Here is a 53006-nt window from a genome sequence, read left to right as displayed (position 1 = left end):
CGCCCGGCACGGTCTGCGCCCGCACCGGGCGGTCGCGCAGGCTCTCGCGGTAATCGGCGCCCCACTCCGCCGCCTTGACCGACCACTGTCGGAACGATTCGCCGTCCATGAAGTCACTCTCCTGCGCCACCGGGCCCGATACCTACGACGCAGCAGACGCGGCTGTCACCCGAAAGTGCGCGCTGGGCCATTTCCCATGCGCCGACCGATCGTCTATGCCTGCGGGAGACGGCGCGCCGCATGGTCCGGGGCGGCATGAGAGGGAGCACGAAGCGACGGATGACACCCTCCCGGTCCACCTGCCCGGATGACCTCCTGATGCCGCGCGACACCAACCGCTCGCTGCCGATCGCGCTGCTGCGCGCGCGCGAGGCGGTGATGTCGCATTTCAGGCCGCTGCTTGCCGCGCACGACATCACCGAGCAGCAGTGGCGCGTCGTGCGAACGCTCGGCGAGTCCGGTGCACTCGACGCCACGGAACTCGCGGCCAGGGCCTGCCTGCTTGCGCCGAGCCTGACACGCATCGTGCGGACGCTGGAGGACCGCGGCTTCGTGACGCGCGGGCGGGACGAGGCGGATGCGCGGCGCGCCGTGATCCGGATCACGCCGAGGGGACTGGAGTTCATCCGTGATGTCACGCCAGCCAGCCGGGCCATCTATGCCGAGATGGAGGCCAAACTCGGCCGCGAGCGGATCGAGGCGCTGCTCGACATGCTGCAGGATCTCAACGCGCTGAGCGCGGGCGAAGGCTCATGACAGAGAGAAATCGGGCAGGCTGCCGAAGGCCGTCCTGAGCGCGTCCGACCAGCCGTCCGAGATCGTCCGGAAATAGGGATCGTCCTTGGTGATCCGCTTCTGGAAACCGATCTCGAAGCTGTCGCTCTCGTAGAAGAGCATATCGAGCGGCATGCCGACCGACAGGTTCGACTTGAGCGTCGAGTCGAACGACACCATCAGCAGCTTGGCCGCCGCCTCGAAGCTCATCGCCCGGTCGTAGGCGCGGATCAGGATCGGCTTGCCGTACTTGGCTTCGCCGATCTGGAAGAAGGGCGTGTCGGAGCCCGCCTCGATGAAATTCCCCTCCGGGTAGATCATGAAGAGCCGGGGCTCCGAGCCCTTGATCTGCCCGCCGAGGATGAAGGAGGCGCTGAACGCATCCTGGCTCTGGCCGGCCGGTGCGGAGCTGGCGATCACCTCCTTGACCAGATTGCCCACCACACGGGCCGTCTGGAACATGGACGGAGTCTCGAGCAGCGACGGCGTGCGCTCCGACGGCGCCTTGGAGCGTTCGTCGAGCAGGCTGACGACGGCCTGCGTGGTCGCCAGATTGCCTGCGGCCAGGAGAACGATGACGCGCTCGCCGGGCTTCGACCAGGTGAACATCTTGCGGAAGGTCGAAATGCTGTCGATCCCCGCGTTCGTCCGGGTATCGGACATGAACGCAAGCCCCCGATCGAACTTGATGCCAACGCAATAGGTCATGACAGCGATTCGGCCCGATTTCCCCGGCCGACACTACTGCTCGACGGTCACGGAGACCGCAAGCCGTTCCTCGCCGCTGCCATGACGGATTCCCGACACTGGCATGGCGTCGCGGTAGTCGCGCCCGGTTGCCAGCCGGACGTAGCGGTCGTCGGGGCACATGTCGTTGGACGCGTCGAAACCGACCCAGCCGAGGTGCGACACATGGGCCTCAGCCCAGGCATGGCTCGCGGCCTGCTCGGGCGCATCGCCCGAATAGAGATAGCCGCTGACGTAGCGCGCCGGGAAGCCGAGCGCGCGGGCTGCCGAAACGAAGACGTGGGCATGGTCCTGGCAGACGCCCGATTTCCGCTGCAGCACCTCCTCCGCACCGGTGGCGGGATCGGTGGTGCCCTTGACGTAGGCGACCTGCGCGGCGACCGCCGTCATCAGGGCATGGAGGCGCTCGAGTTCGCTGTCGCCGCCGATCGAGGCCGTGAGCGCGGCGATCCCCTCGCCGGGGGCGGTCAGCGCCGTTGGTGCCGTGAAGAGCCAGAGGGGTGCGAAGCCGCGGTGAAGCCCGGTCACGCCCGTCGTGTCGACGACGTCGACCTCGCCGCGGACCTCGACCACGATGGCGTGCGGACCGCCTTCGGCGCTGATGAGGATGGTCTCGTTGCCGAACTGGTCGACGAAGCGCACTTCCTCGCGCGCGCCCTCGATGGCCAGCGACCAGGAGCGCACGGTCTGCGCGCCGCCGCTGTAGGGCGTCAGCCGCAGCCGCTGCAGCGCATAGCCGAGCGGGGCCTCGTAGCGGTACTCGGTGCGGTGGGTAATCTTGAGCCGCATGGATCCTTCCGGCCTCAGTAGAAGCGGTAGTTCTGGGCGATCTCGTTGCCCAGGCGGTTGTTGTCGCCGATGAAGTCGGTGAGGAACTCGTGCAGCCCCTGGTCGAAGATCTCCCGCACCGAACTGACCTTCAGCCGGCCGAGGATTGCCTCGGCGGTGTCGTGGCAGGGATGGCGCACGCCGTATTCGCTCGCCAAGAATCCGAGGCTTTCGGCGATGTTGCGGTAGCAGAAGGCAAGCGAGCGCGGCATGCGGCCGTTGAGGATCAGATAGTCCGCGATCAGCGTCGGCTTGTATTCGGCGTCGTAGATCCAGCGGTAGGAGCGGTGCGCCGACACCGAGCGCAGGATCGATTCCCACTGATAGTTGTCGAGCGTGGAGCCGACCCAGGAGACCGACGGCAGGAGCACGTAGTATTTGACGTCGAGGATGCGGGCGGTGTTGTCGGCCCGCTCGACGAAGGCACCGATCTGCGAGAAGTCGAAGATCTCGTTGCGCAGCATGGTGCCGTGGAACGCGCCGCGGATCAGCGCGGTCTCGCGCTTGATGGCGTCGAGAACCTTGGGCAGGTCGCGGCCGTCGATCGGCTGCGCCAGCATCCGCTTCATCGACATCCAGGCCTCGTTGAGGCTCTCCCAGGTCTCGCGGGTGAGCGCCGTGCGCACCATGCGGCCGTTGTTGCGCGCCGTCTCCATCACCGACATGACGCTGCCCGGATTGGACGTGTCGCGGAGCAGGAAGTCCGAGACGTTCTCCGCCGTGAACTCGGCGTGGCGCTCCCTGAACGCGATCGACGCGCCGGCGCTCGCCACGATCGAGGCCCATTCCTCGCTCGGATCGGCGCTGCGCGTCAGCGCCAGCCGCAGCCCCGCATCCACCAGCCGCGCCGTGTTCTCGGCGCGCTCGATGTAGCGGTTCATCCAGTAGAGGCCGTTGGCGGTGCGTCCGAGGAGCATGTCAGGCGGCCTTTGTCGGGCAGTCGGCAGTCGGCAGTCGGCAGTCGGTCTTTCGACGGGCCCGCGAACTCGTCATGCTGCTTTCTCCAGGCTGCGTATCAACGCGCGTAGCATCTTCCCCACATTCTCCGTCGTCACGAGGAGCTTTTCCTCAGTCGCCTGGTCAAGCATGCCAAGCCTTCCGGACACGATCAGGTGGGTCTCGAGCTCCTTGAGCGAGCCCTGGGCAATCCTCAGAAATTGGAGGTATGAGCCCTTGTTCTCTCGCCCGTACCCCTCGGAGATATTCGCAGCGATCGAGGTGGCCGATCGTCTGATCTGGGAGGTGAGACCGTAGAGTTCCATCGCCGGATAGGCTTTGGTCACCTCATAACATTCGACGATGAGCTCTATCGACAGTTTCCAGACCCGCAGATCCCGGTAGGAACGAACAAGTGAACTCCGATCGGCATCCCCCGACTGCCGACTGCCGACTGCCGACTGCCCTTCTCCGCTAGTCATCCAGCACCCACGTATCCTTCGTCCCGCCGCCCTGCGAGGAGTTGACCACGAGGGAGCCTTCCTTGAGCGCCACGCGGGTGAGGCCGCCGGGGACGATCTGGATCTTGTCGGAGACCAGGACGAAAGGACGCAGGTCGACGTGGCGGGGGGAGAGGCCGGCTTCGGTGAGGATCGGGCAGGTGGAGAGCGAGAGCGTCGGCTGGGCGATGTAGTTCTTGGGCCTCGCCTTCAGCTTGGCGGCGAAGGCCTCGCGTTCCTTCTTCGACGCCGCCGGACCGACCAGCATGCCGTAGCCGCCCGAGCCGTGGACCTCCTTCACGACCAGTTCCCCGAGGTGCTCCAGCACGTATTTCAGGCTGTCCTCCTCCGAGCAGCGCCAGGTCGGCACGTTGCCGAGCAGCGCCTTGCGGCCAGTGTAGAACTCGACGATCTCGGGCATGTAGGAATAGATCGCCTTGTCGTCGGAGATGCCGGTGCCGGGCGCATTGGCGATGGTGATGTTGCCGGCACGGTAGACGTCCATGATGCCGGCGATGCCGAGCGCCGAATCCGGGCGGAAGGTCAGCGGATCGAGGAAATCGTCGTCGACGCGGCGGTAGAGCACGTCGATCTCCTTGTATCCCTCGGTGGTGCGCATCGCCACGCGGCCGTCGACCACGCGCAGGTCGGACCCCTCGACCAGTTCGACGCCCATCTGGTCGGCGAGGAAGGCGTGCTCGAAATAGGCGGAGTTGTAGATGCCGGGCGTCAGCACCGCCACGCGCGGCACCTCCTTGCGGCAGCCGTTCGGCCGCACCCGCGACAGCGACTGGCGCAGCAGCTGCGGATAGTTCTCGACCGGCCGCACCTTCACCTGCTGGAACAGCTCCGGGAAGAGCTGCATCATCGTCTCGCGGTTCTCCAGCATGTAGGAGACCCCCGACGGCGTGCGGGCATTGTCCTCCAGCACGTAGAACTCGTCCTCGCCGGTGCGCACGATGTCGACGCCGATGATGTGGGTGTAGACGCCGCCGGGCGGCTTGACGCCGATCATCTCGGGCAGGAAGGCCTCGTTGCCGGCGATCAGCTCCCGGGGGATGCGCCCGGCGCGCAGGATCTCCTGGCGGTGGTAGATGTCGTCCAGGAAGGCGTTCAGCGCGATCACGCGCTGCTCGATGCCCTGCGTCAGCCGGCGCCACTCGCGACCCGAGATGATGCGGGGCACGATGTCGAACGGGATCAGACGCTCCGCCGCCTCGCTCTCGCCATAGACGTTGAAGGTGATGCCGGTCTTGCGGAAGACGCGCTCGGCATCCCCGGTCTTCTCGGTCAGCCGCGCCTTGTCCTGCGACTGCAGCCAACCGTCATATCCTCGGTACGGATCTCGCACGGTCGAACCGTCCGGCCGCATCTCGTCGAACGCTGTCACTGAGATACTCCCCTGTGACGGCCATTTCAGAGTGTTCGCCTGCGGAAATCAAGCGCAATCGCCCGCAAGCGCCTGTGAAAGAGACGAATTCCGGCGTTTGCCGAACAAAGCGGCAGTCTGCCTCGCCGCATGCATCCGCGGTGCGCAGCGTTGCCCGGAGCGTCGCTGCGGATGAAACCGGAATCGCTGTGGCATCGTATCTGTCGAGGTCCGCAGTCGGCGGACTGCCGTGGCCAAAGGAGGTTGCCGCCATGCCGAGACCGATCGCAATCGCCGCCCTCGCCTTCCTGCTCGCTTCGCCTCCGGCTCTGGCCGGCGAGGCGGAGATCAGGGCGGCGCAGACCGTCATTCAGAACCAGATCGAGGCCTTCCTTGCCGACGATGCGGCGCGCGCCTATTCCTTCGCAGCGCCGAACATCAAGCGCTACTTCCCGACCCAGCAGTCCTTCATGGCGATGGTGGAGAACGGCTACATGCCGGTGCGGCGCCCGCAGAGCCATGCCTTCGGCAAGTCCGAAGAGATGAGCCCGACGCGGATCGTCCAGCAGGTCCTGCTGGTCGGACCCGACGGCAAGACCTACGAGGCGGTCTATACGCTGGAGATGCAGGGGGACGGGAACTGGCTGATCACCGGCGTCAGCATGCGCGCCTCCAATGCGCTCAGCACCTGAGCGACGAGGCGCTCAGGACCTGAGGCAGCGCCTCATCCGCCCGAGGGCTGCGACAGGAGCCCGAACGACTTCATCGCGAAGAGCGTGCCGGCCGCCACCGTGCCGCTCAGCACCGTGCCCCAGATGACGTCGACGATCGCCACGACCGGGTCGTAGCCCTTGAGCACGGCGAGGTTGGTCGCGTCGTAAGTGAGATAGCAGAAGAAGCCGAACAGGGCGCCGTTCAAGGCTGCCGCGAGCACGCTGTCCTGCGCCATGCCGACGCTGATGGCGAAATAGACCAGCCCGGCGACGTAGACGAGGTAGAACACGGCCGCCACGCCCCAGCGCGGGTGGTCGAGCATGAGGTCGCCCATGCGCGAGGCGTAGAAACCGCGGGCCACGATGCCGAGCCAGATCGCGTCGATGATGAGGAAGATGACGACCGCGATGCCGTAGGCGGTGACGTATTTCATGGCGGGCTTCCTCCTGGCGGCGGCCGCGACGCATGCGCGGTTCGAAAGCTGTTACGCAGTCAGAGCGCCGGAAGATCACCCTTCGCCCAAAGCTCCGCCGTCTCGGCCGCGAATTCACCCATCCGCCCCGCCGAGATGGCCTCGCGGATGCCCTGCATCAGGCTCTGGTAGTAGGCAAGGTTGTTCCAGGTGAGCAGCATGCCGGCCAGCGCCTCCTGCGACCGCACGAGGTGGTGCAGGTAGGCGCGCGAATAGTCGCGCGCGGCCGGGCAGTCGCTTTCCTCGTCGAGCGGGCGGTGGTCCTCGGCGTGTCGTGCGTTGCGCAGGTTGATCTTGCCGCGCCGGGTGTAGGCGAGCCCGTGCCGGCCTGCCCGCGTCGGCATCACGCAGTCGAACATGTCGATGCCGCGCATGACCGATTTCAGGATGTCGTCGGGGGTGCCGACACCCATCAGATAGCGCGGCTTCTCGGCCGGCAGCACGGGACAGGTCGCGTCGAGCATGTCGAGCATCACCGCCTGCGGCTCGCCCACGGCGAGACCGCCGACGGCGTAGCCCTTGAGGTCCATCGCCTTCAGCGCCAAGGCCGAACGCTCGCGCAGCGCCGCGATGTCGCCGCCCTGGACGATGCCGAACATCGCCTTGCCCGGCTGCTCGCCGAAGGCTGCCTTGCAGCGCTCGGCCCAGCGCAGCGACAGTTCCATCGCGCGCTCGATCTCGGCGGCCTCGGCCGGCAGCGCCACGCATTCGTCGAGCTGCATCTGGATGTCGGAGTCCAGCAGCCCCTGGATCTCGATCGAGCGCTCGGGCGTCATCTCGTAGGCGGCACCGTCGACATGCGACTTGAAGGTGACGCCCTTCTCGGTCAGCTTCCTCAGCTGCGCCAGCGACATGACCTGGAAACCGCCGGAATCGGTGAGGATCGGCCAGGGCCAGCGGGCGAATTCGTGCAGGCCGCCCAGCCGCGCCATGCGCTCCGCACCCGGCCGCAGCATCAGGTGGTAGGTGTTGCCGAGGATGATGTCGGAGCCGAGGTCGCGCACCTGGTCGAGATACATCGCCTTGACCGTGCCCGCCGTGCCGACCGGCATGAAGGCCGGCGTGCGCACGGTGCCGCGCGGCATCGAAATCTCGCCACGACGCGCCTTGCCGTCGGTCGCGAGCACGCGGAAGGTGAAGGTCTCGGTCATGGCGTGCCGGCTCCGGTGGGGTCCGATCTGGCGGTCATCCGGCGTCCCTGAACAGAAGGCTCGCATCGCCATAGGAGTAGAAGCGGTAGCCGCTCGCGATCGCATTCGCATAGGCGTCTCGCATGGTCTCCAGCCCGCTGAAGGCCGAGACCAGCATGAACAGCGTCGATCGCGGCAGGTGGAAATTCGTCAGCAGCACGTCCACTGCGCGGAAACGGTAGCCGGGCGTGATGAAGATCGAGGTGGCGTCCGACCAGGCGGCGAGGCGTCCGTCCGGAGCCGCCGCGCTCTCGAGCAGCCGCAGCGACGTCGTGCCGACCGCGACCACGCGCCCGCCGCGCGCCCGCACCGCGTTCAGCGCATCGGCCGTCGGCTGGGCGACATGGCCGATCTCGGCATGCATGCGGTGGTCGTTCGTATCGTCGACCTTCACCGGCAGGAAGGTCCCTGCCCCCACGTGCAGCGTCACGAAATGCCGCTCGACGCCGATCGCGTCCAGCCGCGCGAAGAGGTCCGGCGTGAAATGGAGCCCGGCCGTCGGCGCCGCGACGGCGCCCTCCTCGCGGGCATAGATGGTCTGGTAGTCGACCAGGTCGCGCGCGTCCTGCGCCCGCTTCGAGGCGATGTAGGGCGGCAGCGGCATGTGGCCGACCGCGTGCAGCGCTTCGTCGAGCAGCGGACCGGCGAGATCGAAGACGAGCAGCGCCTCGCCGGCCTCGCCCTTTTCGGCCACCGTCGCCTCCAGCGCGCCGAGCATGCAGGCATTGCCGCCGTGGCCGAAGACGATGCGGTCACCCGCCGCCACCCGCTTGGCCGGCCGCAGGAAGGCCCTCCAGCGATCCGCGCCCGTGCGCATGTGCAGCGTCGCATCGACATGCGCCATCGCCGCGCCGCGCCGCGCCGCCGCGTGCCCGACAGCTGCGCGGGGATCACCCGCGTGTCGTTGAAGACGAGCGCGTCTCCGGGCCGCAGGAAGGACGGAAGGTCGCGGACCACCGCGTTCTCCACCCTCTCGCCCGGCCGCACGACCAGCATCCGCGCCGCGTCGCGCGGCTCCGCGGGCCTCAGCGCGATGCTGGTTTCGGGGAGTTCGAAATCGAAGAGGTCGACCTTCATAGCCGCCTGCCTCAGAACCGCCTGATCATCAGGGCGCCGGTGACGAGCAGCACGGCGCCGGCGATGCGGCCGAGCGACAGCTCGCGGACGGCGACACCGAGCAGGCCGACGCGGTCGATCAGGAGGCCGGCGAGCAGTTGCCCGGCGACGACGAAAGCGATCAGCGTGGCGGCGCCGAGCTTGGGCACCAGCACCACGACGCAGGTGACGTAGAAGCCGCCGAGACAGCCGCCGACGACGAAGAGCCAGAGTGCAGGCGCGCGGAAGTCGATCGCCGTGCCCTGCATCTTTGCCCAGAGGGCCGAGACGAGGCCGAGCACGATCGCACCCGACAGGAAGGAAAAGGCGGCGGCCGCGACCGGCTGGCCGAGGCCGCGCGCCAGTGCGGAATTGACGGGCGCCTGCAGGGCGAGCGCCGCCCCGGCGATCATGCCCACGAGAGGCCAGAGCACGCCCGTCATGGAGCGCATCACGCGTCGGCCGCGACCTTCATCGACACGATCTTGTCGGGATCCTGCACCGGCTCGCCGCGCTTGATCTTGTCGACGTTCTCCATGCCCTCGATGACCTGGCCCCAGACCGTGTACTGGCGGTTCAGGAAGCCGGCATCGGCGAAGCAGATGAAGAACTGCGAGTTGGCCGAGTTCGGGTTCTGGGCGCGCGCCATCGAGCAGGTGCCGCGGGCGTGGTTCATGTTGGAGAACTCGGCCTTCAGGTCGGGCTTGTCGGAGCCGCCCATGCCGGCGCGCGCCGGGTTGAACGAGGCGCCGCCCGACTTGCCGAACTTAACGTCGCCGGTCTGGGCCATGAAGCCTTCGATGACGCGGTGGAAGACGACGCCGTCATAGGCGCCTTCGCGGGCGAGTTCCTTGATGCGGCCGACATGGCCGGGCGCCAGGTCGGGGAAGAGTTCGATCACGACCCTGCCCTTGGTCGTTTCCATGAGCAGGGTGTTTTCCGGATCCTTGATTTCGGCCATCTGTCGGGCTCCCTTCGTATCGGATGTTGTCGGCGCTCGGCCGGTTTCAGGGTATCGGTCTACTGCGGGTCCGACGCGATGCGCGCGTCGATGATCCGGTCGGGGTCCTGGACGACGCCGTTGGCGGCGCGTTCGCCGCGTTTGATCGCGTCCACCGCCTCCATGCCGCTCTCCACCTCGCCGACCACGGTGTAGCCACCGTCGAGGTTCGGCGCGGGTGCGAACATGATGAAGAACTGCGAATTGGCCGAGTTCGGGTCCTGGGCGCGGGCCATGCCGACGACGCCGCGCAGGAACGGCGTGCGCGAGAACTCTGCCGGAAGGTCCGGAAGCGACGAGCCGCCGGTGCCGGCGCGGCGGGCATTGAAGCCGTCCTCCATGTCACCGAATTCCACGTCGCCGGTCTGCGCCATGAAGCCGTCGATGACCCGGTGGAAGGCGACGTTGTCGTAGGCCCCTTCGCGCACGAGCGTCTTGATCCGCTCGACGTGCTTGGGCGCCAGATCGGGCCGCAGCGCGATCGTCACGTCGCCGTCCTTCAGCGTCAGGATCAGCGTGTTCTCCGGCTCGGCCGCCGCGGCACCGAAGACGAGGCTCGCCGAAATGAGGCAGGCCGAGGCCAGCTGTTTGAGCAGCATTGCGTATTCTCCCTGGAAACTGTCAGGCCTTGAACTTGGCGGCCAGCGCCAATGCGACGGCGGCCGGGACGAAGGGGCGGATTTCGCCGCCCATCGCCGCGATCTGCCTGACGAGTGTGGCGGTAATGGTTCTGACCGACGGGCTGGCCGGAATGAACACCGTCTGCAGTTCCGGCGCCATGGTCTCGTTCATGCCGGCCATCTGCATCTCGTAGTCGAGATCGGTGCCGTCGCGCAGCCCGCGGATCATGATCGTGGCGCCGTTGGCGCGGGCGGCGTCGATCAGCAGGCCGGAAAAGGAGATGATGCGCACCCGCCCTTTCAGCGCGTGCAGTTCGGACGCCGCGACCTCCTCGATGAGCGCCACGCGCTGCTCGAAGGTGAAGACGGGCGTCTTGCCGTGCTGGATGCCGATGGCCACGACGATCTCGTCGGCCACCGCCATGGCGCCCTTGAGGACGTCGAGGTGACCGTTGGTCAGCGGATCGAAGGAGCCAGCATAGATGGCGACACGTTTGCTCATGCCCGGCTTCTAGAGCGCCGGCGGCCCGATGGCAATCGCGACGGCAGGCTCTCGCCCGCCTGACGCTGCGTGACCGTCCGAACGCTAAAACTCGAACCGAATGGTCATGGATCCGGCAACATTCCGGTTACCTTAAACGGATTGGTAACGACGCCGACCTTACCGTCCGCTCCATGTCGTGGCGGCACGCGTGTCGCCGGAAATCGAACAACAAGAATTCGAAGGTGCAACGTGCGTCAGTCGAACGGTATCCCCAGAACCCTTCTCGCTGCCTCCCGATTCCTCGTCATCCTCGCCGTCGCGGCCATGGCCGCCCTGTCGTCCGCACCGGCCCGCGCCGGCGACTATGCAGGCATCGTGATCGACGCGAACACCGGCAGGACCCTCTATGAATCCTCGGCCGATTCCGCGCGGTATCCCGCGTCCCTCACCAAGATGATGACCCTCTACATGGTGTTCGAGGCGCTGGACGCCGGGCGTATCCGCAAGGATACCCGCGTTCCGTTCTCGGCCCATGCGGCGGCCCAGCCGCCGACGAAGATCGGCGTGCGCGCCGGCAATTCGGTGACGGTCGAGACGATCATCTACTCGCTGGTCACCAAGTCGGCCAACGACGCGGCGGCTGCCGTCGGCGAGCTTCTGGGCGGAACGGAATCCGGCTTCGCGCGGCAGATGACCGCCAAGGCGCGCCAGCTCGGCATGTCGAACACCACCTTCCGCAATGCGTCGGGCCTGCCGGACGCCAACCAGCGGACGACCGCCCGCGACATGGCCATCCTCGGCATCGCGCTGCGCGAGCACTTCCCGCACCACTACGACTATTTCTCGACGCGCTCCTTCACCCTCGGCAAAGTCCGCATGGCCAACCACAACAAGCTGCTCGGGCGCGTGAAGGGCGTCGACGGCATCAAGACCGGCTACATCCGCGCTTCGGGCTTCAACCTGGTCTCCTCCGTGAAGACCGACGGGCGCAACATCGTGGCGGTGGTCATCGGCGGCAACACCGGCGCCAGCCGCGACGCACAGATGACCAAGCTGATCCGGGAATACCTTCCCAAGGCGTCCACCCGCAGGAGCGGTCCGCTGATCGCGCGCGGCGCCATCAAGCCGGGCGCACCGATCGCGACCGCGGCCGTGACGCTGCCGAAGAGCGAGGCCCCCACGCCCGACTTCCGGCCGGAGGAAGAGGAGGCCGCTGTCGTCGCCTATGCGCCCGAGCCTGCCGCGAAGGCGGCCGCGGACATCGCCGAAGCGGCGATCGAGAGGGTCACGCCCGCCCCCGGAGTCGATCCGATCCGGACGGCCTCGGTCATCAGCCAGGGCGGCTGGGTCGTGCAGGTGGCGTCGACGCCTTCGAAGGAGCAGGCCATGGCCGTCCTCGATGCGACGAGTTCGCGCGCCGGCAGCATCCTGGCGGGCGCCCTGCCCTTCACCGAACTCTTCGAGATGAAGGGGAACGTCTACCACCGCGCCCGTTTCGGCGGATTCTCCACCAAGACGGCCGCTTTCGACGCCTGCACCGCTCTCAAGCGCAAGAAGATCGACTGCTACGCGGTGCAGCAGTGACGTGACGCAAACGACCGCGGGGCCGATCCGGCCCCGGTCTCCCGGTAATGTATTCTGTCGACGGAGAACTAGTCATGACCATTCAGCAGAACGTCCTTGGCCTCGTTGATACGCGCCGCAAGAAAGGACGAGCCGCCGAGGTCGGGGTGCACGCGCTGCATCAGGCGGCGATGCGCCTTGCGGATGTCCGCCGCACTGGCACCCGCTTCAAGACCAAGGACCTGGTAGGCCTCCTGCTCAGTCATGGCGCCCGTGCCTGGCGCGCGTCCCTTCCCCCCGCCAACGTGCGCATCCATGCCGTCACGCCAACCGGGGAATCGGCCGTCAAGATAAGCTTCCAGAAGCTGTAGACTGTCGGCCTCGCCCTCGAGTTCCCGGTAGAGCGCCAGGAGATCGTCGCGGGACAGTCCGGCGAGCTGGCGGCCTTCGAAACGGCCGGCCAGAACCATGCCGGCGAGCGCGCCGCTGTCATGGTCGAGTTCCATCTCGAGGGCAGCGGTGCGGACGGTGGAGCGCTTGCCGGGCGTCGGCCGCGCCGCGCGCCTCCTCTGGCCCGACAGGTACCAGGCCACCGCACCCGAGAAGGCGGCTCCCGCCAGGCCGACACGCCCGAGGGCCAGCAGGCCAAGCCCGGCCAGGCCGAGCAAAGCGGGACCGGCAAGCCCGATCGTCCGCGCCACGGTGACCGCATCCGCCCGCACGAAGCCGACGGCCGCCAGGAAGGCGACGACCAGCGCCGCGGTCGCATAGAACATGAACGTCATCGACCCGCCCCGCCCTGCCCCTTTCCGCCGAGATGCTCGATGAGCAGCCGGTCGCTGGCATTGCCCCGCGCCTCGAGCGCCTTCAGTCCTCCGGTGGCGAAGACCGCGATGGACGACAGCAGGCGGGCGAGCGTGGCAGCCGACTGTCGGTCGAACCGGAACCATGCCCCGCGGGACAGGCGGGCAATCTCCCGGAACGCCGTCTCGACGGCACCGTCGTGCCCCTCCTGGAACACGAAAACCGGAACGCCGCGAAGACCGAGCTGCCCGGCCTTGTCTGCGAGGTCGTCGACGTTTTCCTCCATCGCGTCGCCGATGTAGACGAGCGCGTCGACCTTGCCGCGTTCGTTCTCCTTCAGCGCATGCGACAGCACCTTGCCGATCTGGGTATGGCCGCCGCGGCAATCGATCTTCGTCATCAGCCGGGTGAGTTCCCCGGCGTCGTTCACGAAGCGGGACGCCCGGCATTCGCCGAAGCCGCGGAAGTAGACGAGCTGGACGTTGAGCGCGGTGCGCCCCGCCGCCTCGAACATCTCGCCCTGGAGACGGCAGGCCAGGTCCCAGGTCGGCTGGCGGCTCATGGTGGCATCCAGAGCGAGGATGAGCCGGCCTCTCGCTGCCGCGCCCTTCATGGCGCCGAGCGCCCGCACGTGGCGCACGAATGCTTCCACGTCGCTGCCCGTCGCGGTCGTGCCCTCCCGAGGCGCGAGCGGATCGTCGGTCTTGCGAAGCCGTTTGTCGCTCATGGCGCTGAAGATGTGGCGGTGGGCGCTGCGATGCAAGCCCCGGCGATGGCGCACCGGAGCCGTCGTCACTCGGCGAAGATGTCGGGCAGTCGGAGCGGCCGGCCGGCGGTCTCCGCGAACTGGCGGCGGAGATCGGCGCGGCGCTTCCCCGCCACGTCCGTCGGGAGCCGCAGCGCGGCGATCAGCTGGCGTATCTCCTGGCGCGCCGCCAGATGGGACAGCGTCGGCTTCGTGCCCAGAACGTGCTCCTCGAAATCGTCGAGCGCGGTAAGGCCGATGGGGAAGAACTCCCGGAAGATGACGCGCTCGGAGATGCCGTCGGCGATCCGGAAGCCGAGGCGCGCCGACAGGTTCTTCAGGCAGGCGTCGATCTTCTGCTCGTTGCGGGAGGCGATACTGGACAGGCGGTTGCGGACCACCACCCAGTCGAGCAGCGAGTTGTCGGCGCGCCTGCGCTCGCGGCGCGCCTCGCGCACCGCCGCCGCATATTGCGACGTCTCGAGAATTTCGTGGGTGACGGGATCGACGCGGGCGAGCACGTCGAAATCGATGAAGCTGTCGTTCATCGGCGTCACCAGCGTATCGGCGATCCGGTGAGCGAGCCGGTTGAGGAAAGTGTCGGATCCGGGGGTGTCGACGACGACGAAGTCGTGGCTGTTCTCGATCTCGGCCAGACCCTCGGTCAGCCGGCGGAATTCCTCGCTTTCGGCGGCCGAGACCGTTTCCCTGTAGGCCGGCGGAACGTGGAAATGGTGCGGGACGGGAAGCGAAAGCCGCGCCTTGGCGGCCCAGCGGCGCCGGTTCTCGAAGTAGCGCGTCAGGGTGAGCTGGCGCCCGTCGAGATCGATGGTCGCCACCGAATGGCCGGCGCGCTGGAGCGCTATGGCGATATGCGCGGCCGTGGTCGACTTGCCCGAGCCGCCCTTCTCGTTGCCGCAGACGATGACGTGCGCGCTTTCGTGCTTCCGCCCGTCCGTGGGACCGGTCAATCCCGTCACAAGCATGGTTTCGCCACCCGAACGTCCCGGCGACAGAATGCCGCCATTCGTCCGCCGGCACAAGCCGATCAAATGTTTACCGGACTTCGGTCGCGCGCTTCAGTCAGAGCAGGCCGAGATCGGCGAGTTCGCGGCGCAGTTCCGTCGGCAGCGCCGCCCAGCCGGCGCGGCCGGCGCCGAGATCGGCTGGCGCGTCTGCCGGCGTCAGGTAGCGCCAACCCTGGAAGGCGCGGCGCGGCTGCCAGTCGGTGACGATGATCCGCGGATCGAGAACGAGATGGCAGCGGCCGATGCCGTCGGTATCGACGAAGGGCCGGATGTCGACGAGCCGCTGCCGGCACTGGACGTTGCCCTTGATCACCCAGTAGAGCGAGCCGCCGTCGAGGAGTTCCTCGACGCGCTTCGGCACCATGCGCGTGGTGTGCACCTGCTCAGGCACCTCGCCCGCCCGCCGCATCTCGCCCAGCCGGAATTCGATCCAGCTTTCGAGATCCTCGACGCTGTCGGCGCCGACGCAGAGCTTGATCAGGTTGAGCGACATGGCAGCAGGTGTAGCGCCCTCTCGCGCCCGGTCAATGGCGTCGCCGGTTCTCCACAGGACGCAACGTCGCGGCCCTAGCACTCCACCACGTTGACCGCGAGCCCGCCGAGGCTCGTCTCCTTGTATTTCTCGCTCATGTCGAGCCCGGTCTGGCGCATGGTCTCGATGGCGGCGTCGAGCGGCACGAAGTGCTTGCCGTCGCCCTTGATGGCGAGCGACGCTGCCGTCACGGCCTTCACGGCGCCGAGCGCGTTGCGCTCGATGCAGGGCACCTGCACCAGCCCGCCGACGGGATCGCAGGTCATGCCGAGATGGTGCTCCAGCGCGATCTCGGCGGCGTTCTCGATCTGCTCGGGCGTCCCGCCCATGACCGCGGCGAGACCGGCAGCGGCCATCGCCGAGGCCGAGCCGACCTCGCCCTGGCAGCCGACCTCGGCACCCGAGATCGAGGCGTTGTGCTTGATGATGCCGCCGATGGCGGCGGCCGTGAGCAGGAAGGTGCGGATGTCGTCGGGGCCCGCGTCCGGAAAGAAATGGGTCCAGTAGCGGATGACCGCCGGCACCACGCCGGCGGCGCCGTTCGTGGGCGCCGTGACCACGCGTCCGCCGGCGGCGTTCTCCTCGTTCACCGCCATGGCGTAGACGGAGAGCCAGTCGTTGGCGAGCAGCGGGTTCGGTCGGTTCTCCTTCCAGTCGTTCTGCATGCGCTCGTTGAGCATTCTCGCGCGGCGGCGCACCTTGAGCCCGCCGGGCATGATGCCCTCCTGCGACAGGCCTCGGTCGATGCAGGCGCGCATCGCCTGCCAGATGGCGTCGAGGCGGGCGTCGAGTTCGGCGGGGGTCGACAGCGTCTCCTCGTTGGCGCGCTTCATCTCGGCGATCGACAGGCCGCTCTGCGCTGCCATCTCCAGCATCTCGGCCGCGTTTCGGAACGGATAGGGCACGGCGGGGCCCGCCTCCGGCTCGCTGCGCGACTGCATGCGCTGGAGTTCCTCGTCGGAGACGACGAAGCCGCCGCCGATCGAGAAGTAGATGCGGCGCAGCAGCATCCGGCCGTCGGCGTCCAGCGCGTTGAAGGCCATGCCGTTGGCGTGGCCGGGCAGCGGCGTCTTGCGGTCCATGACGAGATCGACCGCGGGATCGAAGCGATAGGGCGGATGCCCCTGCGGATGGACCTGCCGCTGCGCGGCGACGGCTGCGAGGACCGCCTCGACGCCGTCGGGGTCGACGGTCGTCGGCGTCAGGCCGGCGAGGCCGAGCACGACGGCGCGGTCGGTGCCGTGGCCGATGCCGGTGAAGGCGAGCGAGCCGTGCAGGCTCACCGTGATGCGCGCCACCCTGGCGCCCGCCGGCCGCGGCCAGTCGCCCGACGCGATCTCGTCGAGGAAGCGCGCCGCAGCCGTCATCGGCCCCATGGTGTGGGAGCTCGACGGACCGATACCAATCTTGAAGAGGTCGAAGACGGACAGGAACACAGGCAGGCCTCCAGGATGCGGTGGGATGTTCGATTGTTCGCACCGGCTTCGCTGCGCGGCTCCCGACGTCTGCTGATCCTGCCGCGACATCCCGCGTCGGCCGTTCCGGCGGCGGACCCGGTCCACCTTACCGGTCGGACGCCCAGCGGAAAAGAAAAGGGCGCGGCAATGATGCCGCGCCCCGCAATTCCGTCTGCGACTGGCAGTCCTCAGCTCGCTGCGAGAACCGTTGCGTGCTCGGCGCCGCCGACCAGCCATGCCAGAAGAATGAGACCCGCAAAACCCACGATCGCCTTGGCGGTGACGCCCCAGCACGATTTCGGTACCGTATTGTCCATGATCTTCCGTGTTGATGGTTGCCCCGGAGCGCCGCTACGCGTGACAGAAACGCTCCAATTCACGACCTCCCTGTAATGCGTCGGCTTCCTGTTCGCAACCGCAAAAGAGGCAATCCGGCGGCAGCTGCGGGCGCGAGACGCTGCTTGCGGCCTGTAGCGGCAATCCGATCAAGGGCTTAGTGCGCGGCGGCCGTCAACGATGTCTCAATCGTTTTGTCCAAATCGTGGCATCGGCCCGGAAGGCTCCTGCCGTCGGGCCGCGAGAGGGATATGCTGCGGCGATGGACACCGATTCCTTCCACTGGACCGACGCCTCGGCGCTTGCCGTCTTCATCCTGCTCTGGGTGCTGTTCTCGCAGGCGACGTCGGGCCGCTTCTTCAGACGCAAGTCGCTGACGCAGCTGATGAATGCGCACCGGGAAGCGTGGATGCGCACGATGGCGCGGCGCGAGCTGCGCATGATCGACACCGGCATCATGACAGGCCTGCAGCAGGGGACCGCCTTCTTCGCCTCGAGCGCGCTCCTGGCGCTCGGCGGCTGCTTCGCCCTGCTGCAGTCGTCGGATGCCGTGCTCATGCTGCTCGCTGACCTGCCGCTGGCAGGTGCACCCGACCGCGCCGTCTACGAGGTCAAGGTGCTCGGGCTGATGACGCTCCTGGCCTACACCTTCTTCAAGTTCGGCTGGGCCTACCGGCTGTTCAACTACTGCTCGATCCTGATCGGCGCGGTGCCCATGACCAAGGACGCCGAGGAGGCCGACCTCGAGACGGCGCTGCTGCGGGCCGCCCGCATGAACGTGATCGCCGGCGGTCATTTCAATTCGGGACTGCGCGGGCTGTTCTTCTCGATCGGCTATCTCGGCTGGTTCGTCGGCCCGGCGGTGCTGGTGATGACGACGCTGCTCGTGCTCACCGTCCTGGTCCGTCGGCAGTTCTTCTCCACGGCGCGGTCGGCACTGCTGTCATAGCCGAACGCGTCATCGAACGATCATGCCGCCTCTGCCGGAACCGAAGAACGATCCCGTCCGTTGCAGATCCGCTCTTCAACTGGAGAACGCAGATGTTTCGCGGTCTTGGACTTTGGCTTCTCGGCATTCCGATCCCCATCATCATCCTGATCCTCTTCCTCCTCTGAACCGACCGGGGTCGAGCGGTCACTCGGGGGCCGGCAGCAACACGTCGATCCGGCCCGTGATTCGGTACGCGGCAAGCCCGATCCACTCGCGGATCGCCAGCGCCGTGTTCTGCATCGAATCGAAGGCATTGTCCTCGGCAAGCCCGGGCCGTTCGGCGCCGGACGTCCGGTAATCGGCCGGCCACGGCAGCACCTGGAAACCGGCCTTGCGGAACAGCCCGACGGAGCGCGGCATGTGGAAGGCCGATGTCACGAGGAGCCAAGTTTCGCCCGGCTTCGGATCGGCGAGCCGCTTTGAGAACATCGCGTTCTCCTGGGTGTTGCGGGCCTCGTTGTCGAGAAGCAGTCTGCCGCGCCCGACGCCAAGCGCTTCCAGAAGGCGCGGCGCGGTCTCGCCGTCCCCCTCGCCGGCCAGCATCAGGGCGCCGGTGCCGCCCGATACGAGCACCTTCGCCTCCGGATGGCGAAGCGCCAGGATCGCCGTCTCGACGAAGCGGTCGCCGGAGGAATTCAGTTCGTAGCCGCCGCGGGTGCGGTTGACCCCGCCTTCGAAGCCGCCGCCGAGCACGACGATACCGTCGATTCGCTCCGGAAGCGTCATCGGACGCTGGAATCGCTCCTCCAGCGGATGCAGCATGAGGGCACCCGCCGTCGTCCAGCCGGAGACGGCGAGGACCAGGAAGCCGAGACCGCCCGCGGTCGCGGCGAGGCGCCGCCAGCCGGCGAGGACCAGCAGGAACGACGCCAGCGCCAGCAGCGTCGCCAGCGACAGCGGGTTGGCGAGTAGCCAGAAGATCTTGGAAGCAACGAAGAACAAGGAAATCGCCTTTCTCGCCGCGGGGCGACTGGACTACGGGAGGCCTCAGTCACGTCCCGGCTACGGCGTCGCGTCGCCGCCGTTGCGTTCGCCCGTCTCGCCGGTCGCGGCGGGCTGCGGCCGGTGCCGCCCGACGAAGTCCTGCATCAGGCTCACCACCCGGTGCGTCTCCTCGTCGTCGAGATCGATGCCGAAGGACTGCGGCTTGCCGTCGGCGAAGAAGCGTACGGCACCGCCCGACAGGATGCCCTCGGCGCGCCGCGATCCGAGCTGGTGCGCGAAGCCGATCTCGCCGACCTGGTCGACGCGATACACCTTGCGCCTCGTCAGCGGGCCGATGCCGCGCTCGACGACGACGCCGCCACCCTCGACCAGGAACAGTTTTTCCACCCCGACGAGATTCCAGGCGACCACCGCCAGAACGGCAAGCCCGCCGAGCGTCCAGAGCGACACCCAGACGAGCAGGAACAGGTCGACGACCAGCGGCGAACCCGGGCGCAGAATCTCGGACAGCGCAAACCACTCGCCGGCCGACCAGCCGCAGAGCCAGAAGACCATGAAGATGACGAGGCCGAGCTTGCGGCGCGTCGGATTGTAGACGCCCACTCCGTCTGCGGTCTTGCGCACCGTGATGCGCCAGGGCGCCCCGTCGCGGCGCGGGGGGACATGGCTGTTGTTCATGCTCGGGTCCCCCGCACGGTCGATGCTCTGTCTGCCATCCGCAGACGTATTGCCGTCGTTCTCGCTGGCCTGCAAGGGATGCGCCGTCGGCAATGACGCGGCGGGCTTTGCGCGCCATACAAGTTCTTGTATACTCCCTTCATGAAAGCGCTGCGGTTCTGGGGGAGTTCTCTGGCCGACCTGCGGGCCTTCCCCACCGCGGTCCGGCGCGCGGCCGGATACCAGCTGGAGAAAATACAGAACGGTTTTCTTCCCTCGGACTGGAAGCCTATGGCGACGCTCGGAAAGGGTGTCCAGGAGATCAGGATAAGAGACGAGGCCGGCGCCTTCAGGGTGATCTATGTTGCGAACTTCGCGGATGCCGTCCATGTCCTGCACTGCTTCCGCAAGACCTCGCAGAAGACAAGCAAGGCGGATCTGGCGCTCGCCTCGAAGCGCTATCTGGAACTGGTGAAGGTACAGCGGTCATGACCGAGAAGACGTTTGCAAGCGCCTGGGACGCCATCGAGGACACGGCCGCAGACGCGGAGAACATGAAGCTCCGTTCCACGCTGATGATGGCGCTGGAACAGCATATCCGGTCGAAGCGCTGGACGCAGGCGGAGGCCGCCCGCCGTCTCGGCGTGACGCAGCCGCGCATTTCCGATCTTCTGCGCGGCAAGATCGACCTGTTCTCGCTGGATGCACTCTTCAAACTGCTGGGCGCGGCCGGGCTTCAGGTCGAGATCAGCGTCCGGGATGCCGCGTGACGCCGGAGCTGGAAGCATTGCGCCTGTGATGCGCGCGATTCCGGCGAGTCCCAGAGTATCGATGTCCAACCCTCTGAGCCCTGCTGACGCCCGATCCGATGCGGATCGGGCGCGAACCAGCGTTTGTATCCAGGGGGGCCGATTCGCGCCTCCATGAATGCGGCATTCACCGCGCCCGGTACGAGGCCCCCGGCCGCGCTCCGGCCGCCGGGAATGACCTCCCTACCACCACTTCGTCGGCTCGAACCGCCCCGCCGCCTGCTCGATCACGTGCGCGGTGCGGAACAGCGTCTCCTCCTCGAAGGGACGGCCGATCAGCTGCAGGCCGAGCGGCAGGCCGCGGCCGTCGAGGCCGGCGGGGACGGCGATGCCGGGCAGACCGGCCATGTTCACGGTCACCGTGAAGATGTCGTTCAGGTACATCTTCACCGGATCGCTCGCCATGTCCTGGTCTGCGATGCCGAAGGCGGCCGAGGGCGTGGCCGGGGTCAGGATGGCGTCGACGCCGGCGGCGAAGACGTCCTCGAAATCCTTCTTGATCAGCGTGCGCACCTTCTGCGCCTTGAGATAATAGGCGTCGTAATAGCCGGCCGAGAGCACGTAGGTGCCGATCATGATGCGGCGCTTGACCTCGCGGCCGAAACCTTCGGCGCGGGTCTTCTCGTACATCTCGACGATGTCCTTGCCGGGCACCCGCAGGCCGTAGCGGACGCCGTCGTAGCGGGCGAGGTTGGAGGAGGCCTCGGCGGGCGCGACGATGTAGTAGGCCGGCAGGGCGTATTTCGTGTGCGGCAGCGAGATGTCGACGATCTCGGCGCCGGCGTCGCGCATCCAGTCGATGCCCTGCTGCCACAGCGCCTCGATCTCGTCCGGCATGCCCTCGACCCGGTACTCGCGCGGGATGCCGATCTTCATTCCGCGAATCGACCGGCCGAGCGAGGCTTCGTAGTCCGGAACCGGCAGGTCGACGGAGGTCGTGTCCTTCGTGTCGACGGAGGCCATCGACTTCAGCAGGATCGCGGCATCGCGGACGTCGCGGGCGATCGGGCCGGCCTGGTCGAGCGAGGAGGCGAAGGCGACGATGCCCCAGCGCGAGCAGCGGCCGTAGGTGGGCTTGATCCCGACCGTGCCGGTGAAGGCCGCCGGCTGGCGGATCGAGCCGCCGGTGTCGGTCGCCGTCGCGCCCGCGCAGAGCCAGGCCGAGACGGCGGCTGCCGATCCGCCCGATGATCCGCCGGGCACGAGGTCGACATTGTCGGTCACGCGCTCGGTGCGCACGCCGCTGCCGGCCCCGGCGAAGCCGCCCTCGCCGCCATGCGTGACGGGCATGCCGGCCACGATCATCTCGCGCGAGCGCCGCCAGGGATTGACCACGGGGCCGTAGTAGGAGGTCTCGTTGGACGAGCCCATGGCGAACTCGTCCATGTTGAGCTTGCCCAGCATCACCGCGCCGTCGGCCCAGAGATTGGCCGTCACGGTCGATTCGTAGCGCGGCTCGAAGCCGTCGAGCACATGGCTGCAGGCCTGGGTGTGGACGCCTTCGGTACCGAACAGGTCCTTGATGCCGAGCGGAATGCCCTCGAGCGCGCCGCCCTGCCGCTTCGCGAGCCGCTCGTCTGACGCGGCGGCCATGGCGCGAGCCTTGTCGTGGGTGACCGTCACATAGGCGTTCAGCGTCCCGTTGGCCGCGTCGATCGCGGCCAGATAGGCGTCGGTGAGTTCGGCAGCCTTGAACTCCCCGGCCGCAAGCTTGTCGCGCGCCTGCGCGATCGTCAGTCTGGTCAGCTCGGTCATGAAAGGATCTTCTTCTCGTAAAAGCGCGAATAGCCTGAATCGGGATAGTCGAGCACGGCACCGCAGACCGTGAAGCCGCCGCGCTCGTAGACGCGCCAGGCCTCCTCGAAGCCCGGGGCCTCGCCGGTTTCCAGCACCAGGAGCGTCAGGCCCCTGTCGCGGGCGAGGCCTTCGATGCGCTGCAGCAGCAGGGAGCCGATGCGCCGGCCCCGGACTTCGGGAAGCGTGTACATGCGCTTCACCTCGCCCAGCCCCTCGCCATGGTCCTTGAGCGATCCCATGCCGACGGCCCTGCCCGCTTCGTCGCGGGCCACGAAGCAGGTCACCGACGGCGCGGCCATCTGCTCGACGGTGAGCTGGAACTGGAATTCGCGCGGAGTGAGCGGCATCATATAGGCGTTGAGCGCGGCCACGAGCCGGCGCACGTCGTCCTGCAGCGGCGTCTCGGCGGCGATCGTCACGGCCATGGCGGGCTACTCCACCACCTTCGGCACGAGGAAGAAATTCTCCGCCGAGGCCGGGGCGTTGGCGACGACGTCGGCGGCCTTGCCGCCGTCCGTCACCACGTCCTCGCGCTTGCGCATCTGCATGGGGATCACGGACGTCATCGGCTCGACACCGGACACGTCGACCTCGTCCAGCTGCTCGACGAAGCCGAGGATGGCGTTGAGCTCCCCGGTCATCCGTTCCGCATCCTCCTCGGTGACGGCGATGCGGGCGAGGTGGGCGACGCGCTTGACGGTGGCGAGATCGACGGACATGGGCTTCTCCGGGATGTGACCGGCCCGTGGCTCGCGCGGGGCCGTCCCGCGCTATACCGGTCGGACGGGCGGGGCGCAACGCCCGACCGGCCGGCAGCGGCGGCTCAGGGCAGTTCGAGTCCCTTGCACCGATGGTAGGTGCCGCTGTTGGCGGAGGGCTCGCCGCCCGCCGCATCCAGCACCGAGGTGACCTGCAGCTCGTCCTCTCCGCGCGGCACGATGGCCAGCAGGTCGGGGAAGGCGAAGTCCGGCTCCTCGCACAGCGCGGTGACGACGAAGCCGGGCGTCCGCCGGCCTTCGAGGACCTGGACGAAATCGCAGTGATACTCGATCCCCTCGATGCCGGCCGCCGTCAGGACCGTGTCTCCCTGTTCGAAAATGGACTGGATGCCGCCGGCCAGTCCGGCCGCGCAGAGTTCCTGCGACGGCGCGTAGACGCCGCCCGGAAAATCGGCCGCCGCAGCGCAGGCCGACCAGACCAGCCCGCCGGCCAGCAGCAGCGCGCGCATCGCGCCCCCGTTCGTTCCCCCCGCGATCCGCATCAGAGTTCGAGCGCCTCGCCAACCTTCGGCGTCTTCACCGCGACGCCGGATCCCTCCATGCCGGCCACGAAAGTCTGCGCGCTCTGGTCGAGCATCGGGAAGGTGCCGAAATGACAGGGGATCACCGTCTCGAACTTGAAGAAGCGCCGGCAGGCGAGTGCGGCCACCGCGCCACCCATGGTGAAGCGGTCGCCGACGGGCACGAGGCCGATCTTCGGCTCGTGCAATTCGTTGATCAGCGCCATGTCGGAGAAGATGTCGGTGTCGCCCATGTGGTAGAGCGTGCTGTCGCCCGGGAAATGCAGCACCAGCCCGAGCGGATTGCCGAGATAGGTGTTCTGCCCGCCCTCGCCGGCGAAGGACGAGGAATGCAGCGCCTGGACGAAGGTGACGGTGAAGCCGCCGCAGTCGACGGTGCCGCCGGCATTGCCTGGATTGATCCTGTTGCCGTCGACGCCCTGCCCCACCAGGAACATGCAGAGCTCGAAATTGCCGACCACCATCGCGCCGGTCTTCTTGTGGATCGCCACCGTGTCGCCGACATGGTCGTTGTGGCCGTGCGTGAGCAGCACGTGGGTCGCTCCTTCGGCCGCTTCCTCCCAGCCCTTCCCCCAGGAGGGGTTGCCGGTCAGGAAAGGGTCGATCAGGATCCGGGCGTCGCCCGCCTCGATGCGGAAGGCCGAATGGCCGAACCAGGTGATCTTCATGGATGGTTCTCCTTGCACTTGATCGGCGGCAGGATAGAACGCGGTTCGACCGAGAAGAAAGGCCCCGATCGGCCATGCCCGTGATTTCGATGGAAGACCTGCCGGCCGTGCTCGCCGGCGGCCATACGCTGGCCGGTCTCGACCTCGGCGACAAGACCATCGGCGTGGCGGTGTCCGACAAGGGCCTGAGCTTCGCCAATCCCCGCCCGGTGATCCTGCGCCGGAAATTCACGCAGGACGCCGACATGCTGATGGCGCAGGCGCGCAAGGACGGCGTCGCCGCCTTCGTCATGGGTCTGCCCGTGAACATGGACGGCACGGAGGGGCCGCGCGCGCAGGCCAGCCGCGCCTTCGTGCGCAACATGCAGCGGGTGACCGACCTGCCCTTCGTCTTCTGGGACGAGCGGCTGTCGACGGTGGCCGCGGAACGGGCGCTGATCGAGATGGACGTGTCGCGCCGGAAGCGCAGCGGGCGGATCGATTCGGCCGCCGCCGCCTTCATCCTGCAGGGCGTGCTCGACCGGCTTCAGACGCTCGGCGCGACCGCTTCCTGAGGCCGTGGCCGGCCGCGGCGCTCCCGCAGCCAGCCGGCGATCGCCTTGCGCCGGCGGAAGGCCAGGATGCCGAAGATCAGCGCCGTGTCGACGATGCAGGCCCGCGCCACCATGCCGGGCAGGATCGCCGGGTCGAGGCCGAGAATCTCGCCGTAGAGGCGGAACACCTCGTCGTGGAGCAGTCGGCTGAAGAAGAGCATGCCGAAATTGATGTCGTGGAAGGACAGGGCGTACCAGGACCAGAACAGGCCCATCGGCAGAGCCCAGAGCAGGAGGACGTAGCGCATCAGAACCTCTTCGTCGGGCTTGGATCGCGCCGAGACAGGCGCGACAGCATGCTGTGGCGGGCGGCCCCGATGGCCATCGCCCGCGCCGTTCCGGCATCGACCGGCTCTGCGGCGCGCGAACGGGCATCCCGGCGGGCGGCTTCGGCCTGGATCACCCCATGCGATGCGAGCAGCGCGATGAACTGCAGCGTGACGGCCGACAGGACATCCTGCGTGCCCGACCAGACGCCGAGAGCGAGCAGGACCGCCATGGCACCCGCGGCGGAGGCGAGCGCGATGCGGGCCGGTTCCTCGCCGTCGCCCTGCCGCACTTCGAACAGAACCGTCGCCATGGTCCACACGAAGAGCATCGTCACGAGCAGAAATCCGGTCGCAAGCAGCGCGGACACCGGCGCACCGGCAGGCACCTGGAACGGCGATCCGGCAGGAGACACCAGGGCATGAAGAACGGGGAAACCGGCGCCCCTCACCTCGCCGAGCGCCGCCAGCGCCAGGATCGCGAAGAACGTCGTCCAGTAGGCGGCGACGAAGAGGGTGAGCAGACGTGGCATGGGCTGTCCCGGTCTCGAATGCCGACGATGCCGGTCCGGCTCCGGCCGGGCAATGGAAACCATTCGTTAAGGTTAACGGTTTGATTGCCCCCGGCCGGCGCGGCAGCCCGGTCGGGAATGCGCTTCCGAGGCCTGGCCGCTTTCCTCCCGGTGCGAAACCCTCTAGGAGCCGACCCACCCTTCCCCGGCTGGCCCGTTTCCCATGACCGCGACCTTCGAAAGCATCCTGCCCATCTTCCTGCTCATCGCGGCGGGCCATTTCCTGCGCCGGATCAAGCTGGTGGACGACGCAGCCTGGCCGGGGCTCGAACAGCTGGGCTACTGGTTCCTCTATCCGGCACTGCTCTTCGTCACGATCTACAATGCCGACTTCTCGGGTCTCGAATGGAACGGCATGCTGGCGGCGCTGGCGATCGCGATCGTCGTCACGGGGGCCGGCACGGCGCTCCTCTGGCTTCCCTTGCGGCGTTTCGGGCTGGCGACGGCGGGCGAATTCTCGTCGATCTTCCAGACGAGCGTCCGGTGGAACGGCTTCATGGCGCTGGCCATCGCCGACAAGATCTTCCCTCCCGAGGGGGCGGCGGTGGTGGCGCTGATGATGGCGTTCATCATCGTGCCGATCAACGTCGAATCGGTGATCGTTGTCTGCCGCTTCGCCGATCGCGACGCCAACTGGTCCCGGATGCTGCGCACCATCGCCCTCAACCCGCTGATCCTGGCATCGCTGGCGGGCCTGTCGCTGCGCTTCCTTCCGATCGGCGTCTACGAACCGTTCAACCAGACTCTCGGCCTCGTCGGCCGGGCCGCGCTGGGGATGGGGCTCCTGACCATCGGCGCCGGCCTCCGCCCGGCCGATGCGCTGCGGCCGCGCCTGCCGGTGGTGCTGCCGGTCGTCATCAAGCTCGTCGTCTTTCCCGCGCTGCTGGTGAGCCTCGCCGCGGCCTTCGGCGTCGCCGGGCCGCAACTGCAGTATCTGGCGCTCTGCGCGGCGGTGCCGACGGCGATGAACGGCTATCTGCTGGCCCGCCAGCTCGGCGGCGATGCGGAACTCTATGCGGCGGTGACGACCGTCCAGACGGCCGCGGCCTTCTTCACCATCCCGGCCGTCCTCGCGCTGACCGCCTACGCGGCTTCCGGATAGAGCGTGTCGACGATCAGCCGGGCATCGTGGCGCGAATCGAGCATGCCGTAGGTCGTCCGCCACTGTCCGGCCAGCCGCGTCTCGATGAAGGCGTCGGCGATCCGCCCCGCCCCCAGCCGCTTCAGTTCGGCCGCCGCCGCCGAGAGCGCAAGCTGTTCGGTGAGGATGCGGGCCGAGCCTTCGTCCGACTGGGCGACCTCGAGCGCCGCGCGCAGCACGCCGACCGTTCCCCGGCCGCCGGCGCCGAGATCGTGTTCGACGATGCCCATCACCTCCGAGAAGAGCGCGGGCGACTGCCGGAGCACCCGCAGCGATTCGATCGCGGCGACGTTGCCTGGCCCCTCCCCCATCGCGTTGGCGGCTGAATCGCGGAACAGCCGGGCCATCGGACCGTCCTCGACGTAGCCGCTGCCGCCGAGGCACTCCATCGCCTCGCAGACGACGGCCGGGCAGATCTTGCAGACCCAGTACTTGATCACCGGCGTCATCGCACGCGCGAAAGCCGCCTCCGCCCGGTCCTCGGCCGCGCGATCGAAGGATCGGGCCAGGCGGAACGCGAGTGCAGTCGCCGCCGCGACCTCGACGGCGAGATCGGCGAGCACGCGCAGCATCACCGGCTTGTCGACCAGCTTGTGGCCGTGGACGCGGCGGTGACGGGTGTGGTGAACGGCTTCGGCGAGGGCCGCCCGCATGATGCCGGCCGACGACAGCGCGCCGTCCAGGCGCGTCAGCGTCAGCATGTCCATGATGGTCTTCTGTCCCGCGCCGGGTGCCCCGACCCGCTCGGCGATGGCGCCCGAAAATTCCAGCTCGGCGGTGGCGCAGGAGCGGTCGCCGATCTTCTCCTTCAGGCGCTGGATGCGCAGTCCGTTCGCCTGGCCGGTGCTCAGGATGCGGGGGACGAGGAAGCAGGACGGCCCCTCGGGCGCCTGCGCCAGCATCAGGAACGCGTCGGACATCGGCGCCGAGACGAACCATTTATGGCCGGTGAGACGGAAGAAGCCGTTGTCGGCCCGCTCGGCGCGCGTGGACATGCCGTCGGGATCGCTGCCCCCCTGTTTTTCCGCCAGCGCCATGCCGATCGTCAGGCCGGTCTTTTCGACGGGCGGCTTCTGGGCCGGATCGTACTTGCGCGTCGTGGCGCGCGGCGCCCATTCCCGGAAGAGCTTCGGCGACGCCATCAGCGCCGCGAGTGCCGCGCTGGTGGCCGTGATGGACTTCAGGTGCGGCGATTCGAGCTGCGCCATCATGAAGAACCGGGCCGCGCGCACCTGGTGGCGACGGCCGGTCTCCGCCTCGCCGTTTTCCCATACCGACGACTGCAGCCCGGTCGTCACCGAACGCCGCATGAGGGCGTGGTAGGCCGGGTGGAACTCGACCAGATCGATGCGGCGGCCCTGCCGGTCATGCGTTCGCAGCCGCGGCAGTTCGGAATTCGCGAGGCGAGCGAGGTCCTGCGCCTCGGACGACATCGTGAAGCGTCCGGCCGCATCCAGGTCCTTGCGCGCGACCGGCGAGAACTCCTCCGAAAGCTGCACGAGAAGCGGGTCGTCCCGCCACGCGTTGGAACCGGCGTGCGGCGGCGGCTGGTTCGTCACTTCATGCGTCACTTGCGATTGTCCCGTCGCCCCTGGTTTTTGCGTTTATAACGCAAGCGAGGGACCGCGGGCGACGGAATTGCGCCGTGCCCGCTCAGCCTGTGGACGGATGCGGGCCAGCCTGGCGGCAGGCCCGCATCGGCCGGTCTCAATAGGCGTAGGGCGAACGGCAGAGGCGCCGCGGCCCGTGATAGGGCTGGAACGTGTTCGAATGGACGTCATAGGAGCGGTACCGCCTCAGGCACCAGTCGACATGGGCGCTGCGGTAGCCACGGTAGTGGTGGCGCGGCTGGCCGGCGATGATGCCGCCGATGATGGCCCCGGCCACGAGTCCGCCGATGATCGGGCCGGCATCGTTGCGCCGGTGGTAGCGGACATGCGGACGATGGTGATGCCGACGAAACTCGTGGCGGTGATAGCGGTGCCGGTCGTAGCGACGGTGGCGGTGTCCGATCTCGACGACATCGGTCTGGCCGGACGCGACCGCCGGGGCCGAAGGCCGGAGGGAGCCGGCCACGGACGGCGTAGCAGCGGCGAGCGCGAACGAGAGGGACAGGGCCAGTGCGAGGCCGGCGGACAAGATGCGCTTCATACGATCCTCCATCAGATCTCTTACCCCCGGCGAATCGTATCACCGACGGCGACGTTCTCCAACATGCGGGTGCCCGCACCGGCAAGCCGGGATTAATCGCTTCCGCCTAATCCACCGGGGCGATCCATGCGTATCTTGGCCCATGATCGACAAGCAGACGACCGATCCGCGGAATTTTTCATGACTGGCATGCGGCCGGACGGGAGCGAAACCCCCGTCCTCGTCCTCTTCAGGCACGACCTTCGGCTTTCCGACAACCGGGCGCTCCGTGTGGGAGCGGAATCCGGCAGGCCGGTGCTCCCGGTGTTCGTTCTCGACGAGGAGAGCAAGGGGATGCGGCCGGTCGGCGGCGCTCGCCGCTGGTGGCTGCATCATTCGCTGTCGGCGCTCGCGCGTGACCTGGAAGACAGGGGCGCCCGCCTGGTCCTGCGCCGCGGCCGCACGCAAGCCGTGGTCGAGGCGCTGCTCGACGAGACCGGTGCAGACCGCGTCCTCTGGAACCGGCGCTACGATCCCCCCGGAGCGGCCGTCGACGCCGCGCTGAAGGAGGCGCTTCGCGGGCGGGGCATCGACTGCGAGAGCTTCGAGGGCCAGCTGCTGCACGAGCCGACGCGGCTGAAGACGGGAGCCGGAGGCCCCTTCAGGGTGTATTCGCCGTTCTGGCGGGCGCTGACGGCCGAGCCGGCGCCGCGGCCCGCGATGGCCGCGCCCCGGACGCTGCGCGGCCATCGCGGGCCGGTGGCGAGCGACGACCTGCGGACATGGGGGCTGCTGCCGACCCGGCCGGACTGGGCCGGCGGCCTGCGGGCCGAATGGACCCCCGGCGAGGCGGGCGCCCTGGCCCGGCTGAAGATCTTCCTGGCTGGCGCGATCGACGGCTACGGCGAGAACCGCGACCGGCCGGGCATGCCGTCGACCTCCCGGCTGTCACCCCACCTCGCCCATGGGGAGATCACGCCGTTCCAGATCTGGCAGGCGGTCGAGGACGCGCGCGGCGCCATTCCGGCACGGGATGCGGAAAAATTCCTCAAGGAGGTCGTCTGGCGCGAGTTCTCCTACCACCTCCTGTTCCACAATCCGGATCTTGCCGAAAGCAACTACAATCGCGATTTCGACGGATTCCGCTGGCAGCCTTCGGACGCTCTCGTGGAGGCCTGGCGGCGGGGCCGCACCGGCTACCCGATCGTCGATGCCGGCATGCGGGAGCTCTGGCAGACGGGCTGGATGCACAACCGCGTGCGGATGATCTGCGCCTCCTTCCTCATCAAGCACCTGCTGCAGGACTGGCGCGAGGGCGAGCGCTGGTTCTGGGACACGCTGGTGGACGCCGACCCGGCCAGCAACGCGGCGAGCTGGCAGTGGGTGGCGGGATCGGGTGCGGATGCCGCCCCCTATTTCCGGATCTTCAACCCGATCCTCCAGGGCGAGAAATTCGACGGCGAGGGCGACTACGTGCGCCGCTTCGTGCCTGAACTCGGCCGCGTGCCGGACCGCTTCCTCCACCATCCCGCCGACGCCCCCGCCCTCGTGCTCGCTGAAGCCGGGGTGAAACTCGGCCGCGACTATCCCGTACCTGCCATAGACCATGCCTTGGCCCGCGACCGGGCGATGGCCGCCTACACTGCGATGAAAGGATCCGCATGAGCATCGTCACACTGGACCGCAGCACGCTTCGCGGCCGGAAGAGAATCGCCGTCGTCGGATCCGGCGTTTCCGGAGCCTCTGCGGCCTGGGCCTTGCAGGCGCGGCATGACGTGACCCTGTTCGAGGCCGAGGGCCGTCCGGGCGGCCACACCGCCACCGTCGACGTCGACTACGACGGCACGACCATCGCCGTCGACACCGGCTTCATCGTCTACAACGAGCTGAACTATCCCGAACTCACCGCGCTCTTCGCCCATCTCGGCGTGGCCACGCACGAGAGCAACATGGGCTTCTCGCTGTCGCTCGACGGCGGGCGCCGCGAGTGGAGCGGCCAGACCTACCGCTCGATCTTCGCCCAGAAGCGCAACGTCTTCTCCCCCTCCTTCCTCTGGATGCTGCGCGAGATCCTGCGCTTCAACCGCCAGTGCATCCAGGACCGCGAGGCGGGGCTGCTCGGCGGCGTCACGATCGGGCAATATCTCCAGACGCGAAAATTCTCTGCCGAGTTCCGCGACGACTACCTGATCCCGATGGCCGCCGCGATCTGGTCGACGCCGCGCGTGAAGATGCTCGACTTCCCGGCCGCGACCTTCGTCTCCTTCTTCGAGAACCACCGCCTCATCCACAACGAGCGGCCGATGTGGCGCACCGTCACCGGCGGCTCGCGGACCTATCTCGAAAAGCTGCTTGCCCCGCTCGGCGACCGGCTGCGCCTGAACGCCCCCGTGGACCGTGTCCTGCGCGACGAGCACGGCGTCGTCGTGACGGCGCGCGGCGCGGCGCCCGAGCGCTTCGACGCGATCGTCATCGCCAGCCATTCCGGCCAGGCGCTCGCCCTGCTCGGCGATGCCTCGCCGATCGAGGAGAAGATCCTCGGTGCCGTCGCCTACCGCCCGAACCGCGTGATCCTGCACCGCGACCCGCGCCTGATGCCGAAGCGCCGCGCGGCGTGGTCGGCCTGGAACTACATGCGCTCGAGCGGGATGGACCTCGAGAAGGAGGTCTGCGTCACCTACTGGATGAACGCGCTGCAGGGGATCGACCCGTCGCGGCCACTGTTCGTCTCGCTCAATCCGGTCGTCGAGCCGGCGGCGGGAACGGTCTTCGGCGAGTGGAGTTTCTCCCACCCGCAGTTCGATTCGCGCGCCCTCTCGGCGCAGGTCCGCCTCGACGATATCCAGGGCGTGCGGAACACCTGGTTCGCCGGCGCCTGGACCGGGCACGGTTTCCACGAGGACGGGCTGCGGTCGGGCCTCAGGGTCGCCGAGGCGCTGGGCGGCGTGGTACCCTGGCGGCGGACGGAGCCGGCTGACACGGACCTGCCGCTGGCCGCGGAATAGTCGGGGAAAGATGTCACCACGCGAGCGCACCACGACGATGGCGGAGAACGGCGCGCCGCCGCAGGCAGCAGCCGTGCTCTACCGCGGCGAGGTCATGCACCAGCGGCTGAAGCCCTTCGGACACCGCTTCGCCTATTCCGTGTTCTCGCTGCTGGTCGACCTCGACCGGCTGGGCGAGGTCGGCCGCCTGTCGCCGCTCCTGTCGGTCAACGGGCCGAACATGGTCTCCTTCCATGACCGCGACCATGGCGAGAGGCCGGGCGAGACGGCCAGGGCCTATGCCGACCGACTGCTCGCCGGAGCGGGCCTCCCCCGGCCGGCCGCGCGCATCCTGCTTCTCTGCTATCCGCGGATTTTCGGCTACGTCTTCAATCCGCTGTCCGTCTACTTCGCCTATGACGAGGCGGGCGCGCTCGTTGCGCTGATCTACGGCGTGCGCAACACCTTCGGCCAGCGCCATTCCTACGTCGCGCTGGTGGAGCCCGGCGACGTCAGCGCAGCCGGGGTCCGGCAGACGCGGCGCAAGATCTTCCACGTCTCACCGTTCGTCGGGATGGATGCGCGCTACCATTTCCGCATCCTGCCGCCCGGGCGCGCGATAAGGGTGCGCATTCACGAGACGGAGGGCCGCGAGCCCCTCCTCGCAGCAACCTTCGCAGGAAACGCCCGCGCTCTGGATACATCGACGCTCGCCGCTTGCCTCTTGCAGTTTCCGCTCCTCACATGGAAAGTCATGGCGGGCATCCACTGGGAGGCCCTCAAGCTCTGGCTGAAGGGTGCGCGGTTCAACTCCAGTCCACCTGCGCCCTCGACCGCGAGCTATCGTGACAGTCCGGCCATCGAGCCGGGAGAGTGAGACGCCGCCGAGCGGGCAGAGTTGAGGGCGGACACGGATGAACGCGCAGACGACGATCGACACGCACGAACAGAAGCCGATCAGGCTCACGGACGAGAATTTCGCAGCTTTCACGCGGGGTCTTCCGGCCAAGGCCCGCATGGTGCTCGGCGCAGCGATCCGGCTGCCCAGGGGCACGCTCACGGCGCAGCTGCCGGACGGGCGGGTGATCCTCGTCGGCGGCAACGCCCCGGGGCCGGACGCCCACGTCGAACTGCGCAACTGGCGTCTCCCCGGCCGGGCCTTTGCCGGCGGGACGATCGGCGTGGCCGAATCCTACATGGACGGCGACTGGGACAGCCGCGACGTCACCACCTTCCTCGAACTCTTCGTGGTCAACCAGGAGACCGGCGAGGAAGTGGCGGGCGGCGCCAACTGGCTGCTCACCGCGATCCAGCGGATCCGCCACTGGCTGAACGAGAACACCCGCACCGGCTCGAAGCGCAACATCTCGGCCCATTACGACCTCGGCAACGCCTTCTACCGCGAATGGCTCGACCCGAGCATGACCTATTCCTCCGCGCTCTACGGCACCGGCGCCAACGACCTCGAATCGGCGCAGGCGGCGAAGTACCGGGCGCTGGCGCGCGACGGCGGCATCGGTCCGTCGAGCAGCGTGCTGGAGATCGGCTGCGGCTGGGGCGGCTTCGCCGAGTTCGCCGCCCGCGAGATCGGCTGCCGGGTCACCGGGCTGACGATCAGCCGCGAGCAACACGATTTCGCCCGCGAGCGTATCCACAAGGCGGGGCTATCCGACCGGGTCGAGATCAAGCTGCAGGACTATCGCGACGAGACCGGCCGCTACGACCACATCGCCTCGATCGAGATGTTCGAGGCGGTGGGTGAAAAATACTGGCCCGTCTTCTTCCGCAAGGTGAAGGACTGCCTGAACCCCAGCGGCACGGCTGCGATGCAGATCATCACCATCAACGAAGCCGCCTTCGACGCCTATCGGCGGCGTCCCGACTTCATCCAGCGCTACGTCTTCCCGGGCGGCATGCTGCCGACGCCGAGCCTGCTCAAGACGCTCGGCGCGGAGCAGGGCCTGTCCTTCCTCAAGGAACGCGTCTTCGCGCAGGACTACGCGCGCACCTTGGCCGACTGGCGCCACCGCTTCTGGGCCTCCTGGGAGAAGCTCGTCCCCCTCGGCTTCGACGACCGCTTCCGCAAGCTGTGGGAGTTCTATCTCCACTATTGCGAGGCGGGCTTCCGGGCCGAGTACATCGACGTTCGTCAGGTGGTGTACAAGGCTTGAAGGGACGGCAGCGGACCGCGCCGCGGAGGGCGCGCCGCCGTCACCGTCGACGTGAAAAGCCGTGACCGGCAGAGCCGCCCCGGCGGGCCATGACGTTCGCGTCGTCGCTCCCGCCCCCTGCCATCTCCTTGTCGATTCCTCGGAGCGCCGATCCGCGCTGTCGCCTCTCGCGCGAGCGGGATAACTGGACACTGTCTGGTTTTCCAACTCCTGGAGATCGTCACATGGCATCGCAGACCGTTCTGGTAACCGGCGCCGCGAAGCGTAGTCGATGCCGCCCGCTTCCTCGTCGATCGCGGGCTCGCCTGAACGCAAAACGGGGCTCCTTTCGGCGCCCCGTCCCGTCGAGACGTCGGACGACGCTCAGTTCTTGGTCTTGTCGACCAGCTTGTTGGCCGAGATCCACGGCATCATGCCGCGCAGCTTCTCGCCGACCTGCTCGATCTGGTGCTCGTCGTTGAGGCGGCGGATGCCCTTGAAGCGGGCCATGCCGGAGCGGTATTCCTGCATCCAATCGCTGGTGAACTTGCCGGTCTGGATGTCCTTCAGCACGCGCTTCATCTCGGCCTTGGTCTCGGCGGTGATGATGCGCGGGCCCGACACATACTCGCCCCATTCGGCGGTGTTGGAGATCGAGTAGTTCATGTTGGCGATGCCGCCCTCGTAGATCAGGTCGACGATCAGCTTCACCTCGTGCAGGCACTCGAAATAGGCCATCTCGGGCGCGTAGCCGGCTTCCACCAGCGTCTCGAAGCCGGCGCGGATCAGCTCCACCAGGCCGCCGCAGAGCACGACCTGCTCACCGAACAGATCGGTCTCGCATTCCTCGCGGAAATTGGTCTCGATGATGCCCGAACGGCCGCCGCCGACGCCGCAGGCGTAGGAGAGCGCGAGGTCGAGCGCGTTGCCCGACGGGTCCTGGTTGACGGCGACGAGGCACGGCACGCCGCCGCCCTTCTGGTATTCGCCGCGCACGGTGTGGCCCGGGCCCTTCGGCGCGACCATCAGAACGTCGACCGATGCCTTCGGCTCGATCAGGCCGAAATGCACGTTGAGGCCGTGGGCGAAGGCGATCGCGGCGCCGTCGCGGATGTTCGGGGCGATCTCGTTCCTGTAGATGTCAGCCTGCAGTTCGTCGGGCGTCGCCATCATCATCAGGTCGGCCCACTTGGCGGCGTCCGCCACCGTCATGACCTTGAGGCCGTCGGCCTCGACCTTCCTGGCGGTCGCCGAGCCGGCCTTCAGGCCGACGGCGATCTCCTTCACGCCCGAATCCTTCAGGTTCAGCGCGTGCGCGCGGCCCTGCGAGCCGTAGCCGATGATGGCGACCTTCTTGCCCTTGATGAGATTGAGATCGGCGTCGCGATCGTAATAGACACGCATGGTCATTTCCTTCCCGTGTGTTGCGTCGTCAGTTGGCTGGTTTTCGCGGCGCGGACCGGCCCGCGCCGAAAAGGGTGAGAAACTGCCTGGTGGCGCGGGCGGCGTCGGTCGCGATCTCGGCTTTCGAGGGCACCATGGCGTCGCCGAGCAGCAGCCGCACCTGCACGTCGCGGCCGACGAGGCCGAAGAAGGTGCGGAAGGCGGTCTCGGTGTCGTCGAAGGCGATCAGGCCGGCCTCGCGGGCAGCGTCCAGCAGCGGCTTCAGCCGCTCGCCAATGGCGAAGCGGCCGTTCTCCAGAACGATGCGGCCGAGGTCGCTGCGGCCGGAGGCGGCATGCGCCACCGCCACGCGGTTGAGCGCGACCGAGGTCTTCGACGAGATCACCGTCAGCCAGTTGGCGGCGAAGGCCTCCAGGCTCTCGGCCAGCGCGTCGGCGTCGAGGCGCTGGCGGTCCCAGTTGCCGGCCCGCACCTTCGAGGCCTGCCAGCGCACGGTGGCGGTGAGCAGCCCGTCGCGGTCGCCGAACCATTTGTAGAGCGTCTCCTTGGAGCAGCTCGCGCGGCGTGCCACGGCCGTCATGGTCAGCGCGTCGCGGCCCTCCAGAAGCAGCGCCAGCACGGCGTCGAGCACCTCGCCCTGGCGGGGCGTGACGATCTCGTCTGCGGCGGTTGCGGCGGCCTGCGGCACGCGGATTCCTGTCGGCTCGAAAGGTGTACCGTACGGTACGGTTCGGCGTGGTTACCGCTCCGCGCGACGGCGGTCAAGGGGACGCGGGAAGATCGCCCGGCGGATGTGCGCCCGGCCTCGCGCATACCGCCCAGTCCGGCTCGGCGAGCCCGATGCGGCGCAGCGGGTTGGCCACCATGCCGGAGACGATGGCGGCGAGCATGGCGGGTGCCGGCGGCACCTTCGCCACGCTCGACACCAGGGTGTCGCGCAGGAACGGGATCAGTCTCGAATCCGACTGGTAGAAGGGCGTGAAGGCGAGCGAGAGGGCCTGGAACAGCCGCACATGCAGGCGTCTCGCGGCGCAGTAGCGGGCGAGCGCCTCGGCCAGATCATCGGTCGTGTCGAGCGCATGCGCCAGTGCCGCGGCGTCGAGCAGCGCCATGTTGGCGCCCTGCCCCAGCTGCGGGCTGGTCGAATGCGCGGCGTCGCCGATCACCGCAAGCCGCCGCCCGGCCGGACGGCGCAGCGTGTGATGGCCGTAGCGGGCCAGTGTCAGCTGCTCGAAGCTGTCGATCCGGGCGAGATAGGCCTCCGTCGCCGGCCAGAGCGACCGCACCCTGTCCTTCCAGGCGTCGAGCCCCCGCGCCTGCACGGCGGCTGCCTCGTCGGGCTTGAGGCTCCAGAAAAAGGCCGCCTGCGCCGGGCCGCCGGGATCCACGCGGCCGATCGGCATCACGCCGATCATGACGCTGGCCTGCCGGTAGCGCTGCGACAGCGCATGTCCGTCGAAGCCCTCGCCATGCCATGGCAGCGAGGCCCAGAATGCGCCGTAGGCGAGCGGCCGAGGTTCGGCGGGCGTCTCGACATGGTGCTTCAGCCTGGACCGCGAACCGCTTGCATCGACGACGAGATCGAACGGACCGATCCGCGCGCCGTCGGCCTGGACCAGGCGTGGCCGCCCTCCGGCGTCGTCCAGCGCGGCGATGTCGCGGCCGGTCTCGATCGCAACTCCCGCCTGCCGGGCGGCACGGTGCAGCACGCCGAACAGCGCGGCACGGTGGACGGCGAGGCCGAACCGCCCGTTGCGGCCGGAGGCATAGCGGACGTCGAGGACCGTCCGCCCGGTCGCGGCATCCGCGCCGTGCAGCCTCTCGATCCTGCTGCCGAGCGCGAGGATCTCCGGCAGGAGTCCCAGCGCGGCCAGCACGGCGAGCCCGGTCGGCTGCAGGATCAGACCGGAACCGAGCGGCCTCGCCGTCTCGAAGCGCTCGAACACGGTGACGCGATGGCCGGCACGGTGGAGCAGCAGCGCGGCGGCCAGGCCGGCCGGCCCCGCGCCGCAGATGCCGATGTCGAGCGGCGCCAAGGGCGGACCGTCAGCCGGCGTCCGCGTCGAACGACCGACGGGCGTCGCGGACGGCGCCATGATTGGTCTCGGCCCAGTTCAGCAGATGCTGGAGGCTGTCGAACATCGATCGGCCGAGATCGGTCAGGCTGTATTCGACGCTCGGGGGTTTGGTGGGGAACACCTCGCGGTGCACGTAGCCGTCGCGCTGGAGGTCGCGCAGCGTCTCGGTCAGCATGCGCTGGGAGATATCGGGGACCAGACGGCGCAGTTCGCCGAAGCGGTAGGGCTTCTCGGCCAGCGCCATCAGCAGCAGCGAACTCCACTTGCCGAAGATGTTCTGCACCACGCTGCGGATCGGGCAGTTGGCCAGTCCGCCCTCACCCACGCCCGCGCGATAGATTTCGATCTTCTGCCGTGCCGATGCGACCCGCGCGTCCATGGTGGTTCCCTCCAGGTAACGACCGGAGCGAAAAATGCCTCCTTTACGCCGGCCGGTCAATGCATATTCTAGACGTACTCTCTTTTCGAGACCACATCAGATCAGGAACAGGAATTCTCGCATGTCCGACACCATCCTCGTCACCGGAGCCTCGGGCTCGCTCGGCAGCGCCATCATCCGCCACCTGCTCGACGCCGAAGGCGTCACGCCCGGCCGCCTCATCGCCGTTACCCGCGATCCCTCGAAGCTCGCCGCGCTTTCGGCACGCGGCGTGACCGTCCGTGCGGGCGACTTCGATGACGAAGCCGGTCTGGCCGCGGCCTTTGCCGGCGCCGGCACCGTGCTGATCGTCTCGACCGACACCGTGGGCGAGCCCGGCAAGCGGCTGCGCCAGCATCTCGCTGCCGTTTCGGCCGCGAAGAAGGCGCAGGTCTCGCGGATCGGCTACACCTCGATGTTCAGCCCGGAACCCGGCAATCCCGTTCTCTTCGCACCCGACCACCATGGCACCGAGGAAGCGCTCCGGGCGAGCGGCATCGCCTACGCCATCTACCGCAACGGCTGGTACCAGGAGAATCTCTTGATGTCGCTGCCGGCCGCGATCGGCATGGGTCAGTGGTTCACCTCGGCCGGCGACGGCAGGACAGCCCATATCCAGCGCGACGACCTCGCCCGCGCCATCGCCGCCGATCTCGCGAACCCGCTCGCGGGCAGCGTCACCTACACGCTCTCGGGCGCGGAGGCCTTCACCAATGCCGAGATCGCGGCGATGGCGTCGGCCGCGACGGGCAAGCCGCTCGCGGTCGTCAACCTCACCGACGAGCAGCTGGCCGGGGGAATGAAGGCCGCGGGCGTTCCCGCGCCGGTGGTCCCGCTCCTCGTGTCGTTCGACGCCGCCACACGCGCCGGCGTGCTCGGGACCGTGACGGACGACGTCGAGAAGCTGACGGGCCGCAGGCCCGCGCCGCTGAGAGCCTGGATCGAGGCCAACAGGGCCGCGCTCGGCGGCTGAAACCTCCGGACCGACGGGACCGGCGGGCGAGGCTTGCCGGTCCCCGGGCGCCCCTCAGCCCTGCAGCGCCGCCAGGAAGCGTTTCACCGTCGCCGCCATGCCATGTTCCAGCGCGTCGGCGGTGAGCCCGTGGCCGATGGAGACCTCGGCGAGATGCGGGACCGCGCGCACGAGCCCGGGCAGATTGACGACCGTGAGATCGTGCCCGGCATTGACACCGAGACCGGCGTCGTCTGCGAGCCTGGCCGTGATGCCGAGCTTGCGCGCTTCGATCTCGGCCCCTGCCGGATCGTCGTGACGACCGCCATAGGGTCCGGTGTAGAGTTCGACGCGGTCGGCGCCGGTGCCGCGCGCAGCCTCGATCTCGCGCTCCGAAGCGTCGGGATCGCAGAACAGCGACACGCGCATGCCGCGCTTCTTCAGCCGCGCGACGACGGGGCGCAGGAAATTGCCCTGCCGTTCGAACGGCCAGCCGTGGTCGGAGGTCGCCTGCGCCGGATCGTCGGGCACCAGCGTCACCTGCTCCGGCTGCGTCCGCTCGACGAGGGCGAGAAAATCCTCGGTCGGGTAGCCTTCGATGTTGAATTCGGCCTGCGGGAACTCGTCGTCGATCAGCGCGCGCAGATCCGGCAGGTCGGAGAAGCGGATGTGGCGCTGGTCGGGCCGCGGATGCACCGTCAGTCCGTGCGCGCCGGCCGCGAGCGCGATGCGGCCCAGCGCCGTCACGCTCGGCCAGGGCAGATCCCGCCGGTTGCGCAGCATGGCGACGGCGTTGAGATTGACGGAAAGCTTGGCAGGCATGTCGACGACCGGTCCCGAGACTGTGGCACGGTGCCGTTAGCACAGCCGCCCGCGCCGCGCACCGGGCCACCACGGCTGCAGCGGATGGCCACGACGGACCGGAAGGGCATGCGTCACGCGACCAGCCGCACACCGCCGCCGCTCACGCGGACGCGCCGGCGCGGCCCCGGCGGAGCTTCGGACCGATGCCCTCCGGTTCTAGCGAACGATGGTCAGACGCTCCGCCGCTCGCGTGATGGCGGTGTAGAGCCACCGCTCGCGCGTGTCGCGGAAGGCGAAGCTCTCGTCGAACAGCACGACGTCGTCCCACTGCGACCCCTGCGCCTTGTGTACGGTCAGCGCATAGCCGTAGTCGAAATCGTCGAAGCGCTTCTTCTGCTGCCAGCCGATCTCGGCATCGGGGTCCTCGAATGCAGCCTTGAGCAGCTTGATCTTCGCCACGCCGCGCTCGGGATCGTCCTCTTCCGGCGAGACGAGCAGGTTGATGCCGGGCTTCACGGTCTCGCGCGAGGCCGTCATGACCTTCCACAGAGAGCCGTTGAGGAGGCCCTTGGCAGGATCGTTGCGCAGGCAGACCAGCTTGTCGCCGGCCATCGGCAGCGGACCCTCGAAGCCCTTCAGCTCGCGCAGGCGGGCGTTGTAACGGCGCCGGGTCCGGTTGGTGCCGACCAGCACCTGGTCGGCGGCGAGCACCAGATCCCGGTCGACGTCCTCGCGGCCGATCACCTTCGCCGTCCCGTAGTCGCCCTTGATGAATTCGCGGCCCTCGCGCACGTCGAGCGCCAGCCGGATGATCGGGTTGTCCCGCGCCTGGCGGTGGATCTCGGTCAGGAGGACGTCGGGCTCGTGTTCGGTGAAGAAGCCGCCGCCCGAGATCGGCGGCAGCTGCGCGGGATCGCCGAGCACCAGGATCGGCGTGCCGAAGGTCAGGAGGTCGCGGCCGAGCTGCTCGTCGACCATCGAGCACTCGTCGACGACCACCAGCTTGGCGCGGGCGATCGGGCTCTGCCGGTTGAGCGAGAAGGTCGGCGACATCGACGTCTTGCCGGTGGTCTCGTCGGCGACCGCCTCCTCGCCGCGCGGGCGGTAGATCAGCGAATGGATGGTCCGGGCGTTGGTCGCGCCCTTCGAGCGCAGCACCTGCGCTGCCTTGCCGGTGAAGGCGGCGAACTGCACCTGCCCGTCGACATGCTCGGCGAAATGGCGCGCAAGCGTGGTCTTGCCCGTCCCGGCATAGCCGAACAGGCGGAAGATCTGCGGCCGGCCGTCCTTCAGCCACCGCGCCACGGCCTTCAGCGCGGCGTCCTGCTGCGGAGAGAATTCCATCAGAGCGAGAGACAGGATTCGGGGATCAAGGGCAAGGACCGAATGTCACGCGAGGTCGGTGCGACTGAAGTCGTTACCCTTGTAGAGAAGCGACACACCTTGCGCCTTGGCAACGCCGTAGGAAAAGCAATCGCCCATATTGAGCTGAGCGGGGTGGCCGGAGCCCTTTCCGAAACGGACATGCGCTTCCGCCAGATCTTCGAGAAGTTCACCTCCGACGCTGCGAAGACGTATGTCCGCGAGATCGAGGAAATCCCGCACCGCGCCCGCTGCGGCAGACCGATCGGCAAGCTTACCTGCCATCGCGAGGACCGCCTCGAATGCCGAAACGACGGAGGAGATGCGCTCGTCGGCATCGGCAAGGCGCGTGGTCAGAGCGTCGGCGTCCTCTTCGCCGATGAGGATCGCCACCATTGCGGACGCATCGACATACATCACTCGCCCCCCTGCCCCCACAAGCGATCATAGAACCGCTTGTCGAGTACGGCATCGGTCTTGGGCAGCGCCCGAATACGGTCAACAAGCGGCTGCAACCGACCTCGCAGTTCCTCGGGCCTCATGGATCCGGCGGGACGCTCGTGCGCAAGAGCTTCCTCGAAGACCTCAAGGATCGTCTTCGTGATCCCGAGTCCGCGTTGCCGGGCCACCTTGCGGACCAGCGCTTCCACCTTCGGGTCGCGCACGTGAAATGCCATCGGCCCTCTCCGCTGTTCAAAACAACGCTATCATTCGAGAGAACAGAACACAAGCAGAACATTTCTACTGCGCGTGCGAGCAAGTCCGGTCGCTTGGTGCACCTCGCTCCGGATCGTTCTCCAGCAGAATCGGCTCTCCATGCGGCGTGGCGTGCGCGGCGCGCTGCCAGGCCGCCTGCAGAGCGTCGACCTCGGCGTCCGCGGCGACGCCTCTCCTGTCCAAGAGCGCGCCGAGCGCCGCCACCCAGTGCTCATAATAGTCGTGGCCCTGCGGATCGGCGCCGGCCCGGTGGAGCTCGGACGACAGGGTCGCCGCCCATTCGTCCCAGGTGAACAGCCCCGCATCGTGAAGCGCCACGACCATCGCGAAGGCCTGCGCCTGCCAGGGCTCGGCAAAGACCGGCTCGGCGGGAACCGGGCCGGCGTTCGGCGTCTCACGCGGGCTCAAGATAGCTCTCCCAGGCATCGACGCTGACGGACAGCGTCGGATCGGCATCATCGCCCCAGAGGTCGCGGCCGGCGAAGACGACGGTGTAGACCCATTGCGGGTTCTCGCCCCGGCCATGGGCATTGGTATCGGGAAACACGAAACCGCCGCGCACCGCCTCCACCGTGCCGACATGGCCGCGCACGTAGCGCGGCAGGCGCGTGTGGCCGACGGGGTGGATGTTCCTCGTCCGCACGCGGTCTCCGGGCGCAAAGCGGGGTGGCGCCGCGACCGGCCGGTCGCAGGGGCCGCCGCGGGCGAGCACGGGCGCGACGTCGGCGACCGTAAGCACGCGCTTCGGCGCGGCACCCGGCCTGAGCGCCTTGCGCTGCGCCAGTTCGTCCTCGTCGACGAAGCCGTGCCGCACGAGCAGCCGCTCCAGCGCCTTCGTCCAGATCTCGTAGTAGCTCGACGCGTAGTAGTCGGCAGGGTGCAGGCTCTCGCGCGCATGCCGGCTCTCGTCGATCGTCCAGGCGCCCATGGCGCCGGCGGCCAGCGTCACGCCCAGCGCGCGTCGTTCCCAGGCCGCGTGGAAAAGAGGCTCGTCCATCTCCGGTGCCACCGGCCCGAAGCCCATCTGCCCGCCGAGATCCTGCGGCCCGTTCATGCCGCCTCCGGCGACCGTGCGAGGCCGGTTCCGATCATCGAATCGCGCGTCACGAGATCGGCCAGCCGCTCCTCGTCGAGGCCTTCGGTGCCCGCCGGCCGCTCGGGCACGACGAGGTAGCGCAGTTCGGCCGTGGAATCCCAGACGCGCACCTGCCTGTCGGCGGGAAGCGTCACACCGAACTCCGCCAGCACGCCGCGCGGGTCCATCACCGCCCGGCTGCGGTAGGCCGGCGCCTTGTACCAGACGGGCGGCAGGCCGAGCACCGACCACGGATAGCAGGAGCACAGGGTGCAGACGACGAGGTTGTGCGTGTCAGGCGTGTTGAACACCGCCTCCATGTGCTCGCCCTGCCGGCCCGTATAGCCGAGAGAGGCTATGGCGGCCGTCGCGTCGCGCCGCAGCCAGTCGGCGAAGGACGGATCGCTCCACGCCTTCGCGACCACGCGCGCTCCATTGCGCGGACCCACTTTCGTCTCATAGGTCTCCACGATCGCGTCGATGGCGGCCGGATCGATCAGGCCCTTCTGCGTGAGGATCGTCTCCAGCGCACGCACCCGGGCGGCCATGGGATCGAGATGGTTGTCATGGTCATGATCATCGCCGTCGTGGTGATGATGGTGAGGCTCGTGATGTCCGGCCATTGAAGGTCCTCCCGGTTCCGGTCAGCCGCCGCTCGACGGGTTTGGCGCATAGCCGGGTCCCACCGTGAGCGGCTGCTGCGGCACCACCCTATCGCTGATGCGGCTCCTGAGCACGAGGTCATGCGTCCACAGGAGCTGCGTCTCGGTGCGGTCCAGCACCCGGATGTCCACGTGGTAGGGCCGGCCGGCCTCCACGCCGCGTACCGGCGGCGAGCGCAGCGCATACCGGTTGGAATCCGTGCCGACGCGCGTACGCACCACATGTCTCTGCCCGCCGGCCGGATCCTCGAACGCCGCCTCGATGATCGAGCCCGTCGGCAACGGCCGGTCGACCAGCGCGGTGAAGCCGTAGAAGACCTCGGCGACACGGTAGTTGAACATGAAGCCGCCGCCGAGGATCCTGAGATAGGGTCTGGTCGCCGGATCCTCTCGCATCGCCCAGCCGACCGCGAGCAGCACGGCGAGCAAGGCGACGGCCGCGCCGACGATGCGGGGCAAAGATATCCGGTCGAGCATGCGGCGGCCTCCCGGGGCAAGACTAGCACGGTCCGGCATGGCGTCGCCAGCACGCGGGGGCTGGACTGGTCTTCAGGCCAGCATCGGCCAGAGCGTGGCGGCCAGCAGCAGCCCCATGGCGAGATTGAACCAGCGCAGCCGCGCCGGATCCGAAAGCCAGCCGCGCAGTGCGGTTCCGAAGCCCGCCCAGACCGAGACGCTCGGCAGGTTGACCAGCGCGAAAGCCGCCGCCACGAGCAGGACCGACAGCACGGGCGCTTCCGGGCTCGTGTAGATCGCCATCGCGGTCACGGCCATCACCCAGGCCTTCGGATTGACCCACTGGAAGGCGGCGGCGGATGCAAAGGACATCGGCTGCGACGCGCTGCCGGCCTCCGCCAGGGTTCGCGACGTGGCGATGCGCCAGGCGAGGTAGAGCAGGTAGGCGCCCCCCGCGACCTTCAGCGCGAGATGAAGTGCCGGAAAGGCCGCGAGAAGGGCGCCGAGCCCGAAACCGACACCGAGCAGCAGGGACGCGAAGCCGAAGCCGATGCCCAGCATGTGCGGCACCGTGCGGCGGAAGCCGAAATTCACCCCCGATGCCAAAAGCATCATGTTGTTGGGACCCGGCGTCACCGACGAAACGAAGGCGAAGCCGACGAGGGCGGCGAAGAGGTCGAGGGACATCACGGGCGTTTCCAAGGCAGGACTTTTTATGTCAGCATCATTGACCTGTTTGCCATCCTGCGCAGCCTTTTTCTTGTGCCTGTGACAAGTTCGTCGCGCTAAAGCCCGATGCCGCCGGATCAGTGCTTGCGCGCCTGGACCAGATAGGCGTCGATCTCCACTTCCCCCAGCCATTTGGCGGCCTCGAGCCGATGGAGCCCCTCGATCAGAACGTGGCGATCGCCGTCCTTGCGAACCTGGATGGGCACTTTCATGCCGTTCTGCAGGATGTCCTCGGCAAGCAGCCGCACCGTTTCGGGGTGCAGCGTCTTTCGGCGGGCGGTCGGGACGTAGATCGAGTCGATGGCGACCTTGTGCGTGCGAAGCATGGCTCTCCCCTTGTCGTGCCCGACCGACATGTGGGCCTGCGGGCGCCGTAAGTCCAACGCCGAATGTCGATCGGCCGGCTCCGGCATGGTGAACGAACCGTTGCGATTAGCACGGCATTAACCAGAACCGGTCACAAAGGGGTCGTTCTGGTTGCATCCGGTGGCTTCATGCGTCTCCTTCCCTTCGCTCTCATCGCGCTCGCGCTCGCCGGCTGCGCCAATGCGCCGAGGCAGGGTTCGGAGGCGGACGGTACCGCCCTCGCCTTCGCGCCGGGCGGGCGGCAGGAATCACAGTCCGATCCGCAGGTGGCGATGCTGCGGCCCGACCAGCCGGCCCGGCGGGGAGCCCTCGCCGGCCGGATGATCCATGTGGCGAGCGCGGCCGACATCCGGCTCGGACCGAAGGAGGTCGTGCTGACCTTCGACGACGGCCCGGTGCCGGGCAAGACCGATGCGATCCTGCGGGCGCTCGACAGGTTCGGCGTCAAGGCGACCTTTCTGATGGTCGGGCAGATGGCGGACGCCTATCCCGCCACGGCCCGCAAGGTGGCGGCGGCCGGGCACACGATCGGCACCCATACGCAGAACCACAGGAACCTCCGCACGGTCAGTGCCGCCGTCGCAGACGAACAGATCAGGAAGGGCCGCGCGAGCGTCGCGGCCGCCCTCCGACCGGGCGGATACAGCCCCGCGCCGTTCTTCCGTTTCCCCTATCTCGCCGACACGAAGGCGCTCCGCAGCAGCCTCGCGGGCCAGGGTATCGTTGTGATCGACGTCGACATCGATTCGCGGGATTACTTCGCCACGGGCTCGGAGGCGCTGCGCGCCCGGGCCATCGCCTCGGTGGAGAAGCGTGGCTCCGGCGTCATCCTGTTCCACGACCTGCATGCCCGCACGGCGACCATGCTGCCGCTGCTGCTCGCAGACCTGCAGGCGCGCGGCTACAAGGTGGTGCATCTCGTGCCGGCCCGCTCGGGCATCGACCTCCTGGCGTCGGCGCCCTGGGCGCCGCTGCCGACGGCCGGCCTGACGCCGCCCGACCGCGGCTGACCGGCTCCCCCGCGGACGACCGGGAACATCAGCCGCGCACGGCCTTCAGCAGCGCATCGGCCGCGCGCATGTCGCGCAGCCGGTTGGCGCGCGCGGCGGCGGCTTCGGTATCCTCGCCCCATTGCGAGATGGTCCAGTCCTCGTCGACATGGGCGAGCGTCCAGGCCGTCTCCGCGTCGATCTCGCCGGCGTCGACGGCCAGCGCCAGCAGCGCCGATCCCGTCAGCGTCGTCATGACGTGCAGGCAGCCCAGCCGGAACGGATCCGGGTCGAGGCGAAGGTGCACGCCAATTGCAGCGATCGCCTCACGCGACTGCTCGACATGCATCACGCCCTCGGCGAGATACAGCCGGGCGCCCAGCCGGTTGCGGGCCCAGTCGAGGATCGGGTCCCAGGCCTGCGCCTGCAGCTCCACCAGCCGCGCCGGGCTGTCGGCGCGGTAGCAGAGAAGGTCGGTCGAGGCATAGCGCAGCATGTCCTCGGCGACGGCGTCCGGATCCAGCGCGACGCCGTCGATGACCGTGTTGACGAGGCGCGTCACGGGCATGCGCACCGGATTGATCTCGGCCTCCTGGGCCTCGAATTCGTCGGCAATCAGCTGCGCGGCCGCTTCCGTCCGCAGCGCGACCGGCCCTTTCCCGGGCGTGCGCACCGGGCGGCCGTCGAGGTGCACGCCGAAGCCTCCCTCTACCGGTGCCACGGCCACCTCCTGATAGAATCGCTTCGGCAGCGGCTGGCGCATCTGGATCTGCGCCCGCTTCACCGGATCCGGATCGGACAGGAAACTGCCTTCGAGGTCGTTCAGGATGTCACGCATGGTCGTGCTGCCGCCGTCGTCATGAGGAAAAGCGAAAGGTATGCCGGCGGAGCCGCCGTTCAACCCGGCGCGACCTTCCGCACCGGCCGGTTGACGATGACGATGCCGACTGCGATCAAGCCGAGCGCGACGAAGATGCGAAGGCTCAGAGGCTCGTCGAGCAGGAAGCCGCCAGCCAGGACGCCGAAGGCCGGGGTCAGGAAGGCGAAGGAGGACAGGCCGGCTGCCGGATAGCGCCGCATCAGCCAGAACCAGAGCAGGTAGGTGAAGGCGACGATGAAGACGCCCTGGAACAGGATCGAGGCCACCGGCACCAGCCCGACGTCGCGCAGCACCGGCCCGGTGAACAGGAGCAGCGGCAGCGTCACCAGCGGCGCGACGGCCAGCTGGTAGAGCAGCGTCTTCTCCGCGCGGGCGGTCGACAGGCGCGTGGTCTTGATGACGATGATCGTCGCCGCCCAGGCCATGCCGGCAGCGAGGCTCATCAGATCGCCGATGATCGCCTCGGGGCCGGGCAGGCTGAGCTTGTCGGAGAAGACGAGGGCCACACCGCCAAAAGCCAGAAGCGTGCCGAAGACCTTGGCGATCGACATCCGCTCGCCGAGCAGGAAATGTGCGCCGATGAGGACCCAGAACGGCATCGTATTGACCATCAGCGCGCCCCGCGCCACCGTGGTGTAGTCGAGGCCGGTGAAGATCAGCGCGAATTCGATGCCGAACAGGGCGCCGGCCGCCAGACCGCCCGGCAGTGTGCCGTCCCGGTCGAACAGCGAAATTCCGCGAAGGCCGCACCAGGCGAAGACGCAGGCGGCGCCGATCGCCGCGCGCAGCATGGTCACGAAGACGGGGTCGAAGCCCTGGTTCGACAGCTTCGCCGCGACGCCGTTGAGCCCCCAGGCGAAGGTGAGGAAGAGCATCAGGCCGACGGCCGCGCCGTCGACCGAAGCGCGCCGTTCGAAGCCGTCGGTCGCGACGCTCACGCTTCGTCCTCGCCGGCGCTTGCCTCGTCGAAACCGAGCAGGTTCCAGCTCTGACGCATATGCGGCGGCAGCGGCGCGGTCACGTCGATCACGCCCCTGTCGGGGTGCGGGATGACGATGCGGCGCGCGTGCAGGTGCAGGCGGTTCTGGATCCCGCCGGGAAACTCCCAGTTGGTGTCCGCCTCGAAGTACTTCGGATCGCCGATGATCGGATTGCCGATATGCGCTGCGTGGACGCGAAGCTGATGCGTGCGGCCGGTATAGGGCTCCATCTCCAGCCAGGCGAGCGACTGCGCGGCCTGATCGACGACACGGTAGTAGGTCACGGCATGGTCGGCGTCCGGCTCGCCGTGGCGGGCGATGCGCATCTTGTCGCCGTCGGGCGTCTGCTCCTTGACCAGCCAGGTCGAGATCTTGTCCTCGCGCCTGGCCGGCACGCCCTTGACCAGCGACCAGTAGGTCTTCTTGGCATCACGGCCGCGGAACGCCTCGGCGAGCTTCATGGCGGCCAGCCGGGTGCGGGCGACGACGAGCACGCCCGACGTGTCGCGGTCGAGCCGGTGGACGAGTCGCGGCTTCTCGCCCTTCTTGTTGCGCCAGGCCTCGAGCATGTCGTCGACATGCCGCGTCACGCCCGACCCGCCCTGGACGGCAAGGCCGGACGGCTTGTTGAAGACGAAGACCTTGTCGTCCTCGTGGAGCAGCATCTTGGCCAGAACCGCCGCATCGTCCTGGCCTCGGATCGTCTTGCCGGTCAGCGGCGCCTCACCCTTGCGGTCGACGCCGAGGGGCGGCACTCGGATCACCTGCCCCGGCTCGACGCGCGTGTCCGACTTCGCCCGCCCGCCGTCGATGCGGATCTGGCCGGAGCGCAGGAGCTTCTGGAGATGCCCGAAGCCGAGGCCGGGAAAATGCGTCTTGAACCAGCGGTCGAGGCGCATGCCCGCCTCGCCCGGCTCGACGCTGATCTGCTGGATGCCCGTCATGATGGCCCGCGGCTGCCTCTGTGGTGAAGGCAGCGGCGCTGCCGTCCGTTCGGCATGGCAATAGTGCAGGCAGCTTCGGAATGCAAAACGCGAATGAGGCAGGGACCGGATCCGACCGCGCGAACGGACGGATCCGGCCCCTGCCCGCCATGCGGTTTCCGGCCGGGACCGCCGAGACGGCCCGGCCGGACGGGGATCAGCGATAGACGTAGACGATGCGGCGCGTCGCCGGATCCACCAGCACCGGCTGGCCGTTGACGTAGCGATAGCGGTACTCGTAGTCGGGCACCTCGCGCAGCTCGACCGTGTCCGGCAGGCCGGCGCCCACCACGACCTCACCGTCGAGGTAGACCGGATCCGTCCGGTTCTCGACGACGTAGCTGCGCACCTCGTCGGGCGGGGTCACGACGGCTCCGGCCGCCGCGCCAGCCACGCCGCCGATCGCCGCACCGACCGGCCCGCCGATCAGCGCGCCCGTGATGGCGCCGCCCGCGGCGCCGACCGCCGCATTGGTGCTCGCGGTCTGCTCGTAGTCGACGACGGGCACCTCCACCGTCGCCGGTGCGGCGGAGATCACCACGCGCTCGCCGCCGAAGTCGCCGGCGAGATATTCCGAATAGGACCAGCCGGTCACGCCGTTGTGGCTGACCTCGCACCACCGGCTCCCCTGCAGGCAGCCATTGACCGTCGTCGACTGGGAGGCGCCGATGGACCCGATCACTTCGTACTGGGGTCCGGGGCCGCTGCGGATGTTGAGATCGGTCGTGGCGACGGCCGAGAACTGGGCGAGCGCCGGGGTGGCGAAGGCAAGCGGGGCGGCAAGGGCGAGCGCGCCCATGGGGAACAGGAACGTCTTCATGATTTGAACTCCATTGTTCGATGGGGACCGGATGACCGGGTCGGGGCGAAACAGGCGGACGCCGGGCGCCCGCCCCTCGTCAGGCGCGGACGAGGTAGACCACTTCGAGCGTCGCGGGCTCGACGATGACGATCCGGCCGTCCGCGAGCACGAAATACTGGTAGCTCTGGTAGGCCGGCACGATCTCGACGATGCGCGGCGGAAGCGGGTGGAGCGTGACCGTCGCCGGCACGACGGCGCCGAGCGACACCTGGAAGTCGACGGATACCGGTTCCACGTCGGTCTCGACGATGATGCGGCGGAACTCCCTGCGCTGTTCGGCCGACAGGTCGATGCTCGCCGTCGTCTCGTCCGAGACCTCCTTCTTCACCTGGCCGGGCGCCGCCTCCGAGGCACTCTCCACCTCGCCTGACTTCCGGCGCTGACCCGGAGCGGCCTCCGCGGCGCTGTCGACCTCGCCGTCCTTCTTCATCTGACCGGGGGCGTATTCGGTGGCGGAGGTCTCTTCCGCCGTGGTCCCGTCCGGTGCGTCCGCCTTCGTCCGCCCGGGCGCTGCTTCGGAAGCGCTGTCGACCTCGCCGGACTTCAGGCGCTGCCCCGGCGCGGCTTCGGCGGCGCTCTCGACGTCACCCGCCTTCTTCATCTGGCCGGGAGCCTGCTCCGCAGCGGAGGCCTGGCCCGACGGACGCAGCACGTCCGAGGAGCCCTCGACGCCGGCGCCGGCCTTCATGCCGGCTGCGGGCTTCGGCGCGGCTGCGTCCTGCGCGCCGGCCTGAATTGCGTAGGTCGCCGTGCCTGCGAGCAGTATCAGCGCCAGACTTCTGGTAAGAATCGTCTTCATGGTCGTGCTCCCTGTGATGATATTGGAATGCGGATAGGATGTCTCTCTTTCGCACTCGAAAGAACATCACGCCTCGCCGTGCCTTTTTAGGCGCGATTTTCTTCCGATCACTGCGTCCCTGCCGCGGAATGCAGCCGGGAAGCGGGGAGTGAACAGTCGATCGGAGGCGTTGTTCCGCGGTGGGTCACAGGTCCACATCCGGGCGGGACTTCCGGTTTTCTCCCACCCCGGCCTTTGGTCCTGCACGGCGCGCGCGATGGTCCCGGGAGCGGCTCGGCCCGGAACACGTGCGCCTCTTCCTCATTCCCGCCTCATTCGGCGCAAGGAGATCGACATGGACAAGAGCGTCTATCAGGCACGCTGGCTGCTGCTTCCGGTTTTTACGCTGTGTCTGGGGTTCCTGATGCTGGGAGCGATGTTAAGTTGATGGGGTTCGGTCGGATCGGCACGCCTCCGGTCCGACCGTATCCGTGAGCAGGGTTCGATCATGATCAACCGTCGGACGTTCATGCGCTTCCTGACCTGCGCGATGGCCTCGCCGCCCGCCGTGCTGCACGTCGCCGCCTCGACCCGCGCATTCGCGCAGGGCAACGGCGGCGGCAATGGCGGTGGCGGTGGCGGGGGCGGCGGCGGCGGCGGCGGCAATGGCGGCGGAGGCGGAGGCGGCAATGGCGGAGGCGGCGGAGGCAATGGCGGAGGCGGGAACGGCGGCGGCAATGGCGGCGGCAATGGCGGCGGGAACGGCGGCGGGAACGGCGGCGGGAACGGGGGCGGGAACGGGGGCGGGAACGGCAATGGCGGAGGAAGCGGGAATGCGGGCGGAAACGGTGTCGGTCAGGGAAATGGCGGCGGCCGTGCGACCGATGCTCCGGGCCGCAGCGACACGGCCCCGGGGCGGGCGCGATCAGGCACACCTGCCGGTGCGACGGTCGAAGTCCGGGGCCGCTCGATCTCGGTTGTCTATCGCGACGGCAAGCGCGAAACCATCGAGCCCGGCCGCTACGTCATGAAGGACGCGCGCGGCCGCACGATCATCGACAGAAGGGCGACGCCGCAGGATTGGCAGCGCCTTCGCTCCATGGCCGGTCGCTAGCATCGTCGGCGGCAGGATCCAGGCCGGCGCGGTGAACCAGCACCGCCACCTCCGTCCTATTCGTTACGTTGAGCTTCGCGAGAACGCGGGTCATGTGATGCTTCACCGTCTTCTCGTGCAGGTCGAGCCGGATGGCGACGCGCTTGTTGCTCAGTCCGGCGGCGACCAGACGGGCGACCTCGCGCTCCCTCGGCGTCAGCGCATCCATGAGGTCGGCGGCGGTCGGCCGGGCGGGCTCCGCATCCCTGCGGGTGAGGAGGCGCGCAGAAAGCGTCGGCGACACGTAGCGCTCGCCGGCGGCTACGGCGGCCAGCACGTCCGCCAGCTCCTTGGCCCCGATACCCTTCAGCACGTAGCCGGACGCGCCGGACCGCATGGCGCGCGTGACGTCGTCGCCGGATTCCGAGACCGTCAGCAGGACGATCTTCTGTTTGGGCCGGATCGCCAGCACGGCGGGAATCGCCTCCAGGCCGCCGCCGGGCATGGAGATGTCCATCAGCAGGACGTCGGGTGCCGTCTCCCCCGCGAGCCGCACGGCATCCTCCGCGCTCGCGCCTTCGCCGACCACGTCGAGACCATCCACCTCCCGGAGGCTGCGCATGACGCCCTCGCGATAGAGCGGATGATCGTCCACGACCGCGATCCTGATCCTCCGGCTCATGCCTTCGACCTCCCATCCATCGACAGAACCATCCGCAGGAGCGTTCCGTCGGACGACGTCACGACCTCGAAGGTCCCGCCGATGCTCTCGATACGGTCGCGCAGGCCGGCGAGGCCGAGGCTTCCGGGACGTGCGGCCGCGAGGTCGAAACCCGGTCCCTCGTCCGAAACCTCGAGAATCAGCGAGCAGCCATCGGACCGCAGTGCGACGCACTGTCCCTTGCCGCAGGCATGGCGGAAACTGTTGCTCAGCGCCTCCTGGACGAAGCGGTAGATGCAGATCTTCTCGGGCGGGCTGATCGCGCCTGGAACCTCGGCGAGGACGAGGCGTACCTTTGTCGCCGTGCGCTTCTCGTGCGCCCGCGCCACCTGCCGGACGATGTCGTCCGCGCCCGCGGTTTCGATATGCGGCAGGACGAGGCCCGTGCAGATGGACCTGATCTCCTTCATCGCGTCGTCGAGGTGGGCCTTCACCGCCTGCGCCTCGGACAGCCGCTCCTCCGGCGTCCCCGCCCCGGTCATGGCGCGGCTGTCCAGCCG

65 protein-coding genes and 1 pseudogene (2 of these 66 cut by a window edge) are annotated in these 53006 nt (G+C 68.3%); 15 read left to right on the top strand and 51 right to left on the bottom strand.

The window, feature by feature from the left end:
* Window positions 1–109 carry the 5' end (the start) of a pyridoxal phosphate-dependent decarboxylase family protein gene (locus IAI54_RS05690; RefSeq protein ID WP_187971429.1) on the bottom strand. The gene continues 1313 nt to the left of window position 1, outside the view, so only the first 109 of its 1422 coding nucleotides appear in the window; it begins with the start codon at window positions 107–109; its stop codon lies off the left edge, out of view.
* A 146-nt stretch (window positions 110–255) separates the two neighbouring features.
* Here IAI54_RS05690 and hpaR point away from each other — a divergent pair, with 146 nt between their 5' ends.
* Complete coding sequence (hpaR, locus tag IAI54_RS05685) at window positions 256–756, top strand: homoprotocatechuate degradation operon regulator HpaR (RefSeq protein ID WP_187973035.1); 501 nt, start codon at window positions 256–258, stop codon at window positions 754–756.
* On the opposite strand, the gene IAI54_RS05680 is transcribed toward hpaR, so the two are convergent.
* From IAI54_RS05680 to IAI54_RS05660, 5 genes are all read right to left on the bottom strand, one after another.
* Complete coding sequence (locus tag IAI54_RS05680; protein WP_187971428.1) at window positions 751–1482, bottom strand: proteasome-type protease; 732 nt, start codon at window positions 1480–1482, stop codon at window positions 751–753. The two genes, hpaR and IAI54_RS05680, sit on opposite strands and share 6 nt — an antisense overlap.
* A 33-nt stretch (window positions 1483–1515) precedes the next feature.
* On the bottom strand, window positions 1516–2310 hold the full coding sequence (locus IAI54_RS05675; RefSeq protein WP_187971427.1) for a transglutaminase family protein: 795 nt from the start codon (window positions 2308–2310) through the stop codon (window positions 1516–1518).
* Between the two features lie 14 nt (window positions 2311–2324).
* Window positions 2325–3266 carry an alpha-E domain-containing protein gene (locus IAI54_RS05670; RefSeq protein ID WP_187971426.1) on the bottom strand — a complete coding sequence of 314 codons (942 nt, stop codon included), beginning with the start codon at window positions 3264–3266 and terminating at the stop codon, window positions 2325–2327.
* Window positions 3267–3338: 72 nt separating this feature from the next.
* The gene (locus IAI54_RS05665) at window positions 3339–3767 is read right to left on the bottom strand and encodes a four helix bundle protein (protein ID WP_187971425.1); all 429 of its coding nucleotides are present in this window, start codon (window positions 3765–3767) and stop codon (window positions 3339–3341) included.
* Window positions 3760–5175, bottom strand: coding sequence for a circularly permuted type 2 ATP-grasp protein (locus IAI54_RS05660; RefSeq protein WP_235679266.1), 1416 nt, complete (start codon window positions 5173–5175; stop codon window positions 3760–3762). The genes IAI54_RS05665 and IAI54_RS05660 overlap by 8 nt, the downstream gene beginning before the upstream one ends.
* Before the next feature lie 251 nt (window positions 5176–5426).
* On the opposite strand from IAI54_RS05660, the gene IAI54_RS05655 reads away from it, so the two are divergent.
* On the top strand, window positions 5427–5846 hold the full coding sequence (locus tag IAI54_RS05655; protein ID WP_187971424.1) for a DUF4864 domain-containing protein: 420 nt from the start codon (window positions 5427–5429) through the stop codon (window positions 5844–5846).
* Window positions 5847–5878: 32 nt separating this feature from the next.
* Here IAI54_RS05655 and IAI54_RS05650 read toward each other — a convergent pair whose 3' ends face one another.
* From IAI54_RS05650 to coaD, 7 genes and pseudogenes are all read right to left on the bottom strand, one after another.
* Window positions 5879–6301, bottom strand: a complete 423-nt coding sequence (locus IAI54_RS05650; RefSeq protein ID WP_187971423.1) for a DUF2177 family protein — start codon at window positions 6299–6301, stop codon at window positions 5879–5881.
* A 59-nt stretch (window positions 6302–6360) separates the two neighbouring features.
* Complete coding sequence (tgt, locus tag IAI54_RS05645) at window positions 6361–7491, bottom strand: tRNA guanosine(34) transglycosylase Tgt (RefSeq protein WP_187971422.1); 1131 nt, start codon at window positions 7489–7491, stop codon at window positions 6361–6363.
* 34 nt (window positions 7492–7525) lie between these two features.
* Window positions 7526–8607 (bottom strand): annotated as a pseudogene (gene queA / locus IAI54_RS05640) (tRNA preQ1(34) S-adenosylmethionine ribosyltransferase-isomerase QueA).
* Between the two features lie 11 nt (window positions 8608–8618).
* A complete protein-coding gene (locus tag IAI54_RS05635) occupies window positions 8619–9068 on the bottom strand; it encodes a DMT family transporter (RefSeq protein WP_187971421.1) in 450 nt (149 codons plus the stop codon).
* 8 nt (window positions 9069–9076) lie between these two features.
* Complete coding sequence (locus IAI54_RS05630) at window positions 9077–9586, bottom strand: peptidylprolyl isomerase (protein WP_187971420.1); 510 nt, start codon at window positions 9584–9586, stop codon at window positions 9077–9079.
* 59 nt (window positions 9587–9645) lie between these two features.
* Entirely contained in the window at window positions 9646–10224 is a 579-nt protein-coding gene (locus IAI54_RS05625) for a peptidylprolyl isomerase (RefSeq protein WP_187971419.1), read from the bottom strand.
* Between the two features lie 22 nt (window positions 10225–10246).
* On the bottom strand, window positions 10247–10747 hold the full coding sequence (gene coaD / locus IAI54_RS05620; protein ID WP_187971418.1) for a pantetheine-phosphate adenylyltransferase: 501 nt from the start codon (window positions 10745–10747) through the stop codon (window positions 10247–10249).
* Window positions 10748–10978: 231 nt separating this feature from the next.
* On the opposite strand from coaD, the gene IAI54_RS05615 reads away from it, so the two are divergent.
* Window positions 10979–12313 (top strand): D-alanyl-D-alanine carboxypeptidase family protein, encoded by a 1335-nt coding sequence (locus IAI54_RS05615; RefSeq protein ID WP_235679265.1) that lies wholly within the window; start codon window positions 10979–10981, stop codon window positions 12311–12313.
* A 68-nt stretch (window positions 12314–12381) separates the two neighbouring features.
* Here IAI54_RS05615 and IAI54_RS05610 read toward each other — a convergent pair whose 3' ends face one another.
* The 6 genes from IAI54_RS05610 to IAI54_RS29105 form a co-directional block, all read right to left on the bottom strand.
* The gene (locus IAI54_RS05610) at window positions 12382–13077 is read right to left on the bottom strand and encodes a DnaJ domain-containing protein (RefSeq protein WP_187971417.1); all 696 of its coding nucleotides are present in this window, start codon (window positions 13075–13077) and stop codon (window positions 12382–12384) included.
* The gene (locus IAI54_RS05605) at window positions 13074–13823 is read right to left on the bottom strand and encodes a vWA domain-containing protein (RefSeq protein WP_187971416.1); all 750 of its coding nucleotides are present in this window, start codon (window positions 13821–13823) and stop codon (window positions 13074–13076) included. Before IAI54_RS05605 ends, IAI54_RS05610 begins: the two co-directional genes overlap by 4 nt.
* Before the next feature lie 65 nt (window positions 13824–13888).
* On the bottom strand, window positions 13889–14827 hold the full coding sequence (locus IAI54_RS05600) for a division plane positioning ATPase MipZ (protein ID WP_187971415.1): 939 nt from the start codon (window positions 14825–14827) through the stop codon (window positions 13889–13891).
* 97 nt (window positions 14828–14924) lie between these two features.
* Window positions 14925–15362 (bottom strand): DUF1489 family protein, encoded by a 438-nt coding sequence (locus IAI54_RS05595; protein WP_187971414.1) that lies wholly within the window; start codon window positions 15360–15362, stop codon window positions 14925–14927.
* Window positions 15363–15436: 74 nt separating this feature from the next.
* A complete protein-coding gene (locus IAI54_RS05590; protein ID WP_187971413.1) occupies window positions 15437–16837 on the bottom strand; it encodes an L-serine ammonia-lyase in 1401 nt (466 codons plus the stop codon).
* Between the two features lie 209 nt (window positions 16838–17046).
* Entirely contained in the window at window positions 17047–17175 is a 129-nt protein-coding gene (locus IAI54_RS29105; protein WP_275403603.1) for a hypothetical protein, read from the bottom strand.
* Between the two features lie 281 nt (window positions 17176–17456).
* Between IAI54_RS29105 and IAI54_RS05585 the strand changes: the two genes are divergently transcribed.
* On the top strand, window positions 17457–18143 hold the full coding sequence (locus tag IAI54_RS05585) for a DUF599 domain-containing protein (protein WP_187971412.1): 687 nt from the start codon (window positions 17457–17459) through the stop codon (window positions 18141–18143).
* A gap of 186 nt (window positions 18144–18329) precedes the next feature.
* Here the strand turns inward: IAI54_RS05585 and IAI54_RS05580 are convergent, their stop codons facing one another.
* Window positions 18330–19127: a YdcF family protein gene (locus tag IAI54_RS05580; protein ID WP_187971411.1), complete on the bottom strand. Its 798-nt coding sequence runs from the start codon at window positions 19125–19127 to the stop codon at window positions 18330–18332.
* Between the two features lie 60 nt (window positions 19128–19187).
* Entirely contained in the window at window positions 19188–19808 is a 621-nt protein-coding gene (locus IAI54_RS05575) for a hypothetical protein (protein WP_187971410.1), read from the bottom strand.
* A gap of 141 nt (window positions 19809–19949) precedes the next feature.
* Between IAI54_RS05575 and IAI54_RS05570 the strand changes: the two genes are divergently transcribed.
* Both IAI54_RS05570 and IAI54_RS05565 read left to right on the top strand, forming a co-directional pair.
* Window positions 19950–20279 carry a type II toxin-antitoxin system RelE/ParE family toxin gene (locus IAI54_RS05570; protein WP_187971409.1) on the top strand — a complete coding sequence of 110 codons (330 nt, stop codon included), beginning with the start codon at window positions 19950–19952 and terminating at the stop codon, window positions 20277–20279.
* Window positions 20276–20557: a helix-turn-helix domain-containing protein gene (locus IAI54_RS05565; protein WP_187971408.1), complete on the top strand. Its 282-nt coding sequence runs from the start codon at window positions 20276–20278 to the stop codon at window positions 20555–20557. The genes IAI54_RS05570 and IAI54_RS05565 overlap by 4 nt, the downstream gene beginning before the upstream one ends.
* A gap of 222 nt (window positions 20558–20779) precedes the next feature.
* Here IAI54_RS05565 and IAI54_RS05560 read toward each other — a convergent pair whose 3' ends face one another.
* The 5 genes from IAI54_RS05560 to IAI54_RS05540 form a co-directional block, all read right to left on the bottom strand.
* A complete protein-coding gene (locus tag IAI54_RS05560) occupies window positions 20780–22351 on the bottom strand; it encodes an amidase (RefSeq protein WP_187971407.1) in 1572 nt (523 codons plus the stop codon).
* The gene (locus IAI54_RS05555; RefSeq protein WP_187971406.1) at window positions 22348–22818 is read right to left on the bottom strand and encodes a GNAT family N-acetyltransferase; all 471 of its coding nucleotides are present in this window, start codon (window positions 22816–22818) and stop codon (window positions 22348–22350) included. Before IAI54_RS05555 ends, IAI54_RS05560 begins: the two co-directional genes overlap by 4 nt.
* A 6-nt stretch (window positions 22819–22824) precedes the next feature.
* Window positions 22825–23112, bottom strand: coding sequence for an Asp-tRNA(Asn)/Glu-tRNA(Gln) amidotransferase subunit GatC (gatC, locus tag IAI54_RS05550; RefSeq protein ID WP_187971405.1), 288 nt, complete (start codon window positions 23110–23112; stop codon window positions 22825–22827).
* Between the two features lie 104 nt (window positions 23113–23216).
* Window positions 23217–23621 (bottom strand): hypothetical protein, encoded by a 405-nt coding sequence (locus IAI54_RS05545; protein ID WP_187971404.1) that lies wholly within the window; start codon window positions 23619–23621, stop codon window positions 23217–23219.
* 32 nt (window positions 23622–23653) lie between these two features.
* Window positions 23654–24361, bottom strand: coding sequence for a metal-dependent hydrolase (locus tag IAI54_RS05540; RefSeq protein ID WP_187971403.1), 708 nt, complete (start codon window positions 24359–24361; stop codon window positions 23654–23656).
* Window positions 24362–24435: 74 nt separating this feature from the next.
* Here IAI54_RS05540 and ruvX point away from each other — a divergent pair, with 74 nt between their 5' ends.
* Entirely contained in the window at window positions 24436–24915 is a 480-nt protein-coding gene (gene ruvX / locus IAI54_RS05535) for a Holliday junction resolvase RuvX (RefSeq protein ID WP_187971402.1), read from the top strand.
* Here the strand turns inward: ruvX and IAI54_RS05530 are convergent.
* Window positions 24888–25202 (bottom strand): DUF6105 family protein, encoded by a 315-nt coding sequence (locus IAI54_RS05530; protein ID WP_187971401.1) that lies wholly within the window; start codon window positions 25200–25202, stop codon window positions 24888–24890. The two genes, ruvX and IAI54_RS05530, sit on opposite strands and share 28 nt — an antisense overlap.
* The gene (locus IAI54_RS05525; RefSeq protein WP_187971400.1) at window positions 25202–25753 is read right to left on the bottom strand and encodes a hypothetical protein; all 552 of its coding nucleotides are present in this window, start codon (window positions 25751–25753) and stop codon (window positions 25202–25204) included. The genes IAI54_RS05530 and IAI54_RS05525 overlap by 1 nt, the downstream gene beginning before the upstream one ends.
* Window positions 25754–25955: 202 nt before the next feature.
* On the opposite strand from IAI54_RS05525, the gene IAI54_RS05520 reads away from it, so the two are divergent.
* Complete coding sequence (locus IAI54_RS05520; protein ID WP_187971399.1) at window positions 25956–26894, top strand: AEC family transporter; 939 nt, start codon at window positions 25956–25958, stop codon at window positions 26892–26894.
* Here the strand turns inward: IAI54_RS05520 and IAI54_RS05515 are convergent.
* Window positions 26876–28504, bottom strand: coding sequence for an acyl-CoA dehydrogenase family protein (locus IAI54_RS05515; RefSeq protein ID WP_187971398.1), 1629 nt, complete (start codon window positions 28502–28504; stop codon window positions 26876–26878). The two genes, IAI54_RS05520 and IAI54_RS05515, sit on opposite strands and share 19 nt — an antisense overlap.
* A gap of 136 nt (window positions 28505–28640) precedes the next feature.
* Entirely contained in the window at window positions 28641–29084 is a 444-nt protein-coding gene (locus IAI54_RS05510; RefSeq protein ID WP_235679264.1) for a BA14K family protein, read from the bottom strand.
* Between the two features lie 189 nt (window positions 29085–29273).
* Between IAI54_RS05510 and IAI54_RS05505 the strand changes: the two genes are divergently transcribed.
* From IAI54_RS05505 to IAI54_RS05490, 4 genes are read left to right on the top strand one after another with little or no spacing between them, the layout of a single operon-like run.
* Window positions 29274–30728 carry a cryptochrome/photolyase family protein gene (locus IAI54_RS05505; RefSeq protein ID WP_187973032.1) on the top strand — a complete coding sequence of 485 codons (1455 nt, stop codon included), beginning with the start codon at window positions 29274–29276 and terminating at the stop codon, window positions 30726–30728.
* A complete protein-coding gene (locus IAI54_RS05500) occupies window positions 30725–32068 on the top strand; it encodes an NAD(P)/FAD-dependent oxidoreductase (RefSeq protein ID WP_187971396.1) in 1344 nt (447 codons plus the stop codon). Before IAI54_RS05505 ends, IAI54_RS05500 begins: the two co-directional genes overlap by 4 nt.
* 10 nt (window positions 32069–32078) lie before the next feature.
* A complete protein-coding gene (locus tag IAI54_RS05495) occupies window positions 32079–32924 on the top strand; it encodes a DUF1365 domain-containing protein (RefSeq protein ID WP_187971395.1) in 846 nt (281 codons plus the stop codon).
* A gap of 37 nt (window positions 32925–32961) precedes the next feature.
* Window positions 32962–34218, top strand: a complete 1257-nt coding sequence (locus tag IAI54_RS05490) for an SAM-dependent methyltransferase (protein ID WP_187971394.1) — start codon at window positions 32962–32964, stop codon at window positions 34216–34218.
* A 363-nt stretch (window positions 34219–34581) separates the two neighbouring features.
* Here IAI54_RS05490 and ilvC read toward each other — a convergent pair whose 3' ends face one another.
* The 4 genes from ilvC to IAI54_RS05470 form a co-directional block, all read right to left on the bottom strand.
* Window positions 34582–35601, bottom strand: coding sequence for a ketol-acid reductoisomerase (gene ilvC / locus IAI54_RS05485; RefSeq protein WP_187971393.1), 1020 nt, complete (start codon window positions 35599–35601; stop codon window positions 34582–34584).
* Between the two features lie 28 nt (window positions 35602–35629).
* Complete coding sequence (locus IAI54_RS05480) at window positions 35630–36289, bottom strand: TetR/AcrR family transcriptional regulator C-terminal domain-containing protein (protein ID WP_235679263.1); 660 nt, start codon at window positions 36287–36289, stop codon at window positions 35630–35632.
* 73 nt (window positions 36290–36362) lie between these two features.
* Window positions 36363–37637 (bottom strand): FAD-dependent oxidoreductase, encoded by a 1275-nt coding sequence (locus IAI54_RS05475; protein WP_235679262.1) that lies wholly within the window; start codon window positions 37635–37637, stop codon window positions 36363–36365.
* Window positions 37638–37647: 10 nt separating this feature from the next.
* A complete protein-coding gene (locus IAI54_RS05470) occupies window positions 37648–38058 on the bottom strand; it encodes a winged helix-turn-helix transcriptional regulator (protein ID WP_187971391.1) in 411 nt (136 codons plus the stop codon).
* A 121-nt stretch (window positions 38059–38179) separates the two neighbouring features.
* Here IAI54_RS05470 and IAI54_RS05465 point away from each other — a divergent pair, with 121 nt between their 5' ends.
* Window positions 38180–39070: an SDR family oxidoreductase gene (locus tag IAI54_RS05465; RefSeq protein WP_187971390.1), complete on the top strand. Its 891-nt coding sequence runs from the start codon at window positions 38180–38182 to the stop codon at window positions 39068–39070.
* 54 nt (window positions 39071–39124) lie between these two features.
* Here the strand turns inward: IAI54_RS05465 and IAI54_RS05460 are convergent, their stop codons facing one another.
* The 10 genes from IAI54_RS05460 to IAI54_RS05415 all read right to left on the bottom strand — a co-directional run bounded on the left by IAI54_RS05460 (window position 39125) and on the right by IAI54_RS05415 (window position 45180).
* Complete coding sequence (locus tag IAI54_RS05460; RefSeq protein ID WP_187971389.1) at window positions 39125–39871, bottom strand: pyridoxine 5'-phosphate synthase; 747 nt, start codon at window positions 39869–39871, stop codon at window positions 39125–39127.
* Window positions 39872–40069: 198 nt separating this feature from the next.
* Entirely contained in the window at window positions 40070–41197 is a 1128-nt protein-coding gene (locus tag IAI54_RS05455; protein WP_187971388.1) for an ATP-dependent DNA helicase, read from the bottom strand.
* 45 nt (window positions 41198–41242) lie between these two features.
* Window positions 41243–41632, bottom strand: a complete 390-nt coding sequence (locus IAI54_RS05450; RefSeq protein WP_187971387.1) for a type II toxin-antitoxin system VapC family toxin — start codon at window positions 41630–41632, stop codon at window positions 41243–41245.
* A complete protein-coding gene (locus IAI54_RS05445) occupies window positions 41632–41892 on the bottom strand; it encodes a type II toxin-antitoxin system VapB family antitoxin (RefSeq protein WP_187971386.1) in 261 nt (86 codons plus the stop codon). Before IAI54_RS05445 ends, IAI54_RS05450 begins: the two co-directional genes overlap by 1 nt.
* A gap of 64 nt (window positions 41893–41956) precedes the next feature.
* Window positions 41957–42358 (bottom strand): nitrile hydratase accessory protein, encoded by a 402-nt coding sequence (locus IAI54_RS05440; RefSeq protein ID WP_275403602.1) that lies wholly within the window; start codon window positions 42356–42358, stop codon window positions 41957–41959.
* Complete coding sequence (nthB, locus tag IAI54_RS05435; RefSeq protein ID WP_187971384.1) at window positions 42327–42986, bottom strand: nitrile hydratase subunit beta; 660 nt, start codon at window positions 42984–42986, stop codon at window positions 42327–42329. The genes IAI54_RS05440 and nthB overlap by 32 nt, the downstream gene beginning before the upstream one ends.
* Window positions 42983–43630, bottom strand: a complete 648-nt coding sequence (gene nthA, locus IAI54_RS05430) for a nitrile hydratase subunit alpha (protein ID WP_187971383.1) — start codon at window positions 43628–43630, stop codon at window positions 42983–42985. Before nthA ends, nthB begins: the two co-directional genes overlap by 4 nt.
* A gap of 21 nt (window positions 43631–43651) precedes the next feature.
* On the bottom strand, window positions 43652–44146 hold the full coding sequence (locus tag IAI54_RS05425) for a hypothetical protein (RefSeq protein ID WP_187971382.1): 495 nt from the start codon (window positions 44144–44146) through the stop codon (window positions 43652–43654).
* 72 nt (window positions 44147–44218) lie between these two features.
* Window positions 44219–44812: a LysE family translocator gene (locus IAI54_RS05420; RefSeq protein ID WP_187971381.1), complete on the bottom strand. Its 594-nt coding sequence runs from the start codon at window positions 44810–44812 to the stop codon at window positions 44219–44221.
* A 119-nt stretch (window positions 44813–44931) separates the two neighbouring features.
* Complete coding sequence (locus IAI54_RS05415) at window positions 44932–45180, bottom strand: ParB N-terminal domain-containing protein (protein WP_187971380.1); 249 nt, start codon at window positions 45178–45180, stop codon at window positions 44932–44934.
* Between the two features lie 168 nt (window positions 45181–45348).
* Between IAI54_RS05415 and IAI54_RS05410 the strand changes: the two genes are divergently transcribed.
* Window positions 45349–46230, top strand: coding sequence for a polysaccharide deacetylase family protein (locus IAI54_RS05410; RefSeq protein ID WP_187971379.1), 882 nt, complete (start codon window positions 45349–45351; stop codon window positions 46228–46230).
* A 28-nt stretch (window positions 46231–46258) separates the two neighbouring features.
* Here IAI54_RS05410 and IAI54_RS05405 read toward each other — a convergent pair whose 3' ends face one another.
* The 5 genes from IAI54_RS05405 to IAI54_RS05385 form a co-directional block, all read right to left on the bottom strand.
* Complete coding sequence (locus IAI54_RS05405; protein ID WP_187971378.1) at window positions 46259–47047, bottom strand: ATP12 family chaperone protein; 789 nt, start codon at window positions 47045–47047, stop codon at window positions 46259–46261.
* A 59-nt stretch (window positions 47048–47106) separates the two neighbouring features.
* The gene (locus tag IAI54_RS05400) at window positions 47107–48027 is read right to left on the bottom strand and encodes a DMT family transporter (RefSeq protein ID WP_235679261.1); all 921 of its coding nucleotides are present in this window, start codon (window positions 48025–48027) and stop codon (window positions 47107–47109) included.
* Entirely contained in the window at window positions 48024–49013 is a 990-nt protein-coding gene (locus IAI54_RS05395; protein ID WP_187971377.1) for an RluA family pseudouridine synthase, read from the bottom strand. Before IAI54_RS05395 ends, IAI54_RS05400 begins: the two co-directional genes overlap by 4 nt.
* A 196-nt stretch (window positions 49014–49209) precedes the next feature.
* Window positions 49210–49872 carry a DUF1236 domain-containing protein gene (locus tag IAI54_RS05390; protein WP_187971376.1) on the bottom strand — a complete coding sequence of 221 codons (663 nt, stop codon included), beginning with the start codon at window positions 49870–49872 and terminating at the stop codon, window positions 49210–49212.
* Between the two features lie 79 nt (window positions 49873–49951).
* Window positions 49952–50713, bottom strand: coding sequence for a DUF1236 domain-containing protein (locus IAI54_RS05385; RefSeq protein ID WP_187971375.1), 762 nt, complete (start codon window positions 50711–50713; stop codon window positions 49952–49954).
* A 487-nt stretch (window positions 50714–51200) separates the two neighbouring features.
* On the opposite strand from IAI54_RS05385, the gene IAI54_RS05380 reads away from it, so the two are divergent.
* Window positions 51201–51806, top strand: coding sequence for a hypothetical protein (locus IAI54_RS05380; RefSeq protein ID WP_235679260.1), 606 nt, complete (start codon window positions 51201–51203; stop codon window positions 51804–51806).
* Here IAI54_RS05380 and IAI54_RS05375 read toward each other — a convergent pair.
* On the bottom strand, window positions 51745–52467 hold the full coding sequence (locus IAI54_RS05375) for a response regulator (RefSeq protein WP_187971374.1): 723 nt from the start codon (window positions 52465–52467) through the stop codon (window positions 51745–51747). The two genes, IAI54_RS05380 and IAI54_RS05375, sit on opposite strands and share 62 nt — an antisense overlap.
* Window positions 52464–53006: the 3' end of a sensor histidine kinase gene (locus IAI54_RS05370; protein ID WP_187971373.1), read on the bottom strand. It continues 822 nt past the right edge of the window; 543 of the gene's 1365 nt are visible here — the last part of the coding sequence; its start codon lies beyond the right edge, outside the window; the stop codon is at window positions 52464–52466. Before IAI54_RS05370 ends, IAI54_RS05375 begins: the two co-directional genes overlap by 4 nt.

Source organism: Aquibium microcysteis (assembly GCF_014495845.1).
GTDB classification, from domain to species: domain Bacteria; phylum Pseudomonadota; class Alphaproteobacteria; order Rhizobiales; family Rhizobiaceae; genus Aquibium; species Aquibium microcysteis.
The sequence above is the reverse complement of the archived record's forward strand: the minus strand, read 5'-3'. Positions and strand labels throughout refer to the sequence as shown.

Bases quoted from the DNA above. Each gene is read 5' to 3' on its own strand.
- hpaR (WP_187973035.1), top strand. From the start codon at position 256: ATGAGAGGGAGCACGAAGCGACGGATGACACCCTCCCGGTCCACCTGC.
- IAI54_RS05680 (WP_187971428.1), bottom strand. From the start codon at position 1,482: ATGACCTATTGCGTTGGCATCAAGTTCGATCGGGGGCTTGCGTTCATG.
- IAI54_RS05675 (WP_187971427.1), bottom strand. From the start codon at position 2,310: ATGCGGCTCAAGATTACCCACCGCACCGAGTACCGCTACGAGGCCCCG.
- IAI54_RS05670 (WP_187971426.1), bottom strand. From the start codon at position 3,266: ATGCTCCTCGGACGCACCGCCAACGGCCTCTACTGGATGAACCGCTAC.
- IAI54_RS05665 (WP_187971425.1), bottom strand. From the start codon at position 3,767: ATGACTAGCGGAGAAGGGCAGTCGGCAGTCGGCAGTCGGCAGTCGGGG.
- IAI54_RS05655 (WP_187971424.1), top strand. From the start codon at position 5,427: ATGCCGAGACCGATCGCAATCGCCGCCCTCGCCTTCCTGCTCGCTTCG.
- IAI54_RS05650 (WP_187971423.1), bottom strand. From the start codon at position 6,301: ATGAAATACGTCACCGCCTACGGCATCGCGGTCGTCATCTTCCTCATC.
- tgt (WP_187971422.1), bottom strand. From the start codon at position 7,491: ATGACCGAGACCTTCACCTTCCGCGTGCTCGCGACCGACGGCAAGGCG.
- IAI54_RS05635 (WP_187971421.1), bottom strand. From the start codon at position 9,068: ATGACGGGCGTGCTCTGGCCTCTCGTGGGCATGATCGCCGGGGCGGCG.
- IAI54_RS05630 (WP_187971420.1), bottom strand. From the start codon at position 9,586: ATGGCCGAAATCAAGGATCCGGAAAACACCCTGCTCATGGAAACGACC.
- IAI54_RS05625 (WP_187971419.1), bottom strand. From the start codon at position 10,224: ATGCTGCTCAAACAGCTGGCCTCGGCCTGCCTCATTTCGGCGAGCCTC.
- coaD (WP_187971418.1), bottom strand. From the start codon at position 10,747: ATGAGCAAACGTGTCGCCATCTATGCTGGCTCCTTCGATCCGCTGACC.
- IAI54_RS05610 (WP_187971417.1), bottom strand. From the start codon at position 13,077: ATGACGTTCATGTTCTATGCGACCGCGGCGCTGGTCGTCGCCTTCCTG.
- IAI54_RS05605 (WP_187971416.1), bottom strand. From the start codon at position 13,823: ATGAGCGACAAACGGCTTCGCAAGACCGACGATCCGCTCGCGCCTCGG.
- IAI54_RS05600 (WP_187971415.1), bottom strand. From the start codon at position 14,827: ATGCTTGTGACGGGATTGACCGGTCCCACGGACGGGCGGAAGCACGAA.
- IAI54_RS05595 (WP_187971414.1), bottom strand. From the start codon at position 15,362: ATGTCGCTCAACCTGATCAAGCTCTGCGTCGGCGCCGACAGCGTCGAG.
- IAI54_RS29105 (WP_275403603.1), bottom strand. From the start codon at position 17,175: ATGGACAATACGGTACCGAAATCGTGCTGGGGCGTCACCGCCAAGGCG.
- IAI54_RS05585 (WP_187971412.1), top strand. From the start codon at position 17,457: ATGGACACCGATTCCTTCCACTGGACCGACGCCTCGGCGCTTGCCGTC.
- IAI54_RS05575 (WP_187971410.1), bottom strand. From the start codon at position 19,808: ATGAACAACAGCCATGTCCCCCCGCGCCGCGACGGGGCGCCCTGGCGC.
- IAI54_RS05570 (WP_187971409.1), top strand. From the start codon at position 19,950: ATGAAAGCGCTGCGGTTCTGGGGGAGTTCTCTGGCCGACCTGCGGGCC.
- IAI54_RS05565 (WP_187971408.1), top strand. From the start codon at position 20,276: ATGACCGAGAAGACGTTTGCAAGCGCCTGGGACGCCATCGAGGACACG.
- IAI54_RS05560 (WP_187971407.1), bottom strand. From the start codon at position 22,351: ATGACCGAGCTGACCAGACTGACGATCGCGCAGGCGCGCGACAAGCTT.
- IAI54_RS05555 (WP_187971406.1), bottom strand. From the start codon at position 22,818: ATGGCCGTGACGATCGCCGCCGAGACGCCGCTGCAGGACGACGTGCGC.
- gatC (WP_187971405.1), bottom strand. From the start codon at position 23,112: ATGTCCGTCGATCTCGCCACCGTCAAGCGCGTCGCCCACCTCGCCCGC.
- IAI54_RS05545 (WP_187971404.1), bottom strand. From the start codon at position 23,621: ATGCGCGCGCTGCTGCTGGCCGGCGGGCTGGTCTGGTCGGCCTGCGCT.
- IAI54_RS05540 (WP_187971403.1), bottom strand. From the start codon at position 24,361: ATGAAGATCACCTGGTTCGGCCATTCGGCCTTCCGCATCGAGGCGGGC.
- ruvX (WP_187971402.1), top strand. From the start codon at position 24,436: ATGCCCGTGATTTCGATGGAAGACCTGCCGGCCGTGCTCGCCGGCGGC.
- IAI54_RS05530 (WP_187971401.1), bottom strand. From the start codon at position 25,202: ATGCGCTACGTCCTCCTGCTCTGGGCTCTGCCGATGGGCCTGTTCTGG.
- IAI54_RS05525 (WP_187971400.1), bottom strand. From the start codon at position 25,753: ATGCCACGTCTGCTCACCCTCTTCGTCGCCGCCTACTGGACGACGTTC.
- IAI54_RS05520 (WP_187971399.1), top strand. From the start codon at position 25,956: ATGACCGCGACCTTCGAAAGCATCCTGCCCATCTTCCTGCTCATCGCG.
- IAI54_RS05510 (WP_235679264.1), bottom strand. From the start codon at position 29,084: ATGAAGCGCATCTTGTCCGCCGGCCTCGCACTGGCCCTGTCCCTCTCG.
- IAI54_RS05505 (WP_187973032.1), top strand. From the start codon at position 29,274: ATGCGGCCGGACGGGAGCGAAACCCCCGTCCTCGTCCTCTTCAGGCAC.
- IAI54_RS05500 (WP_187971396.1), top strand. From the start codon at position 30,725: ATGAGCATCGTCACACTGGACCGCAGCACGCTTCGCGGCCGGAAGAGA.
- IAI54_RS05495 (WP_187971395.1), top strand. From the start codon at position 32,079: ATGTCACCACGCGAGCGCACCACGACGATGGCGGAGAACGGCGCGCCG.
- IAI54_RS05490 (WP_187971394.1), top strand. From the start codon at position 32,962: ATGAACGCGCAGACGACGATCGACACGCACGAACAGAAGCCGATCAGG.
- ilvC (WP_187971393.1), bottom strand. From the start codon at position 35,601: ATGCGTGTCTATTACGATCGCGACGCCGATCTCAATCTCATCAAGGGC.
- IAI54_RS05470 (WP_187971391.1), bottom strand. From the start codon at position 38,058: ATGGACGCGCGGGTCGCATCGGCACGGCAGAAGATCGAAATCTATCGC.
- IAI54_RS05465 (WP_187971390.1), top strand. From the start codon at position 38,180: ATGTCCGACACCATCCTCGTCACCGGAGCCTCGGGCTCGCTCGGCAGC.
- IAI54_RS05460 (WP_187971389.1), bottom strand. From the start codon at position 39,871: ATGCCTGCCAAGCTTTCCGTCAATCTCAACGCCGTCGCCATGCTGCGC.
- IAI54_RS05455 (WP_187971388.1), bottom strand. From the start codon at position 41,197: ATGGAATTCTCTCCGCAGCAGGACGCCGCGCTGAAGGCCGTGGCGCGG.
- IAI54_RS05450 (WP_187971387.1), bottom strand. From the start codon at position 41,632: ATGTATGTCGATGCGTCCGCAATGGTGGCGATCCTCATCGGCGAAGAG.
- IAI54_RS05445 (WP_187971386.1), bottom strand. From the start codon at position 41,892: ATGGCATTTCACGTGCGCGACCCGAAGGTGGAAGCGCTGGTCCGCAAG.
- IAI54_RS05440 (WP_275403602.1), bottom strand. From the start codon at position 42,358: ATGCCTGGGAGAGCTATCTTGAGCCCGCGTGAGACGCCGAACGCCGGC.
- nthB (WP_187971384.1), bottom strand. From the start codon at position 42,986: ATGAACGGGCCGCAGGATCTCGGCGGGCAGATGGGCTTCGGGCCGGTG.
- nthA (WP_187971383.1), bottom strand. From the start codon at position 43,630: ATGGCCGGACATCACGAGCCTCACCATCATCACCACGACGGCGATGAT.
- IAI54_RS05425 (WP_187971382.1), bottom strand. From the start codon at position 44,146: ATGCTCGACCGGATATCTTTGCCCCGCATCGTCGGCGCGGCCGTCGCC.
- IAI54_RS05420 (WP_187971381.1), bottom strand. From the start codon at position 44,812: ATGTCCCTCGACCTCTTCGCCGCCCTCGTCGGCTTCGCCTTCGTTTCG.
- IAI54_RS05415 (WP_187971380.1), bottom strand. From the start codon at position 45,180: ATGCTTCGCACGCACAAGGTCGCCATCGACTCGATCTACGTCCCGACC.
- IAI54_RS05410 (WP_187971379.1), top strand. From the start codon at position 45,349: ATGCGTCTCCTTCCCTTCGCTCTCATCGCGCTCGCGCTCGCCGGCTGC.
- IAI54_RS05405 (WP_187971378.1), bottom strand. From the start codon at position 47,047: ATGCGTGACATCCTGAACGACCTCGAAGGCAGTTTCCTGTCCGATCCG.
- IAI54_RS05395 (WP_187971377.1), bottom strand. From the start codon at position 49,013: ATGACGGGCATCCAGCAGATCAGCGTCGAGCCGGGCGAGGCGGGCATG.
- IAI54_RS05390 (WP_187971376.1), bottom strand. From the start codon at position 49,872: ATGAAGACGTTCCTGTTCCCCATGGGCGCGCTCGCCCTTGCCGCCCCG.
- IAI54_RS05385 (WP_187971375.1), bottom strand. From the start codon at position 50,713: ATGAAGACGATTCTTACCAGAAGTCTGGCGCTGATACTGCTCGCAGGC.
- IAI54_RS05380 (WP_235679260.1), top strand. From the start codon at position 51,201: ATGATCAACCGTCGGACGTTCATGCGCTTCCTGACCTGCGCGATGGCC.
- IAI54_RS05375 (WP_187971374.1), bottom strand. From the start codon at position 52,467: ATGAGCCGGAGGATCAGGATCGCGGTCGTGGACGATCATCCGCTCTAT.